Origin of the sequence: Rossellomorea pakistanensis, assembly GCF_016908495.1 — a bacterium.
In the GTDB taxonomy this organism is placed as follows: Bacteria; Bacillota; Bacilli; order Bacillales; family Bacillaceae_B; genus Rossellomorea; species Rossellomorea pakistanensis.
The window spans coordinates 807,401-865,071 of record NZ_JAFBDZ010000002.1; the positions used below are offsets into that span (position 1 = coordinate 807,401).

Here is a 57,671-nt window from a genome sequence, read left to right on the forward strand (position 1 = left end):
TATGAACCTCATGAGGGCATTCAGTCCACTTTCTAATGATATGCAAGGCGGATTATTAGAACTAACACAAGGGTTCGCAGATTGGACAGCTGGATTAAGTCAGTCGAAGGCTTTTCAGGAGTTTGTAGACTATGTTAGAGAGAATGGACCAAAACTGTTATCCCTAATCGGAAATATCACTATGCTCATTATCGAGATAGGAAAAGCCCTTGCTCCTTTAGGTTCTGCTGTATTGGATGTATTAAATGTGGTAATTCCATTTATAACGTCCTTAATTGAAGGGAATCCGGTTATTGCTTCAATAGGTATCGCAATATCCCAACTATCTGGAGCATTTATGTTTCTTGCCCCAATCATTTTAAATATTGCAGGGATCGTTAATAAATTCATTGGATGGATCGCCTCGTTATTTACAAAAGTAGATGGAACGGCTAAGGGAATTACAATGTTAAGGACAGCTCTAACCGCCATTACAGGACCTATTGGTATTGTGATAGCAGCTGTAACAGGATTAGTCGCTATATTCATAAGCATGTGGAAAACAAATGAAGAATTCAGAACAAAAGTAACAACCATATGGAATTCAATAAGCACAGTAATCAGTACCGTCATTACTACAGTCGGTGCTTTTATTATGGAGATTTGGACACAAATTAAAGCATTTTGGGATGAAAACCAAGCTTCTATTTTAGCTGCTGCTCAAAATGTATGGAATGTTATTCAGACAGTCATCAATACTGCCTTAACCGTTATCATGATAATATTTCAAGTAGTATGGCCGTTAATTAAAATGATTGTGGTTAGTACATGGGAAGCAATAAAGAATGTGGTCCAAGGTGCAATCAACGTCATTTTGGGGATCATTAAATTCTTCTCTGCATTATTTACTGGAGATTGGCAAGGGTTATGGGATTCTATAAAACAAATTTTATCTGGAGCCCTTGAATTGATTTGGGGACTAGTGCAAATCGGATTCTTAGGCAAGATTTTTAAAGTAATTAAAGGTTTTGCTGGTAAGGCTGTTGATGCGATTAAGAATATGGGTAGTAAAATCAAAGGTTGGTTCGAAGACTTGTATCTGAAAGCTTTGTACAAGTGGGATGATATAAAATCAGCCATTATGACACCAATATTAAATGCTAAAAATAAGGTTATTGGTTATATCGAGGACCTCTATTTAAAGGCATTGTATAAGTGGGATGATTTAAGAAGTGCTGCCACTTCAAAATTCAACTCTATTAAAAAAGCAATCATGGACCCTATTAGAAAGGCTGTTGATTTTATTAAGAGACAAGTTGATAAAATCAGAGGTTTCTTTAATGGCTTGAAAATCAGACTACCAAAAATTAAACTGCCTCATTTCTCTTTAAGAGGCAAGCTAGACCTAGTACCACCTGGATTAAGCGTGCCGAAATTATCAGTTAATTGGTACAAGAATGGTGGTGTATTCCCGGCAAACAGTCCTAGATTAGTAGGTATTGGTGATGCTAGTGTTCCAGAAGCAGCTTTACCTTTAAAACCCTCTGTTCTAGGAATGATAGGTCAGAAAATTGCCGATACCATGACACCGCCAACACAAATAAGTAATAACGGCGTTCCTGTTTCACTAGCCATTAACTTAAATGGAAAAGTTATTGCAAGGGAAACATGGGAGGATATCACGAAGTTCCAGAATGACGGTAGCTTTGCAGATAGTCGTTTTATTAGGGGGTGATCCATTGAGTTTTACAATGAAAGTAAATGGCGTAGAACTCCCTATTAGGGTTTCTGATGTAGGAGGGCGCGGAATAATAGAGCAAGAAGCTACCACCCAAACTGTTCCGAACGTTGACGGTGATCATTATGTTAAAAGGCGGTTGCCGTTGCGTAAAATGCCTGTATATTTCTCTATTCTTGCTTCCGGTTTAGAGGATATGCGCCAAAAAGTAGATGAATTAAATGTATTGCTTGATTTAGAAGAACAGGCTGAAATTGTCTATTCTGATGAACCAGATAAAACCTATTATGGTTTCCTTAATGGTGAGCCTGATTGGGAAGAAATAATAGTTAAAGGAAAAGGAACACTTCCTTTCATGAGACAACCGTATAAAAAAGGTTCTAGTGTAACGGTTGATACTTCTGTTCAACTATCAACCGTTGAAAATTATGAAGGGAAAATATCTGGAAGTACCGCAGAAAATAAAAGTATTTTCTATCTTAGCGGAGTTGCTGGAGCATTAAAATATCAATTTACCTTTGAACCTTCTCAACCTTGGTATGATGAAATAGAGTTTCTGGATGGCACTTTTGCCGATTATATACGATCCGCTTCAGGAGAAGAAGCCGGTGCAATGTTTGCTTTTGATATGGTCGGAAGTGTCGAAAAGAAACTAGGGTTCAGTATAGGCGAAACAATGACCGATAAAATAAATTGGTTAGAAAGAAATGTTTCAGAATTCGCATTTGATTTTTGGGGTCGAGGAAGTAACCAAGACGGTTATAAAGTATGGGTGCATATCTGGGATTCCGTTTCTAACAGTTGGACATGGGGAACTTCAAGTACTAGTTCATCTCTATCTAATGTTCATCACAATTTTGCACCTCTTAATGCATTAGATCGAAATATTGATTCTAATGGTTATATATTCTATAGAGCAAGAACAAACGCGACAGACGGCGTTACACCTGCTCAATTAGATATAGATACCGCTAAATTTACTATTAGTCTAGGATTAAATACTTTCACTGTAGATAATAACGGGGCGAAAAATCCTTCTTTTATTGTCACTTCTACATTTTCAGGTGCAGCAAGTGATTTTTTTGTGAGGAATAAAGAAACCGGCGATTCTGTAAGAGTTATTTATAACTTTGTAAGTGGTGACGTTCTAGAAGTTGATTTCGGTAAACGAAAAGTAATCATTAACGGAAAAGTGAACATGACAACGCTTGATTTACTTTCTAGTTGGTTCAAGTTGAAAAGAGGATCAAACGAACTATTTATTAGTCGTCAAAATGTATCAAACGCTGAAATCACATACAACACGAAGCATGTATAGGAGTCCTTTTTAGGGCTTCTTTTTATTGGGGGTGAATAAATGGCTGATTTATGGGTGTTTGATCCAGATGACAACCTTTTAACCATTCTATCGACTGATACGGATAACAATGAAGGCGCTTGTCCTTTTTGGGATGCACCTTTTAAAGAAATGTTGAACAAAGGTTCTGAATTCAAGTTTACCACCCTTGGAAGTCATGAAGATTCAAAGTATATTGTCGCTGAAAATCAAGTTTCTTTTAAAGACTTAGACGGCAATTTTAGATTATTCATGATTCGTGAAGTATTAGAGGATGAAGCGGAGGAAGGGGCAACAATCACCGCTATTTGTGAACCTTCTATAAATGAATTGTGGGATGAACCTATAGAAGATAAGCGCCCTTTTAACGTAACGAATCAAGAAGCCCTCACAAGAGCATTAGAGGACACCCGATGGCAAGCCGGACAGGTTGATTCACTTGGAACGAATAGCACAAACTTTTATTACATTTATTCCGCTGAAGCCGTTGCAAATATTTGCAACGTATGGGGCGGTGAATATCGAGATCGGATCGAGGTAGATAGTTTAGGAATTACCGGAAGGTATGTTGACCATTTAGTTAGACGGGGCGCTGATACGGGAAAACGATGGGAAATGGATAAAAATATACTTTCCTTTCAACGGGAAACAAAATCATATCCTAAAACCGCTTTATATGGTCGCGGTAAATCTTTAGAAACCGATAACGGAGGGTTTTCTAGGAAGTTAACCTTTGCAGATGTTGAATGGAGTGTTGCAAATGGTGATCCTGTAGACAAACCACTAGGTCAAGAATGGGTAGGAGATCCAGAAGCCCTTCAAACGTTCGGCAGAGAAGGTGGAACTAGACACCGCTTTGGTTTTTTTGATAATGGGAATTATGATGATCCAGCTGAACTATTAAAAGCGACTTGGGAAGCGCTACAAGAGCAACAAAAACAATTAGTTAATTTTAAAATGGATGTATTCACATTAGAAAATATCACAGGTTACGAACACGAAAAAGCGCGTTTAGGTGATACTACTTTCGCTATCAATCGGAACTTTTCTAACCCTATCATAGTTGAAGTGCGGATTATTTCATATGAATATGACGTTTCTAACCCTGATAATACCGCGGTTGTAGAACTGGGTAACTATATAGAGTTATTCACTCAAAGACAAAAGTTAGAAAAAATCGAAGCTGAATTGAATAACAAGGGCGGTATTTGGGATAAAGTTGAAGATCCGGTGACTGATGGGGATTTTCCAGACGTTGTACCAGCTACACCGACCAATTTCACCGCTAACGGATTATTCAAAACTATTCAGTTGAAATGGGATTATAACCCGTCTTATGAAGTCGCAGAATATGAAATCTATGGGTCACAAATTCAAGGGTTTACCCCTGATTCTTCTAATCTTTTATTTAGAGGTAAGGCTGGGGGTTTTGTTCACACCGCAGAAGTCAATCAACAGTGGTATTTTCGCGTTAGGGCAGTTAATACACATGGAACTGTTTCAGGATTCACAAGCGAAGTAACGGCTAATACAGTTCGGATTAATGCCGATACTGACATACAACCGTTAACAATTACAAATTCTTTAATAGCTGAAAACGCAGCTATTGATTTCGCTAAAATCGCTAATGTTTCAATTACCAACGCGATGATTGTTAATTTAGACGCGGATAAAATCAACGCCGGAGACATGACGGGGGTTAACATTTACCAAGATGACGGCGCGGGAGGTCGCGTTGAAATCGTGAATGGTGCGATAGCGACTTATCAGAATGACACAACTGTTATATCTGTAGATTCATCCGCACTTAGATTCCACGATGCAGAAGACGGACTTGTCTCAGGTTATATCCGAGATTCTAAGCAAGTAGGAACAACCAACAAAGGTTTAAGTATGATGGGCGCTAAAGATTATTTATCGCTTGGATTTCACGCGTCAGGATCGCTATCGGAAACCTGGATTTTTATGGATTACCTTAAAAGGCAAACTTCCATTTATGGATCGCATATTCCTGACGAGGATGAAGGGCGGTTGTGGTTAAAGGCGACTGCCGAAGGGGGAACGGCTAACGGCGATGTCCCTACCGTATTGTTAAACAATTTCCTTAATACTTCAAATAACGTAAGATATTCGAACGTTGTTATCCATACAGGGCGAAATAATTATAATCCTGCTGCCGCTGGTTTTGCTGGTGGTTTTGAAGTGTGGCAATACTCAGGGGATGGTCAAGGCGGGGCAAAAAATATGATGACCATTGATTCCGCAGAAGATGGTCGTAGAGTCACATCCGTCAACACTGATGTAGCCTATTTACCTCCTACTTCAATCCAAAGGGATAGCGGATACTATGCGTGGGCAATGACAGGCATGATTGATCAAGACGTAGAAGCGGTTCATGGAGTACAGCATAGTGTCCTTACTATGTATATAGACCAAATGGACATAACGATGCCATCTGGTGAAACCCTAGTATACAGAGACTATAATTTCAGTGGTGCGGAAAACATCTTCATGGTGGTTGCCCAACCGTACGGTAGCAGTTCGTATTACATGATCGCTAGGGCGTATAACCAATCGCACACAGGGTTTAGGGTCTACATGTTCAGAAGTACGGGTAACGCTGCTTCCAGCTCAACGACAGTTGTTGTGAGATTAATGATTATATATGAAGCATAAGGAGGAATCTTTTTGTTAGAAGTTAAAAGAATAGAAAATAGGCGATTCATGGAGGGATTAACTCTTCAAGAATCGCCTTCTTTATTTACAATTGGCGCTGGTTCAATTGATGGTCAGGATATGCAAGAAGTTTCTTTTGAACTCATATCCGATACTGAAGTAGAAGTTTCTCATGACCTTTATATTGTGGAATCTGGAGTAGGTTATGAGTACCGTTTACAAGTAACCTATTTAGACGGTGTCAACATGGCTATATACGAGGGAGAGGAAAAGATTTTTCATAGGTTCTTATCTGTTAAAACTTCTCCAGATGGTTCATATAGCGGCGATATCGTATATATTGACGAACTGACTAAGGAGGAAACGGGATATGCTGATAACCCCTTCCATTAAACCGAAAAACCCACCTTCAGAAACGGAAAGTCCTGAAGAAAAGATCCAAGAATTAGAAAATCGCGTTGCAGAACTAGAAGCAGCAATCCAAAACAATACAAGCGCAGGGGGGGAATTAATTTGAATAATCAACAAACAAATTTATATGAAATCATTGGTCAAATGACGGTACAACAAAGAGCATTAGTAGAACAGTTTCAGGCGTTAAAAAAAGAGAATGAGGACTTGAAAAGCCAACTAGAAGAATCCCTTAAAGAGAATGAAGAATCTAAAGAAGCTTGATTGATTAGCTTCTTTTTTATTTTGATTAGAAAGGATGAGGACATGCAAGTAGAATTTGGGGTTTTAATAGCAATTGGTGGATTCTTAATTGGACTTTTCACATTTGCTCAAAAAAGAGACAAAAATGTGAAAGATGATGCTTCAAAGTCAGCTGTCATCGAAACAAAGTTGGACAATATTAGTCAATCTGTTGATTCAATCAGAATTGATTTAAGAGCCAATGAACAACGTTGGAGTTCTTTATCGGAAACCGTTGTGCGGATTGATGAAAGTACAAAACAAGCTCATAAGCGTATAGATAAAATCGATAATAAAGGAGATGTTTAAATGATTAACTGGGGAGTACGATTCAAAAATAAACTTTGGGTGATTGCAGTCATCTCACAGCTTTTTATTTTAGCAGAAGTATTATTAGTTGGAGCTCATGCAATTGGTCTTACTGACTTTCAATTTACCGAAGAAATTAAGGGCTGGGTGCTTGCTGCAGTCAATGCAATTTTTGGGGTATTAGCTTCACTCGGTGTCGTTCAGGACCCAACCACTGAAAGTCTAAGCGATAGTGATCAAGCAAGATTATATAAAAAACCAAGATCAGATATTTACAAATAAAGCTGCCTTTATAGGTGGCTTTTTATTTTGAAAAGGGAGAGGATAACATGTTTATAAAACCATGTGAAGGTAGAGTAACTTCTAATTTTGGGTATGACATATTAAATGGAGTAGCAAGGAATCATCATGGCGTAGATTTTGCACAGGGTGGAACAGTGAAAATTCTAGCAGCTGCTGCGGGTAGAGTAAGTAAATCCTACAGATCAACTTCTTACGGTGAAGTCGTTTTTATTGTTCATGAAATTGGCGGACAAATATACGAAACAGTATACGCTCATATGCGTTCTGGTAGCCGTAAAGTAGGAGCAGGAGAGCGTGTGAAGCAAGGTGAAATGTTAGGGTATATGGGTAACACAGGATTTTCTACAGGGCAACATCTTCATTTTGAACTCCACAAGGGAAGATGGAATTATGCCAAATCCTGTGCGGTAGATCCGTTAGATTACATCGGTAAATCACCTTCTGATTACCATACAGTTAAATCAGGTGATACTCTTTGGGAAATTGCTAAGGATAATGGGATGTCAGTTAATGAGTTAAAATCATTGAATGGATTAACTTCCAACGTAATTCATCCAGGAGATAAATTAAAGTTAAAAGGCAATACCCCTTCATATGTTGGAAAACGAGCTGAATGTAAGGTGGCTAAGTTGCGATTTTATGATGAGCCATCTTGGGATGATAATGATGTTGCTGGCCATTTAACTAAGGGATACGGATTCCCTAAGATAATTCAAAAGCTTAAAGTCGAGGACGCCTATCAATTTGAGGTTGAAAATAGCGAAGGAGATAATTTCTTCATAACGGCTAATGATAATTATATTCGTGTAGAATAAAATTAAAAATCCTCTCCTTTGAGAGGGATTTTTATGATAAAAGTGTAAAACACCCCTCTCAATTGAGAGGGGTGTTCTTTACGCAAGAACCAACTTTTTTCTTCTATCTACCTCAAATTTAAAACGATCTTTAATCATCTCGTTTATCTGTTTGGATGTGTTAATGAATTTAATTGAACTTTTAATTGTATTAAATTCAAAATCATCAAGTAACTCGATAAAGGCGGTATTAACAAAAGAAGATGTGACTCCATCAATTTTCTCGAAAGAAACTGTAATAGGGTTCCCTTTATTTAATTCCCTTTTTAAAATAGTTTGAATAGTTTTGCCTTCTTTGTTGGAGTAGCATCGTCCTATGTGGTCACTTATTCTAATTAATCCCATTCGAACTCCTCCTCATAGTCTTCGATATTTTCAATGCCATCGGTTTTTAATACAACTTCAATAAGAGTACCAGGATAAAAACTCTTTTTAATCAAAGGAAACTTTTGAATCATATTATTTCCCTTAATACAAGTTAATATACCATAATTCGAATGAATAAAAACTACTCCTCCATTATCATTTACCACATTTTCTATCAATGTATGCAATCCTGCTCCTAAGTTTCTAGGCGAAGTTTTACTGGTGAAACCTTCAACAGTAGCTCTTTCGATTGCTTCATGGTCCTGAAGCGAGGGGCTAACTCTTCGAATATTGTTTGGTATTCCTACTCCAAAATCAGAAATGGAGATTTTTATTTCATTAGACCTAGGATAATGTTGTGCAAAAATACATCCTATGTTTTCTTGTGCGTGATCATTAATATTATTGAATATCTCTCCAAAGCACATTCTAATATTAACTAGTGATTTAGGGGTGATACCCAATTGTGCTGATAACCAATGAGTAAAATCATTTTCTAACCATTGATAGCTGTCTTTATAAGCAATAAGTCTTAGAGGAATTGTTGTTGGTCTTGTTTCTGGATACTTAGTAATTGTTTCACCAAGATATCTTTCAAAAAACTTTGAGTCATCTAAAAATTGAATAGGATCATTCTTTCCTCCGGATATCTCATCCACATGGGGGTAGATAATATTTGCATCTACATCCCTTTTTACCAACCATTCAAATAAATTACTAAGGATAGTGATTCCTGTAGGTTCTATAAAAGATAAATTGCAAAAGTTAAAATCGATAGCATGAGATTTTGGATTTAAATCAGGATCAATTACTTTATCTAATAATCTATACATTGTATCTCTTGTAAATCTTGAAGGTAATACAACTTCCACTTTTTGACCTCTCCCTTTAATAATACGCTTGTAAATATCAATTATCCTTTTTTTCTTTTGATTATATCAGTAAAAAATGTTAATGAAAGGAAATACATTAAAATTTCTAATAGATTTTTTAGGCAAATTATTATAAAGGGTTTATTTTTCATATCTCAGATAATGCCTCAATATATCTTCACATTTGTTTCGTATCCGTGGATTAAAGTAATTATGGAATTCTTCATACCCTTTATAATAAAAGCTGTATTTGGTAAATTCAGAATCTCTTTCACTTCAGCAATGCTGATACTTTCTTTTCTTAGATGTTCCTTAGCCATTTTTAAATCCCTTTGCACTGACTTCATAGCTTCTTCAATGAGTTCAAGATAAGGCCTTCTTAACTTATATTGACCCTTCTGGAAAATCTCCATATCTCTTTCAAGTATCTTCAGCACCATTGGTAAATACATAGCAGTTTCTATCATTTCTCTGTCATGTTCAGGAATCCTTGTCAAAATCCATCACCTCATGATCAACGTAATCTCCCCAAAGATCTTCTACAGTTGTATTTAGGGCTCTTGCTAATCTAATGGCAGTAGGAAGCTCTGGTATAGACTTTCCTCTTACAATTAAACTTATTGCCCCAGAGGATATGTTCACTTTTTCTGCAATAAAATTCTGCTTAATACCGTTTTCTATCAAATATTGTTTGATTTTATTTTCCATATCATCACCCATTCTTAGTATTCGATAAAAAATTTGCTTGTCCTTTAAATTTTTTCGTATAGGACAAACATTATCCCACGTATGCTTTATCAATACTAATTCAATGCCAGATAACTTACCAAACTCAATACCACCTTAGAAGCTAGTTCGAGTATATGCCAGATTGTATGGATTAAAGCCTCATTACTTATTTCGAAAATACTCGATTCCAGGGATAACTTACTACGTAAGTTCCAATGAGGTGGCGTTGGAAGGAGGAATTTTTAAATGATTTTTGAAATAGTCATAACTACCTTAATGGGAAGTTTAGCTTTGAAAGCTCATCTCTCGAAAAATGGATTAGGAAATGATTCAAAAAAACTGAATAAGATTTTCTCTCTTAGTGGGTTAAATGTTAAGGATGGTGATCAAACTCTTACCACTCAATTAAAGAAGAAAAAGAACTATGACCCTTTAGTACAAAAAAATTCATATTTATTGCCAAATTATCAAATAATACCTAAGAGGTGATATTATGGATAAGAATAACTTAAAGCTCACATCTTCTGAAATAGGAACACTGTGGGGAGAGTATGTAAACGGAACAATGACAGATGTTGTAAATAGATATATGTACTCTATTATTGAAGATGAATCAATAAAAACTATTTTTGAGGATGCTATCAAGACGTTCGAAAAACAAAAGAAACAGCTCGTAACTTTTATTGAGAACGATGGATTTCCAGTTCCAATTGGATTTACTGAATCTGACCTCAACAAAGGTGGAGAGAGACTGTTCACTGACATTTTTTGCTTAAATTATTTACATATCATGACTTTGCATGGTTTGCTCGGACATACCACTGCCTTAAGTGTTTCTGTTAGAAAAGATTTAAGGGATTTTTACGATTCTTGCGATAACGATGCGAAAAAAATGTACCATCAAACCATAGAGTTGTTGCTCGAGAAAGGGAATTTCCAAAGAGATCCTTTATTTTACCCTGCTAAGAACCCTGAATTTATTTCTAGCCAAGATTTCACAGATGGATATTTCGGAAAAGGGAGACGTTTAACTGCAACAGAAATCATCAGTATTTCTTTCAACCTTAAAAAGAGTATTATGGCTAAAACACTTTCTATCGCATTCAGTCAAGTCGCTCAAACAAAGGAAGTAAGGAAATTTTTAGAGGATTCCGAAAAAATGTCTGATGGACAAATACAAGCCCTTTCAAAAATAATGCACAAGGATAATTTGCCAGTTCCTAGGTCGTGGGAAACAGAAGTGACAACTTCAACGGACTCTCCTTTTTCCGATAAATTAATGTTGTATCATATTGGTTTTTTGTTCCAAGCTGCACAGGTATATCATGGGACAGGTCTAGCATCAGCCATGCGAACAGATCTTGTAACCACTTACGAAAGCACTATTCTTCAAACTCTCATGGTTACCAAAAAATGGTTCGATATTATGGTGCAAAATAAATGGTTAGAACAACCACCACTTGCTCCTAATAGAAAAGAAATTGCAAAAGAAAAATAATAAAAAATATTTCTTAGGTTGTATAAGTGAATAAAAATACATTTGAAAAACTATTGTGGAGCATCGCACTTCCTGGATTTGGACAATATTTAAACGGAAAGTATTTTAAAGGAACAGTTTTATTGATGCTTGAAATTCTGATTAATGTACAATCCAATTTTAATCAGGTCATACTTCTAAGTTTTCATGGGGAAATTAGTGATGCTATAAAACATGCGGATTATCAGTGGTTGATGTTTTATCCTTGTTTGTACTTTTTTTCTATGTGGGATGCGGTGAAAGATGCAGACGGAGAGAAAGACCCTTATTCTTTTCTTCCGTATGTGTTCGCCGCGTTTTTTGTAACTATGGGGTTAATTTTCTCCTCAAACTTAACGGTATTTGGAGTGCTTTTGGGTCCTGTTTGGCTTCCAGTGTTGTTTGTTTTTCCTGGAATAATAATCGGATTAATTATTAGAAAAATCTTAAATAATATATCATAAAAACCATCATCTATTTACTTTTATTAGAGGATGGTTTTTATGTACTTAACTGCTCTATTGGTTTATAAGTTTCATTCCACTATATGGCCTTTTCTGGAACATCTCCATTGACATTAAACATCTAATTCTTGATTTTTGGTTTTGTTTTCCAAAGTGACCCCTCATCCTTCGAATCGTTTCCGTACCCCTAAAAACACCAAATTTTCAATTCCGACCCCAAACCGACCCCAAGACCCAAAAATAAATCTGAATAGCAATATAAAATTAATGAAATTAAAAACGCAAACCCATTGATATGAAAGGGGTTTGCGTTATTTTTATAATACGTCCCAGGCGAGATTCGAACTCACGACCTACAGCTTAGGAGGCTGTTGCTCTATCCAGCTGAGCTACTGGGACATTGAAATTTTATTATAATTATAATGAAGATTTAGGTCAATGATTTTGTACTAATAGAATTTATGGCGCACAATGTAATGAAGACTTTCACATTCGAAATCGGATTCGAGATGACTTTCACCTAAATTGTCGCGGTTCCTCATGAAGAGAACTTGACAGAAGAAGGCGTTGAAAAAGCTCTTACGGAGTATGGTTGGAGCTTAATATTTTATGGACTATAGGGAATTGTAGAAAGCTAATGTTAAAACACGAGTGCAAATGTGCTCGTGTTTTTTTATATCCAACTAACAAAAACTAAACATTCCCCACTGCGATCCGATATAATAAATAGAATAACGTCTGAACGGAAGAAAGCGAGGGATATCATAATGAAAATCAATAATATTGGTCCTTCTAGTGTCAACCCTTACAAAAAACACTTGAACAATAACGTTAACGAATCTCTTACTAGCAATCAAAAGAAATCGGATAAAATCGAGATTTCAACAAAGGCAAAAGAGATGCAGGAAGCCTCAAAGCTAAGCAAAGAGCGTCAAGCAAAGGTAGAAGACCTGAAGATCCAGGTTCAAAATGGAACCTATACGCCTAGTTCTAAAGCCATCGCAAAAGGCTTGAAGAATTTTTATCATAACCAATAATCGTAAAATAGGAGGGAGAGTATGGCTCGACCACTTATCTTAACTCTGGAAAAATTAATCAAACTGCATAGTAGTCTACTCGATCTCTCACAGCGAAAAACAGAGATTATTAAAAAAGGTGACGTGAACGGTTTAGATCAATTTTTAAAAGATGAACAAAAACACATCGCTGCTATTAATACAATGGAAATGGAACGTCAGAAGCAAGCGACATTCTTTTTAAAAGAACGAGGGAAAGCAGGAACAAATCCGACTATTTCTCAATGCATAGAGGTAGCTAATGACGATGATAAAAACGAACTGACTCGATTACAAAAACAACTACTAATGATAATAGATGAATTGAAAACAGCTAATGAACTCAATCAAAAGCTCATTTATCAATCACTTCAATACGTCAATATGAGTTTATCAATGATACATCCCCAAAATGATCAAGGAAATTATGGACGCCCCGATCAAGAAAGGAAACCTACTTCTCAGCGATCGATTATTGATTCAAGAGCATAGGAAACAAAGAAATGGAGGTAACACCATGCGATCGACTTTCCATGGGTTAGAAACAGCTAAGCGTGGTATGTTCACTCAGCAAGGTGCGTTATATACAACAGGACATAACATTGCGAATGCGAATACACCTGGATATTCAAGGCAGCGCGTAAATTTTCAAACAACCGAACCTTATCCTGGAGTAGGTATGAATCGACCACAGATCCCGGGTCAAATTGGTTCTGGAGTTGAGGCAGGCTCTGTTCAACGGATCCGTGAGAAATTTTTAGATATTCAGTTTCGTGGGGAACTTAACAAATTAGGCTATTGGGAAACAAAGATGAGTGCTATGGAGAAGATGGAAGAAGTGATGAACGAACCATCAGACTCTGGTCTTTCGAAATCGATGGATATGTTCTGGCAGTCATTACAGGATCTTGCCGTCAATCCAACGAATCCAGGTGCCCGTTCTGTTGTCCGTGAGCGAGGCATTGCCGTAACGAAAACGTTTAGTTATTTATCGAATTCTCTTAAGGGCATTCAAGAGGATTTGAAAAATGAAATATCCGTTACCGAAAAACAAGTGAATTCTCTTCTAAATCAGATACATAAGCTTAATAATCAAATAGCTGACGTAGAACCACATGGTTATTTACCAAACGACCTTTATGATGAACGAGATCGATTAATTGATGAACTTTCAGGAATCGTAGACATCCAAGTTAGCTATGAGAGCAATGGTGGGGCTTCGCTAGATATTGCAGAAGGAAGAGCATCGATTTTCCTTTCTTATGGTGAAGGATCAAGAGCTTCTCAGCTTGTAGGAAAGCATGGCGTCAACGAGATGAAGGTCCAATACCATGAAGAAGAAGGCCTTGTCAGTGGAATCAAAGTGGGCAAACAGGATGTCGCTTACACGGACTTTGGGGCACAAGGAAAATTAAGAGCCCTCGTCGATTCATTTGGTTATGTTAAAGAAAATCTTCAAGACGGAACCTACACAGTAGAAGGCTCTTACCCTAATATGCTAAAAGAATTGGATCATCTCGCCTATGAGTTCGTTAAAGCGTTCAATGAACAGCATAAACAAGGGGTTACCTTAACCGAGATGAATGCAGAAGGGTTTGATCCTGAAAATTTACCAGACCCATATACACCGAATACTCCCAACTTCTTTATCGATAAGAGCACAACAGACGGCAGCCTGGGTGATAAAAAAGGGTTTGCAAGTCGCATCGATATTTCAGATGAAATTAAAGAAAGCACGGACAATATCGCGAGTGCATCCGCATCCAATCCGACAGCGGGGGATGCCGGCAATATCCTTTCACTGGCTGACGTGATTGACAAAAAGGAATTGCCGTTAGGGGATGATTATGATGCTACCTTTAAAGGTCATTATGAATCCGTTATTGGACAAATGGCCGTCGAATCACAAGAAGCGGTTCGCCTTGCAAAAAATAGTGCTGTTTTAACAAATGCCGTTGAGACAAGAAGAATGTCTGTGAGTGGTGTCTCCCTTGATGAAGAGATGACCAACATGATTAAATTTCAGCATGCTTATAATGCATCAGCAAGAATGATTACCCTCCAAGATGAATTACTCGATAAAATCATTAACGGTATGGGTACCGTTGGTAGATAGGTAGGTAAGAACAATGCGTGTCACTCAAAGTATGATATCCAATAATTCATTACGAAATTTAAGCTCATCGTATGAGCGAATCGGAAAACTTCTAGAACAAAACTCGACAGGGAAAAAAATTACGAGACCGTCCGATGATCCAGTGGTCGCGATGAAAGGCATGTTTTATCGATCCAATCTGACGGAAATTGAACAATACAAACGTAATTTGTCCGAGCTCTATTTATGGATGGAAAACTCTGAAGCGGGGATTGAACAGGCTAACCAAGGCTTGCACCGTGTCCGTGAATTAGTGCTGCAAGGGAAGAATGGGACACTAAGTGAAGAAGATCGTGAATCCGTATCCCGGGAAATTGAACAAATCAAAAAAGATCTCGTGAATGTTGCTAACACACAAGTAGCAGGTCGATATATTTTTCATGGAACCGATACGAAAAACCCTCCTGTGTCAAATCCAGATAACCCGGTTGTTGCAGCCAACCTAAATGATCGGAAAATAGATAACTACATGGTAGAGGTTTCACAAGGTGTTTCCTTGAAGGCGAACGTAAATCCTAATCAGGTCTTCAACCAAGAGCTTTTTGACACCGTACAAGATATTCAAAAAGCATTAGAAAGTGATAATCCAGAGGACTTAGATCAATTATTAGGTCGTATTGATAAAGTAATGGAAACCGTAACGGCAGAGCGTTCAGAACTTGGTGCCCGCTATAACCGTCTTGAAATGGTAGACGACCGCCTATTCCAGCAGGAAGTAACGGCAGCGAGGATCCTTTCAGATAACGAAGATGTCGATATGGAAAAAGTCATCACGGAGTTAAAAACACAAGAAAGTGTCCATCGTGCAGCACTAGCTGTCGGGGCACGAATTATTCAACCGACTCTTATGGACTTTTTAAGATAAGAATGAAAGGGGACTATTAGGTTAGTTCCCTTTTTATATGGAGGTACGTAATATGAATTTCCCGCAGATACGCCTGCAATCCACTCCAGCGAAAATTGAGATCCAAACCAAGCCAGGTAGAATGGAAATCGAGCAGCCTCCTGCGAAGCTGGACCTTCAGCAGCCAAAAGGTAAGCTAGACATTGAACATATTCCCTCAAAGCTCACCATCGATCAAACAGAAGCATGGGCAGACATGGACTTAAAGCATATTTCAAGACGAATAGCGGAATTTGCCAAGCAGGGATATGAAGACTGGCTTTCTGGACTTGCCCGCGTTTCCCAAGATGGGGATGAGTTGATGAAGATAGAGAACGGTGGCAACCCACTAGCTGAGCAGGCGAAACGCAATAGCGAAAACCCAAGCTATGATTTTAATATTGGCTGGATCCCATCGGCTGGCAGTGTCAAAATAAATTACGATCCTGGCGATGTGAACATTCATTTTGAACCTCATAGGGTGATTAATAATACGAAACCGCAGAAACCTATAATCGAGCATGTACCAGCTAAGGTAAATATTAAACTTAAGCAATATAGCGACATGAAAATTGAATTTGAAAATCTAAAACATGTCGGGGTTGGTTACGAACAAGAAATTTAAATAGAAGGAATGTGAAGGATGAAGATACAGACTAGTTACCATGGAGAAATTTTAATAGAAGAGCGGGATAGGCTAGTTTTTAAAAATGGAATTCCTGGATTTGGAGATGAAACCTCATTTATGCTGTTACCCGTTCCCGAGAATCCTATATTTCAAGTTTTACAATCGACGAACACACCGGGGCTTGCGTTTATCGTTACGAATCCGTTTCACTTTTTTGAGGGGTATGATTTTACTTTAGAGACTGGGACGCTTGATCAACTGGGGATTCAGCAAGAGAGTGATGTCCTTGTTTATACGATTTTGACCTTGAAAAATCCTTTTGAAAATTCGACTGCCAATCTGCAAGCTCCTATTGTTATTAACCAAAAAAACAACCACGGAAAACAAGTGATTTTGAATCACCCAGATTATAAAACAAGACATCTGTTTGTCGAGTCACAAACAGCGTCGATGAAAGGGTGAGACGATGTTAATTTTAACTAGAAAAAGCGGAGAAGCGATTCAAATCGGAGAAGACATCGAAATTGTGGTGAAACAGATTAGTGGCGATCAAGTAAAACTAGGTATAAATGCCCCTAAGAATGTCGAAATTCATCGGAAAGAAATTTATTTAGACATCCAATCCGAAAACCAAAACGCCTCAAAAGGGGTGGGCGACCTACTATCCATCCTACCCAAAGACAAAAAATGATAAAAATTGACCAAAACTATTAAACTCAAACCCATATCCTCCGATAATACTAGTGTAAAGGAGAACTAAAGACGGCCGCTTTAGTCTCCTGACAAAAACCATACAGCTCACAAGGAAGTGGGCTTCATCTCAAGGAGGAGAAAGTTATTATGCGTATTAATCATAATATTGCGGCGTTGAATACTTATCGTCAATTAACAAGTGCATCTGGTGCACAATCAAAATCAATGGAGAAATTATCTTCAGGTCTTCGTATTAACAGTGCAGCAGATGACGCTGCAGGATTAGCGATCTCTGAAAAAATGCGTGGACAAATTCGTGGTTTGGATATGGCAGCTAAAAATGCTCAAGATGGGATTTCTTTAATTCAAACTGCTGAAGGTGCTCTAAATGAAACACATGACATTCTTCAACGTATGCGTGAGTTAGCAACTCAATCTTCAAATGATACAAATACAGCTACTGATCGTGAAGAATTGCAAAAAGAAGTAGATCAATTATCCCAAGAATTAACAAGAATAGGGAATAACACTGAATTTAATACTCAAAAACTTCTAAATGGTTCATTTGAAGGCACGTTCCATATTGGAGCAAATGAAAACCAAAATTTAAAACTTGATATCAGTGATATGCGCGGAAGCTCTTTAGGAGTGACTGGTAATGTTACTTTAGAGGTTACTGCAACTGTTACTGATGCTGGTGATGGTACAGATGATATCGCAGACGGTAGTTATAATGTTGCAAAAAATGAAACTTCTGGAGACTTTGAACTTATTAATGATAAAGGACAAGCTGTTGCAACGAGTACAGATGGTAAAAGCTGGACTGCTGCAAATGGCGATGATACATTAACATTTGGTGAAGCTGTGACAACAGGCAGTGTGAAAATTTCTTCAGGTTCTGCTACTGCTACTGGATCAGTAACCAATGAAGGCTTACAAGCTGGTGTTTACAAATATGATGATACAGCGAAAGCATTATTAGATAATAATGGAGATGTTGTAGCTGTGTCTGATGATGCAACAACATTTAAAGATTATGAAGGGAATACTTTAGTAACATTTAGTGCTGCTATTTCAAATGGTGATGAAATTACTGTTCGTGGCATTGATATTTCTACTCATGACAATGCAAATGCTGCAATTACAAAAATTAATTCCGCGATTGAAACTGTTTCTGCTGAACGTTCTAAACTAGGTGCTTACCAAAACCGTTTAGATCATTCGATCAATAATCTTAATACTTCAAGTGAAAACTTAACAGCAGCAGAATCACGTATCCGAGATGTAGACATGGCGAAAGAAATGATGAACCAAACTAAGAATTCAATTCTTGCGCAAGCAGCACAAGCAATGTTGGCTCAATCGAATCAAATGCCTCAAGGAGTATTACAACTCTTGAGATAATTTGATTAGAAGGGCGTCTAGCTTGGCAACGAGCTAGAGTATAACTGGGTGAATTGCTGGAACTTCCTAAAGCTTCATCAACCACAACGTAACCGGAAATGGTAAGCGTGATGGTTTGAAAATGGATGAGGATGAAACAATGGATAATCAGCAGCCAAGCTCCTGTGAGGAAAATCTGGAGAAGGTTCAACGACTAGAGAATACGGTCTAAGGCATATGCTATGACTATGAATCTCATAGGGCAGTGAATACTGTTCGAAGTGCCCAGCCCCACACCGTTTATGTGGGTGAAGATATAGTCTATTCTGTAATCGAAAGGTACAGTCGCAAAGCAAGCGAACCAACAACCACAAGGAGTTCTTCAACTTCTTCGTTAATAGTAAAACCAAGATGGTCTTCCTTCAAAGGAGCCATCTTTTTTTAGTTCATCCAACATAGATTAATAGGTAAATTTGAAATTTTACGATTTATTATCAGACGATCAATTTTTAAGGTTATTCTCTATCATTTTCCCCAAACCCCTTAATTTCCCCAATCTCCAACCGATATAACTACTAGAAGATTAACCGAAAGGAACGAACAAAATGATTGAACGCATACAAAATCAGTCTTATGCTTCACAAATCAAATCGAACTTTGTTGAGAGAGCAACTGCTGAGAAATCGTCAACTGAACAAGTTCAATCATCTAATCGAGAAAACCGTAAAGAAGAACCCGTGACAAAAGAAAAGCTAGAAAATGTCGTACAAGGCATGAACAAATTTCTACAAGCATCGAACACGCATTTAAAGTTTGAGTTTCACGAAGGTTTACAGGAGTATTATGTAACCATCGTCGATGATATCAATCATGAGGTTATTAAAGAAATCCCTTCAAAGAAACTATTAGATATGCATGCTGCGATGACTGAGTTTATCGGGCTAATGGTAGATAAGAAGATTTAAAGGAGTTAATGGGTATGAGAATAGGCGGACTTGCAAGTGGGATGGATATTGATTCAATGGTCAAAGAATTAATGACAGCTGAAAAGATCCCTCTTAATAAGCTTGAGCAAAAAAAGCAATATCTTGAATGGCAACGTGATGACTATCGGGAAATCAACAAAATGATGTTTAATTTTGATAATCTTATTTTTGATAGTGTGATGAAACAAGGGACATATGCCCAAAAAACCGTTAGTGTATCAAACCCGAATGAATTTACTATTCGGAATTTAAATTCTACAAGTGATTTTTCTGGAACCCTTCAAGTTGAGCAATTGGCTTCAGCTGCTACCATGTTTAGTGGTTCCAGTACAGGCATTGACCCATCGAAGAAATTAAGTGACTACATCACCGGAACTCAAACGATCAAAATCAATGCCATCAATCCGGATGGAACGATGCAGGATAAGCCTACAGAAATCACCTTTGATCCTGCAGAAGAAACAATCGGAAGCTTGATTAACAAAATTAATTCTGTGTCAAATGTAAGTATGTTCTTTGATTCAGCAACTGGAAAAGTTGCGGCCACAGCCAAAAATACGGGAAATAATAAAGACGGAGCGGAAATCGTTTTAGAAGGCGACTTTTTCATCAATGTCTTAAATCTTCAACTGGATAATCAAGCTGCCGCGACTGCTGGAAATGGAACAGAAGGGCAGAACGCTAAATTTTCTTATAATGGGTTAGCAACCGAAAGGGCTTCCAATACGTTCACCATCAACGGCTTTGAAGTCAGCTTAAAAAATGCAAGCAACACACCTGTTACCTTTAGTTCCTCCCCTGACGTTGATGGGATTTTAGAAAAAATCGTTAAATTTGTCGATCAGTATAATAAGCTGATTGAAAAAGTGAACGGGGACCTCAATGAAAAACGCTATCGTGACTTCCAACCACTAACGGCTGAGCAAAAAGAGTCTATGGAAGAGAAGGAGATTGAACTCTGGGAAGAAAGGGCGAAAAGCGGGACACTAAGGAATGACTCGATTCTTGCTTCTGCCATAAATAAAATGAGATCTGATCTGTACTCACCAGTATCTGGTGCAGAGGGATTGAGCCAGTTGGCGGAGATCGGTATTACGACTTCAAATGATTATCTTGATCGCGGAAAGCTCGTGATCAATGAAAAGAAGTTAAAAGAAGCGATTTCTAAAGATCCTAATGCCATATATGAGCTATTCGCCAAAGAGGGTGCGACCACTTCTGAAAAAGGGTTGGCTAGAAGATTAAGAGAAACCTTAGATGCCACGATGAAAAACGTGGAAGAAAAAGCAGGTAAAGGCTCAAGCACGAATAGCACATTTACTTTAGGGCGTAACTTAGACAATATTGAAGACCAAATGGATCGTTTCCAAGACCGTCTTATTCAAATTGAGGATCGCTATTGGCGTCAATTTACCGCCATGGAAAAGGCGATCCAGCAATCGAACCAGCAATCCATGTTCCTCATGCAGCAATTTGGCGGAGGGATGTAATATTATTTTTATGAAAGGAGGGTTCCTATGGCAATCAATAACCCGTATAAAGCATACCAAAACAACTCTGTTACGACAGCATCCCCAAGTGAATTAACCCTTATGCTTTATAACGGCTGTCTGAAGTTTATCCATATTGCAAAGAAGGCAATTGAAGATAAAAATATTGAACTTAAAAACACCAATATCCAAAAAGCACAAGCTATTATTCAAGAGCTGATGGTCACATTAAACCTGGACATTGAGCTGTCCCAAAATATGATGGTACTCTATGATTATATGAACCGTAGACTGATGGAGGCTAATCTTCATAACGACACGGCTATTCTTGATGAAGTCGACGGATTAATTGTCGAATTTCGCGATACTTGGAAGCAAATGATTCAATCGAATCGCCAACAGAAGTCTGGGATCCAGGGTGATCGAGCCTAATGAGTGCAGTGCAGCAGTGTTATGACATTACAAAAGAGTTGTTTATTTTGGTGGACAAAGTTGATTCTGAATATCGTGATCAAGTCATTGAAAAGGTGGAAGCTTTGTTAGAGCGGCGCGGGTCACTATTAAAGAGCATTCAGGCTCCATTTCCGGAAGAGGAAAAAGCTCAAGGAGTTCAAATTGTCCGCTGGAATACGAAGATTGATCAAAAGTTAGTTTTACTTCGAACCGACATTAAACGGGATATGAATGGATTAAACAAGAAAAAAACATCCGTGAAGAAATACACGAATCCTTATGATTCTTTACAGTTTGATGGGATGTTTTATGATAAGCGGAAGTAAATAATGTTAGAGTTATAGGTTGAAGTACAAAACTACCTTTAGCAGTGCTATAAGAGGGTAAAATCGCTGTTTACTTACAGCGATTTTACCTTTTACTTTATTTTCTGTCCTTCCTTATATTTAGATAAGCATTTTTTACATATACAATGCTTTCTTTTACTTTCTTCAGGAACAAGTTCAAAGATTTGATTAGGAAATACTTCTTTGTCACACCAGCAGTTCCCATGTTCTCCTGCACCTGTCTTACACTCGTTTTCTTCTCCACATAAAGGACAATATTTATTTTCCAATTTAATCCTCCTCAATCTTTCATAATATTTGTCTACCAGAAGTTTTATATCCTTTTTAATTTTAGCGTACTTGTAGAATACAAGGTTAGAAATCACGAATTTTTTTCACATCAACACTTGTAATCCAACTTTGGTTCCGGTTGCAAAACTCCTTATTTGTTCCTGTCACAACCTCAAACAATAGTCACGAATCCGTCAAATTTACTAAGTTTATACTATATTGATCAGTAGAAGAATAGTAATAAGAAAGGCTAAATCTTGTATACATAAAGCCGCTTTCTCCTATTCCTTCAGGGGAAATTCATCAATTTGCTACAAAGTGGTAAAAAAATTGACAAAATTTTTCGAAAAGTTTAAGCAGGAATATTGGAGGGAATAGAGAAATATATAAACATAGCTTTTTTCTAAAGGAGGAGTTTTCATGTTGAACTACAACATTCGAGGCGAGAACATTGAGGTAACTCCAGCAATAAGAGACCATGTTGAAAAGAAAATCGGGAAATTAGGTCGTTACTTCAATGAAACTCCTGATGCCAATGTACATGTGAATTTGAAAGTGTATCAAGATACAACCACTAAGGTAGAAGTCACAATCCCAATGCCTCACCTAGTACTTCGTGCAGAAGAGCGAAATGAGGATATGTATGCAGGGATTGACTTAATCGTAAATAAATTAGAGCGACAAATTCGTAAACATAAAACAAAAGTGAATCGTAAAATGCGTGAAAAAGGAAGTCCGAAAGAATTCTTTGCAGCCCAAGAAGACTTGAGTAATGTCGAACCAAATCCAGAAGGACATGGAGTTCCAGCCTTCCAGGAAGAAGAGGACGATATGGAATTGGTTCGTACCAAACAATTTAATCTCAAGCCAATGGACAGCGAGGAAGCGATTCTTCAAATGAACCTTTTAGGTCACAGCTTCTTCATCTACACAGACGCAGAATCAAACGCAACCAACATCGTCTATAAGCGTCGCGATGGGAAATATGGATTGATTGAAACGAACTAACAAATTAATTGATTGTACAAGGGTGTCCCCGTGGTCGGGGACACCCTTTTTTAATGCTTTAAAGGACAGCGGGACGGTTCTCGATCGCTTTAAAGCGATCGAGAACCGTCCCGTATTTCTTCACCGTGCTAACGTAATAGTGATAAAATTCAAATAGAATTCAGAATAAACAAATAATGTAAAATGAGAAGGGATTTGGAATAAAATGTCGAAGCGGTGTATGAGAGTTTTATAAATTTGGCTTTGAAAAACAAATATGGAGAGGGTCTTGAATCTTGAAAACTGCTATTGAAGTAAATGGACATGTTGAGAAAACAGAAAAAGTACATCCCTGGCTTTCTATATGGTTGAAGCCAAGAAAAACCATTAGGTATGTAATCGATCATAAAAAATTTGCATGGGTGTTCCTATTAGCTTGCCTTGCTGGAATCTCTAATGTATTAGACGGGGCGTCAACCTCCAATATTGCCGATAAAGTTTCCACTTCTGTTGAAGGAATTGTCTTATTTGGATTATTGTTGGGACCTATTTTTGGTTTGCTCATTTGGGCTATAACCTCTTTGCTTTATTGGTCGATAGGTAAGGTTTTTAAAGGAACAGGAACTTTAAAGGAAGTCATGGTGGCTTCCGCGTGGGGATTTATTCCGATTATTGTTTCATTACTGTTATGGATTCCCGATCTACAAATATTAGGGATCTTTAATTTTTCTACCCTTGCTCCACCTATGACAGCTGGGGAGAGTTTCATCATTATTATCTCAGCTCTTTTGGAAATGGTTATATCAGTGTGGTATGTCGTCGTTTTAATCAAAGCGATTGCGGAAGCTCACCGATTCTCTGCCTTGAAAGGTCTGGGGACAGTGATTATCCCTGGCTTTGTAGTGTTCTTATTCCTATTATTACTAATTTTTGTTTCATTATAAAAAATATATGTTGGAGATGGTACTGTGAGAAAACAAAGAAATCGTTGGATATGTACCTTTATGGCTATCCTCCTCCTCAGCATGACCATCCTCCCTGTCACAACATCAGCAGAAATACAACCTTGGAAGGGCAACCCATGGGAAGGGAATCCGTGGGAGGGAGACCCCTGGGAAGGAAGCACATTTGAAGGCGAAGAAGAAAAGGTAGAATGGGTTGAAAAAGAAGCAACAGACGAGCTTGACTCTGAAGTACTTGAAAAATTAAAAGAAGAAGGTTTGGGGAAAGAAGAGATCGAGAAACTAAAAAACATTGAAAACCTAGAAAGCATCAAATACACGGATCCAGAGCTTTGGGAATTCTTAACGAATGGAAATGAAATAGAAAATTATTTCAAGCGTATCGGTATCGGATTAAAGGATACGTTCATCGGTCTATGGGAAGGGACGAAGGAAGGAACAAGTAATGCTTGGGACTATGTAAGCTCGGGGGAAATGTGGTCCGATACGAAAGGGATGGCTAGTGAAAGCTTCCGCTATTTTACATCCGGTGAGGTGATCGACGACTTTAAATCGCAAGTTCACTATCATCTGTCAGGTCAATCATGGGAGGACTTGAAAGGCGGACTTTCATCGGCTTGGAATTATACTAGTAATATCGGAAGTTATCTTTTTTCTAAACAAAGTGTATCTGACCTATATGGGTATTTTACATCGGGTGAAGTCTTGATGGACTATGCGGAGGACTTTGAAGCCTTTGCGACGGGGGTGGATCCTGAAAGTCAGCAAAAGATTTCCGGTGGAGCGAGGTTTTTGGCAGCGGGAAGTATTTTGATAAAACCTCTGAAAATCGTGAAAAAGTTAGATGAAGTTGGAGAAGCGGCGGTGGATACAGGGGATGTTGTGAAGAAGGATAAGGGGGATGATGGTAATAAGGGTATAGAAAAAGGCAAAAATATTAAAGACTATAAAAAGACATTCTTTAATGAATATCCTGACCTTAAGGGTAGTGTTGTGGTTCATCATGCAATAGAGCAACAAATTTTAAAAAGACATCCTAATTTATTTTCACTTGATGAAATACATGCTTTAGAAAACCTGAGAGGGATACCAAAAGAAGTAAACAATAATATACATTTATCAAAAATAAGAAGGGATTGGAATAGATTTTATAGAAATAATCCAAATCCTACAAAAGAAGAAGTAATAAATTATATGATAGAGTTAGATAAGAAATATGGTGAAAATTTTAATCCGCCAGTGAAAAGGTAAGTATGTGGGAGGAGGAGTAACTAATGATATTATATTTTTTAGAACCAGAAGTATCAGGTGGTCATGGTGAATATACCATTTATGGAACAGAAGATGAAATTGCAACAGAGGGTATATCAGGAAAGGTAAAATATTTGCATTATGAATTTGAAGGATGGCTAGGAGATGACCTATTAGAGTCAACACCAGCCTTCATCGTGTCAAGTAAACTTGAAACAGAATTAGAGAATAGTGATTTTATAGATTACAAACTTGAAGAGTGTTTGATTACAACGTCAGATGAATTTATAGAAATGTATCCAAATAAAGAAATTCCTGCATTCAGCAGATTTATTCCGCTTGGTAAAATTGAAGTTGAAGAAGAGAACTTCAAAAATTGGTCAGGACATCATTTCTGTTTATCACCGAATGGTGAGTTAGTTATAACTCAAGAAGCATTGGATTTTTTAAATAGAGTTTCAATAGATAATTGTTGTATTACACCCCTAACACAGGAATAAATTATAAAAACCTTAGAGATATTAACATTCTCTAAGGTTTTATTTTTGGAGGGGGAGTGACGATTAGATAGCTTTTTACATAGATTAGAGATATAACCCTTGTAAGCCCTATAGGATGTTTTAACAAATTTTATATTACTTACAGCACCTTTAAAACGTATGACCTGTTTCAGGTTGGCTAAAAAAGCGGTGGGAAGCAGGTAATAATTTTAATAAAGAAAATTGTCCTCGTTACCCTTAAAATGAGGTAGAGTTGGAAACAAAAGAAGTAGGGGGCAAAAAGTACGTAGTTGATTCATATGCACCTAATAAGGAAATAGCATCAAGAAAAATTTACTCAACTTAGTGAAGTGCAAGAAAAGACAGCTAAGAGTTACTTAAATGAAATTACAAAAAATTATCCTTCAGGCTCTAAAATATCAAATGATACTTTTAATCCAAACGCTCTCAAAGGAGGGCGACTTAAAGATGAATTAAATTAGAAGGACTAGTTCGAAATAAACCAATTCCTCAAACAATTCTTGATGAAGCAACAAAAAACAGGATTATAATTAGGGATATTAAGGGGAAAGTGTATAATTGATTATGAAAGTTTATTATTGTGACGAATGGTCGGATATCAAAAAGAAGCCTTGGAATATTCTTGATGACCGCACTGCATACGCATGCCATCAAAAACATGAACCATATACGGCAGTATTAACTGAAGATGAAAAACCTAAATATATTGTAAATGTAACAAATGAATGGGTTTCAGTAAGCTTTTATGATGATTTCACTCGTAAGTATCTAAATTATGACTTTGAAGTTATAAGTGATAATAAGATTTTTTTAAGAACAGCAATGTATTGGGAATATAATGAAGAAACTGATAAGGAAGTAAGTAGTTTGATTTTGGGCTTCCACGAAGATGGCTATATAGCAATGGAAAAGAGAGACTTTAAGACCGGTTCAGTCGAGGAGCGCGAGAGTAGCGATACCCTAGAAAGAAACTGGGATGTATTTCCTGAATTTGGTCAGTATATTCATTTGTGCAGAGAGGAAAGGTAACTTGTTTAGAGCACTCTTCAGTGCCAAAGCTAGTTATACGAAAGGTTGTCATATATCGGAAACACAAAAGGCAAGTGAACTAAAGACAATTTAAATATTGAGTTGGACAAAAAGAATAATGATATAGTTTAAAAATAGAGACTCCATGAAGGTAATACCCTCATGGAGTTTTATTTTAATGCTAAGATAACGTAAAAATTACGAGAATTGGGCGAGATGACATTTTAAATGGACTAGAAAAGTTAGAAGAAGGCTTGGGAAAAGAAGAGATAGAGAATATGAAAAATATTAAAAACATAGAAAGCATTAAATACACAGACCCAAAGCTTTGGGAATTCTTAACGAATGGAAAAGAAGTGGAAAATTACTTCAAGCGGGTCTGCAAGTATTTTTAAAGGTTCTGGTAATCTTGATAATCTTGTTCCGATGAATGGGAATCTAAATAAAGGTGAATGGAAGAAACTTGAGAAATACATGGGCAGATGCACTTAAACAAGGTGATAAAATAAAAGTAAAGATCACCCCAAACTACAAGGGAGACTCGCACCGTCTAGTAAGTTTTAATATTAAGTATAAAATTAGTGATGATGATTGGGAAATTAGACGATTTGATAATGTACCGGGGGGAAAGTTAGATGAATGAAGAACAATTAGATAGATTATATCAACAGATAGCAGAAGTTGTAGTAGACACCATTCCAGAAGAATGGTCTAAGGTTTATCTATACGGTGAGGTAGTTGAGGGATCTCAGACTGCCTACTTCTATTATTACCCTGAAGGTAGTGACAAACCTATATATAGCCATGATATTACTGAACTATTTACAATAAGTGAACTAGAATACTCAGAAAAATGGCATCGCTTGGTAGACTTTGCTCAGGAACTTTGGAAAGAGTTTAAAGATAAGGGTCAAGAGCCTTGGACAAATTTTACTTTGGTTTTGGATAAGGTAGGAAAGTTTAATATTGACTTTAATTATGATGATCTTTCAAATATAGACTCGCATGAAAGAAAAACTATTTGGAAGTATAAGAATCTTGGCCTAACACCCAAAAGTAACTCCGGAAAAAAACATTTAGAAAAATATCTTGACACGCTGGAATAAAAAGTTATCTAAAGGAAGAACAATTAAACAAAGTTATGATGTTAAATGATTTAGGTTCGTTTTATAATTTTGAGAATCATAACTAAAGACGGTTACAACCATTATCGAATGTCCTGATAATATTAAAATGGGGTGACAAGAAAACGAGAAATAGATAAGATGCCTATTTTAACAATTCCAGGCCGTGTGTGCTAAACTATTAGTGTCTTTTGGTACTAAAACTCCTTACTACTATGATCCTTAATTTTAGATGAGGGTCAGCCGTCTGGTTGTAGTGGAGAATAAACCACTAGTTAGTCTAAGAAAATTGGATATTTCTTGTGGTTCTAAACTATGTTTTCTTTAAAGAAGGGAAATCTTCTTAACAATGTAAAAAAATAACTCAGATATAGAAGAACTTAACACTTATGAACGGTTATTATTAGGTAACTGTTCATTTTTTTGTGTGTCGCAAGACGTGTTATGAAGTGAATCTTTCAATCAAATTAAAGATGTTTCTTCATCTATACAGAAAACTATTTTTTGGCGCATGGTTAATCACTTTCTTTGGATTTATAGAAAGCAAGGTCGTCAGATGTGTGTCTTTATAGCCATCCTCAGCTTGACCATCCTCCCTGTCACAACATCAGCAGAAATACAACCTTGGAAGGGCAACCCCTGGGAAGGGAATCCGTGGGAGGGAGATCCATGGAAAGGAAGCCCATTTGAAGGCGAAGAAGAAAAGGTAGAATGGGTTGAAAAAGAAGCAACAGACGAGCTTGACCCTGAAGTACTCGAAAAGTTAAAAGAAGAAGGCTTGGGGAAAGAAGAGATCGAGAAAATAAAAAACATTGAAAACCTAGAAAGCATCAAATACACGGATCCAGAGCTTTGGGAATTCTTAACGAATGGAAATGAAATAGAAAATTATTTCAAGCGTATCGGTATCGGATTAAACGATACGTTCGTCGGTCTATGGGAAGGGACGAAGGAAGGAACAAGTAATGCTTGGGATTATGTAAGCTCAGGAGATATGTGGTCACATTCAAAGCGATTAGCAGGTGCAAGCTATCGCTATTTAAAATCTGATGCATTCGTCGATAACCTTAGAACGATGGTTGATTATCACACGTCTGGTCAATTATGGGAGGACTTGAAAGGCGGACTTTCCTCGGCTTGGGATTATACTAGTAATATCGGAAGTTATCTTTTTTCTAAACAAAGTGTATCTGACCTATATGGGTATTTTACATCTGGTGAAGTCTTGATGGACTATGCGGAAGACTTTGAAGCCTTTGCGACGGGAGTAGATCCGGAAACCCCAAAAAGGATTTCAGTTGGAACAAGGGCTATTACGGGATTGAGTATGGTCTTTGTACCTATAAAAGTTGGAAAGAAGTTAGGTAAGGTTGGAGAGGCGGCTAGTGAAGCAAGGGTGGTTAAGGAGGATGATAGAGACCATGATGGAGTAGATGGTAATAAGGGTATTGATAATGCTAAACTAAGTCCCTCTAAGTACTCAAATCCAGACCCACCAATGTCTCTACCACCTGTAAGATATGAACCGAAAACAATAGAAGAAGTCATAAGAATGCGTCAATTAAAACAAGAATAGCGGAATGACCTAACTTTTATATTAAATAACACAGGTCAGATTAAGGGGAATTATGGATGTGTCCTATTGAAAAATAAGAAAAATGGGAAGCAGATTATTTAAAGTAGAAAAGAAACCATTGAATAGCTTTAAGTGGTTCAATGGTTTCTTATTAGGAGCATGCCCCGTGTCCACAACAGAGCAAGATACAAGAGGTGTTGGTTCAAAACAGATGTAAGTGGATAATCACCCTGAATCAAGTAGTTTTATAAAGTAAAACTGCTTACTATTGGAGATACAAAACCTTAATATAACATAAGGTTCGTTAGGCTTTAATTAAGGTAGTCGCCACTAATTGCCTTGATTTTATTTGATTTTCAGGATGCTAAGTTTATTTCGGAGCTTTTTTGTTAAAATATTTGAACTGTTGCCACCTTTTCACTTTACTTCTTAACCGTTATAATGAATTTACTTTTATAAGTTAATATGTGGGAATTATGGTGAGGTGATGAAATGAAAATCGATGATGTTGATCGAAAGATTTTACAGTTATTAACCGAGAATGGTCGTCTTTCCTATGTGGATATCGGGAAGGAGCTTCATTTATCTCGTGTAGCGGTACGCGAACGGGTTAATCAGCTAATGGAAGGTGGAGTAATCGAGCGTTTTAGTGTAGTTATTAATTCAGAGAAAGTCGGTAAACAGGTATCTGCCTTCTTTGAAGTGGATTGTGAGCCAGCCTATTTGGTGGAAGTTGCCCAAGACCTAGCCGATAATCCGAGCGTGGCGAGCTGTTACCAAATGACAGGGCCAAGTACACTACATATGCATGTGCTAGTTGAAGATTTTACCGCTCTCGAAAAATTCGTCAACAATGAATTATATTCTCTCGAAGGAATCACTAGAGTAGAAAGTCATATATTATTAAGAAGATTTAAAAGTCGAAATGGACTTAAGCTATAAGAAAAAGAGCTATACCAAAAAATTGGTTAGCTCTTTTTTTGTGCATTTTAATAATTGAGTTTAGGGATGGTTCTTGATCAAGGTAACGCGTTACCTCGCTCGAGAACCGTCCCGCAATGTAGTAAAGCATTACCGCAATCGAGAACCGTCCCCGAGTGGTTTGCCGCGTTAATGTGGGTTAGGTTTATTTAATTTTCTAAATTAATTAATTTTTTTGAAAAATGACTGGATTTATCTTTCGACATTCGATATAATCGGCAATAACATATTTTTATTTCGTTTGTTAAGTGAAATGTTTATTTTTCCTAACAAACGGAACTTAATGGTGAGTAATTTTCATCTAAAAGTTGAGAAAGCTTTTAAAAAAGGGGGCAGAAGATTACGAAATGGTCGCACTAATAATTCGTCGCTTTGTACAGCTAATTCTCTTACTCGTTGGGATTTCCTTTCTCGTGTTTGGCAGTATGCATATCGCACCTGGGGATCCCGCTTCCATCATTGGAGGCCCAACCGCTACTGCTTCGGATATTGAAGCGATTAGGGACAATTTGGGATTAAATGATCCATTCTTAGTTCAATATTGGGACTATTTAAAAGGTGTATTCCAAGGTGATTTTGGCTATTCGTATCAAACGAAACAATCGGTTTCAGAAGCAATAGCGATTCGATTTCCGAATACGTTAAATCTAGCCATTGCCAGTATGATCGTGGCCGTGGTCATTGGGATCATAGCCGGAATGGTGTCTGCACTGAAGCAAAATTCCTGGTTGGATGTGTCGAGTACTGTTTTTGCACTAGCTGGGATTTCAATTCCGAACTTTTGGCTTGGAACGGTTTTGATTCTCGTATTCGCTGTTAATTTGCAGGTCCTTCCAGTAGGAGGTTTAGATGCTCCGTTTTGGACAGTCGAAGGGATAAAGCAGCTGATCCTGCCAGCCATTACATTAGGTACTGGTTCAGCAGCCATGATTGCAAGGATGAGTCGTTCCTCCATGCTCGAAGTCATTAGAGCCGATTATATCCGAACGGCAAGGGCGAAAGGGGTAAAGGAAAAATCGATCATTTGGGTTCATGCCCTTAAAAATTCGATGATTCCTGTCATCACCGTTATTGGACTGAATTTCGGGTTCTTATTAGGCGGAACCATCATAACAGAGCAGGTTTTTGCGATAAATGGAGTAGGGCGTTTAATGATTGACGCGATTGCTGCCAGGGACTTCCCGATGGTGCAAGGATCGGTCTTACTAGTCGCTACACTATTCGTATTAGTTAATTTGATTGTCGATATAGTTTATGTCTTTGTGGATCCAAGAATCAGTTATGACTAATGAGGAAAGGGGGATGAAGGATGTCTGCTGAAGTCGTTACGAATAAAGAAGTTTCAAGCTCCATCAAATCAAAAAAGAAAGAAAAGTATCTTATCACAACAGTAAAACGCTTATTGAAAAATAAGCTGGCCATTGTTGGACTCATTATTATTGCTATTCAAATTTTTCTCGCCATTGCGGCTCCCGTCATTTCAACCTATGATCCAGCCAGACAGGATTTAGCTGCGAGCGAACTTCCGGTTTTTTCTGAAGGACATTGGTTAGGTACTGACAATTATGGCCGCGACATGTGGAGCAGGATTGTCTATGGTGCAAGAATTTCCCTCCTAGTCGGGTTTACGGCAGTTAGTCTTGGGCTCATCGGGGGAGTGGCCTTAGGGCTTTTATCTGGGTATTATCGAAAGCTTGATGGAATCATTATGAGGGTAGTAGATTTGCTGTTTGCCTTCCCAGGGATTTTATTAGCGATGTTGATCATTGCAGTGCTTGGCACAAGCTTGGTAAATGTAGCGATTGCAATAAGCATATGGTCGATTCCAACCTGTGCCAGGATTGTACGCGGCTCTGTTTTAACGGTGAAAAAACAAGAGTACATTCAAGCCATGAGATCTCTTGGAGCGAGTGATTTCCGAATTTTAGTGAAGCATATTCTTCCTAATTGTTTAGCTCCTATTATTGTTTTTGCGACGATGAGGATGGCGACCGCTATTCTTTCAACGGCCGCTCTTAGTTACTTAGGGCTCGGTGCACAGCCGCCAACACCCGAGTGGGGGGCGATGATTGCTCAGGGACAAAATTTTATGTGGACATCACCTCATATGACGATTGTTCCTGGGATTGCGATTATGCTGATTGTTTTTGCTTTTAATGTTGTAGGAGATGGATTAAGGGATGCACTCGATCCGAACATGGATCTGAATCAATAATGATTAAAGGGGGATTTAACGTGAAGAAATGGCTAGTGGCAATGGTAGCCCTAATGGTAGTTTTAGCAACAGGATGTTCAAGCAGCAGCTCAAGTGGAGGGAATAGCGGAGGAGGAGATGTCCCACAGGAGATTACCTATGCTTCAACTTCTGATGTTGTTGGACTTTCTCCGATTTTAACGAATGACTCTGTTTCTTCTAATGTCATCGAACAGGTTTATGAAACACTTTTTACAAGAAACCCGGAAACGATGGAAATTGAGCCTTTATTAGCTGAATCATATGAAACGCCAGATGATAAAACATGGGTCATTAAATTGAAAAAAGATATCACGTTTCATGATGGAACCGATTTTAATGCTGAAGCAGTAAAGTATACTTTTGATAAGTTCATGGATCCCAATACGGCTGCACCACGAGCTTCTCTCTTAGAACCAGTTGAGTCGGTGACAGTTGTGGATGATTATACGATTGAAATTAAAACAAAGTATCCATATGGACCGCTATTAGCGGCTTTATCTCATACGAATTCCGCGATTGTCAGTCCAAAAGCAGATCAGGCTCAAGACTTAATGAAGGAACCAGTAGGGACGGGACCATTTAAATTCGTAAGCTGGACTCCTGGTGATCAAGTGGTTATCGAAAAAAATGAAGAATACTGGCAAGGGGCTCCTAAGCTAGAAAAGGCTACCTATAAAGTGGTTCCTGAAATTACAACCGCAATCTCTATGCTTCAAACCGGGAAGGTTCAATTCATTGATGCGATTCCAACAGAGCAATTGAAGCGGGTGGAATCTTTAAAAAACGTTGAAGTAACAAAGAAAGAGGGTACACCTGTTTATTATATGGGCTTCAATATGGAGAAAGAGCCAATGACTAATCCTGAATTCCGCAAAGCCGTTGCTTATGCTCTTGATCGTGAGGCCTATGTCAATAAATTAAACGGTTTAGGAACGAAAGGGAATAGCGTCATTGGGCCGAAAGTCTTTGGATATGATGAGTCGGCTGACGGTGAAGGCTACGAACATGATTTAGATAAAGCGAAAGAACTAGTGAAGAGTAATAACTTTGGAGAGTTAGAGCTTCAAATTTTAGTAGCAAACCGTGACAGCTATATGTTGATGGCGGAAATTGCTCAATCACAATTAAAAGAAGCTGGACTTAATGTCTCAATTGAAACAATGGAATGGGGAACATTTTTAGATACAGCGAGAGATGGAAAATATGACATGACATTCCTTGGCTGGTCGAATACAACAGCTGATGGCAGTGAACTACTTTATCCGAACTTCCACTCTGATAATATTGGCTCATCAAACCGTGTTCGTTATAACAATCCAGAATTTGATCAATTAGTAAACGAAACAAGAGAAAACGTTGATCAAGAAGTTCGTGCAAAAAAATTACAAGAAGCTAACCAATTGCTAGTAAAAGATGCACCGGTCATTGTGATGAATCATGGTGTAGTAACTGCCGCTCTAGATAAATCGGTAAAAGGCCTAGAGTTAGATCCTACGGGTCAATGGTCACTTTATAAAGTTTACAGAGAGTAGGGATTATCATGACAACAGATCTATTATCTGTAAAGAATTTAGTTACAGCCTTCAGGACGTCAGACGGTGAACTGTCTGCCGTCCGAGGCGTTTCTTTTTCAGTAAAAAAGGGAGAAACACTTTGTATAGTTGGAGAGTCGGGATGCGGGAAAAGTATTACATCCCTATCGGTAATGGGCTTACTTCCAAGCAATGGCTATATAAAAGAAGGAATGATTGATTTTGAAGGGCGGGATCTCGCAAAGCTGTCCCAAGAAAAGTTGAGAAGTGTTCGCGGGAAAGATATTTCAATGATTTTCCAAGAACCAATGACGGCCCTAAATCCAGTGTTAACCATTGGTTATCAGTTAAGAGAGCCCTTAATGCTTCACCATCAACTCAGTAAATCGAAGGCGCATAAAGAGGGAATAGAATTATTAAAACAGGTAGGAATCCCATATCCGGAAAAAAGAATGAAGCAATATCCTCATGAACTAAGTGGGGGGATGAGGCAGCGGGTGATGATTGCGATCTCACTTGCCTGTCATCCACGGTTATTAATCGCAGATGAACCGACAACCGCTTTGGATGTAACGATCCAAGCCCAAATTCTTGACCTCATTCAGGATTTAAAAGATAAACTGGGAATGGGAGTTATTATGGTGACTCATGATATGGGCGTTGTCGCAGAAGTAGCGAATCGTGTAATGGTCATGTACGCTGGAGAAAAAGTAGAAGAAGGCACAGTGGAAAGTATTTTTAATAGCCCCCAGCACCCGTATACACGAGGGTTATTGAATTCGGTTCCTAATATTGATGAGCCGGATTTTGAACTTGAAGCGATTCCGGGTTCTCTCCCTAACTTGAATGAAGACATTAGTGGGTGCCGCTTTCATCCTCGTTGCCCTTTTGCAACGGAACGGTGTGCAGTGGAGAAACCGAGAGAATTTGAAGTAGGGAAAGATCATAAAGTGAAATGCTGGCTACAGGAGGTGGAAGAAGATGCAAACAGCCGTCCATCAATCGTCCATTCTTAAATTGGAGGGTGTAAAGAAATATTTTCCGATTAAAGGCGGAATTCTCAAACGAGTGCAAGGTCATGTGAAAGCCGTGGAAAATGTCACCTTAGAGGTCTATGAAGGGGAAAGCCTTGGAATTGTCGGAGAATCGGGTTGTGGAAAATCAACATTGGGTAGGACCGTCTTAGGTTTAGAGGAAGTCACAAATGGGAAGATATTTTTTCAAAATCAAGAGCTTCAGAATCTTTCAAATCGCGAACGACTCCCGTTTAAAAAACAAATGCAGATGATTTTTCAGGATCCGTATGCTTCTCTTAACCCTCGCCAGCGCATTGGAGATGCACTTGAAGAGGTCTTTGTTATGCATACAAAGCTTTCTGGTAAAGAGAGAAAAGCAAAAGTGATCGAGCTCTTACAAGAAGTAGGGCTGAAAGAAGAACATTATGACCGTTATCCTCATGAATTCAGTGGTGGTCAACGGCAAAGAATCGGTATAGCCCGAGCAATTGCTCTTAATCCTTCTGTTATCATCTGTGATGAAGCGGTATCTGCGCTTGATGTTTCTGTTCAAGCACAAGTCTTGAAGCTTTTAAAAAACCTTCAATCAAAGTACGGATTAACGTATTTATTTATCTCCCATGACCTTGGGGTTGTCCGATATTTTTGTGATCGAGTGATGGTGATGTATTTAGGAAACACGGCGGAATTAGCATCGGCTAAACAGCTGTATGAAAATCCACTACATCCTTACACAAAAGCATTGTTATCGTCCATCCCGCGTCCAAAAGTAGGAGGAAACCGTGATCGGATCCGTTTGCAGGGAGAGATTCCGAATCCGGCGAATCCCCCTTCAGGTTGTGCCTTCCATACACGTTGTCCACTTGCTTCAGATGTTTGTAAGCAAGTAAAGCCGGAATGGAGAGACATGGGAGAAAATCATTTTGTTGCTTGTCATCATGTAGAAAAGGAGAATGAACATCAATGAAAATGGATCATCTATATCAACCATATCCTTCGATTCGAAACACTGCTTTTGCGAAAAAGGGAATGGTGGCTACTTCACAGCCACTAGCTTCCCAGGCAGGGTTGGAAATTTTACAAAAGGGTGGAAATGCCATTGATGCAGCGATTGCCACGGCAGCAGCTCTGACAGTGGTAGAACCTACATCAAACGGAATTGGTGGAGATGCGTTTGCCCTAGTTTGGGTAAAAGGGAAGCTGCACGGGCTAAATGCTAGCGGCCCTTCAGCAAAATCCATTTCGATCGAGGCTGTTAAAGAAAAGGGATACGATAAAATGCCAGTACATGGTGTGATTCCAGTGACGGTACCAGGTGTTCCTTCCGCTTGGGCAGAGCTTTCGAAAAAGTTTGGAAAGCTATCATTGAAGGAGGTATTAGCTCCGGCTATCCGTTATGCAGAAGAAGGTTACCCGATAAGTCCAGTCTTAGGGAAGTATTGGGGATTGGCCTATAAAAAATTCCGTGAGATTTTAAATGGAGATGAGTTCAAGCCCTGGTTCGATACATTTGCTCCAAAGGGAAGAGCTCCATTGATTGGAGAGATGTGGTCGTCACCAGATCATGCTTCCACTTTGAGATCAATTGCTGAAACGAAGGGAGAGAGTTTTTACAGAGGAGAATTGGCTGAGAAAATTTCCTCCTATATGAAAGAGCATGGCGGATTTTTATCAGAAGAAGATTTGGCTGATTATCGAGCGGAATGGGTAGAGCCAATTTCAACCTCCTACCGTGGTTATCATGTTTGGGAAATCCCGCCGAATGGTCAAGGACTCGTAGCATTAATGGCTCTTAATATTGCAAAGGGATTCGATTTTTCAGAAAAAGAGGCCGTCGACACCTACCATAAACAAATCGAAAGCATGAAGCTTGCGTTTACGGATGGAAAAGCATTTATTACAGAAGATAAGGATATGCCGCTATCCGTTGATGAACTTTTATCTGAACAATACGCTAAGGATAGAAGAGATCTCATTGGCGAGGAAGCGATTTTTCCAGAAAGCTATGAGCTTCCAAAAGGTGGAACGGTTTATTTAGCGGCAGCTGATGATGAAGGGAACATGATCTCCTTTATCCAAAGCAATTATATGGGCTTTGGATCTGGGATTGTCATTCCAGGAACAGGGATTGGTTTGCAAAATAGAGGGCATGATTTTTCTTTAGATCCTGAGCATCCCAATGCATTGAAGCCCGGAAAAAAGACGTATCATACGATTATTCCAGGATTCTTAACAAAAGGGAACGAAGCGCTTGGACCGTTCGGTGTCATGGGCGGATACATGCAGCCACAGGGACATTTTCAGGTGATGATGAACACGATCGATTTTCATTTGAACCCGCAAGCGGCATTAGATGCGCCAAGGTGGCAATGGATGAAAGATAAGCAGGTATTGGTGGAACCCGGATTTCCCAATTATATTGCACAAGCATTGGCTAGAAGAGGACATAACATACAGGTAGCGACAGACAATGGGGCATTCGGACGCGGACAGATCATTTGGAGAGACCCAGTGACAGGTGTTCTCATGGGAGGAACCGAATCACGGACAGATGGGGCAATTGCTGCTTGGTAAAGGAGCCTTTTTAATGCGTATGAAGAGGGTGATAGAGCAATGAAGCAGTGGCATTTATTTTTAGCTTTCTTCCGTGTTGGGATGCTAGGGTATGGAGGTGGTCCTGCCTCCATTCCACTTGTGCATAAAGAAGTCGTCGAGAAATATAAATGGCTGAGTGACGATGATTTTTCCGATATCCTGGCTCTTGGTAATGCACTGCCTGGTCCGATTGCTACGAAAATGGCAGGCTACATCGGCTATAGGGTTGGGGGATATCTCGGAATGGTCAATGCGGTGCTAGCTACGATTTTTCCTACGATTGTGTTGATGGTGTTGTTGCTAACGGTGTTGAATGCATATAGGGAAAAACCATGGGTGCAGGGTATGGCGAATGCGGTTGTTCCAGTTGTGGGCGTTATGCTTGGTGTTTTAACATGGGATTTCGTGAAAAAATCTAAGAAAAACCTGGGATGGAAAATCACAATCGTGTTGTTAGCTGGTAGTGTGTTATTTTTGTCCATTCTCGGTGTACATCCGGCAATTGTCATTGGTGCGATGTTAGGTTTTGCCCTGCTTTCTCGTACGAAGCCGGAAGGTGAAAAGCAGGTGAAAGCATCATGATCTATGTTCAAATTTTCTTGGCGTTTTTTATTCCAGGCATTCTTGGATATGGAGGTGGCCCTGCCTCCATTCCACTTGTGGAAAATGAAGTCGTCGATCGTTACGGTTGGTTGACTGTGAGTGAGTTTAGTGAGGTGCTTGCTCTCGGTAACGCGTTGCCTGGTCCAATTGCTACGAAAATGGCAGGCTATATTGGATTCCAACAAGCGGGGGTACTGGGAGCAGCGGTGGGAGTATTTGCAACCGTGGCACCCTCGCTAATATTGATGGTTGTGCTTCTGAGTATTTTAATGAAATATAAAGAATCACCTAAGGTTCAAAAGATGACGAACCTAGTACGCCCGGCAATTGCCGTGTTGTTAGGGATCATGACCATCGGCTTCTTTACAACAGCCTACGATGGAATCGGAATCTGGCAGACACTCATCATTGGTGGACTGAGTTTCTTCCTATTACAAAAATGGAAAATTCATCCTGTATACGTTATAAGCGGCGCACTTGTATATGGCGCGATTTTTCTAGGATGAACGGAACTTTAATGAAGGAATTAGAGGGACGGTTCTCGAATGCTTTAAAGCACTCGAGAACCGTCCCTCAGTACTTCGCCGCGCTACCGAGATCGAGGACCGTCCCGAAGTGAATCACCGCGTTACCGAAATCGAAGACCATCCCGGAGAGGATCACTGCGTTACCGCATTCGAGGACCGTCCCCGAGTGCACCACCGCGTTACCGCATTCGAGGACCGTCCCCGAGTACACCACCGCGGCACCGCATTCGAGGACCGTCCCCGAACGCATTACCGCGGTATCGCAATGAGTGAAGGATTTCTATAAGTTTTATTGAATTAGTGGAGAGGACTTTTTTTAGGAGGGTGTTTTGGTGAGAGATCCAAGGTTAGAGAAGTTAGCAGATATGTTAATCACTCATTCGGTAAAGCTTGAGCGAGGGGAAAAGGTGTTGATTGTCGGGGATGGGAATACGGTTCCGCTTCTGAAGGAACTAATGAAAAAGGCTTTTGCTATCGGAGCGATTCCGTATTACAAAATAAACGATCAAGAGCTCAATCGTATTCAAGTATCGAATGCCAGCGAGGAACAGGCAACAACGCAAAATCGTTGGAATATGCATCAGTATCAAGACTTAGATGCCTTAATTCAAGTAGCGAGTGAGTGGAATGATGCTGAGTTTGGTGAGGTTCCTGCAGAAAAGTGGCAGGTCATCATGAAAAATACCCAAGAATCCCAAGATTTCTTAATTAATAATAAGAAGTGGGTGCTTTTAAACTATCCGAATAACGCTCTTGCACAAAAAGCAAAAATGAGCTATGAACGGTTTTTTGATTATTTGCTCGAGGTTTGTAATGTTGATTATCAACAAATGGAGGAAGCGCAAAAGCCACTTAAAGCTTTGATGGACAAGACGGATAAAGTGCAATTAAAAGGAGATGGTACGGATCTTACTTTTTCCATAAAGGACATCCCAGCCGTCATGTGTTTCGGTGAACGCAATATTCCAGATGGTGAGGTCTATACGGCGCCAGTTCAAGACAGCGTCAACGGCTATATTACTTATAACACGCCGACACTTTATCAGGGACATGCCTTTAACAATATTCACTTAAAATTTGAAAATGGAAAAATTGTTGAAGCAACAGCAGATAAAACCGAAGAATTGAATAAAATCCTTGATACAGACGAAGGTGCACGGTACATAGGCGAATTTGCCATTGGGGTCAATCCAATCATTCAAGAACCTATGCTGGATATCCTTTTTGATGAAAAAATCGGGGGAAGCTTCCACTTTACACCTGGACAAGCATATGAGAAAGCAGACAATGGAAACCGTTCTTCTGTCCACTGGGATATGGTGTATATCCAAAGACCAGAGTATGGCGGTGGGGAGATCTATTTCGACGACGTGCTCATTCGTAAAGATGGACTATTTGTTATCGATGAATTAAAAGGATTAAACCCTGACGCACTAAAATAAGGAGGTAAATATATGACTTATTCGATTGTCGGCTACGATCCAGAAACGTACGAATGGGGGATTGCGGTTCAGTCAAAATTCATTGGTGTGGGGGCCGTTGTTCCCTTCGCAAAAGCGGGAGTAGGTGCAGTTGCAACCCAATCCTTTGCAAATACAGCTTACGGACCGCAGGCATTACAGCTAATGGAGGAAGGGAAAACCGCAGAAGAAACCATCGAGATCATCACAAAAGACGATCCCGAACGCCATTTAAGACAAGTCGGGATCATTGATGCTTTAGGAAATCCAGCTACATATACAGGAGAAGGCTGCTACAATTGGGCAGGAGGTATGACTGGTCCGCACTTTGCTGCACAGGGGAATATTTTAGTAGATGATAATACAGTGAAGGCTATGGGAGAAACCTTCTTGAAAAGTGAAGGGACTTTAGCAGAAAGATTACTAAAATCCCTTGATGCTGGTCAGGGTGCAGGAGGCGATTCGCGTGGAATGCAGTCTGCAGCCATATTAGTTGTAAAAGAAAATGGTGGTTATGGAGGACTTAACGACCGGTATATTGATCTGCGCGTCGATGATCATCCTGATCCGATTAAGGAATTGATCCGAGTCTATCAGCTCCATCAACTTTACTTTGCTCCTTCTAAACCTGGTAGAATCGTGGAGATTCAGGGTGAAATTTTTGAAGCTCTGAAATCAGAATTAAACCGCTTGGGTTATAATCACGAAAACAAATCACTCCATCAAAATCTAAAGGATTTTCTTCACACCGAAAATTTTGAGATGCGAGAACAAGAAGAAGGAAGTATTGATCTGGATGTATTGGAGTTTATGAAGTTACAAAAATAGAAAAAAGGTGGTGATCCCAATTGGATCCCACCTTTTTTATCGACCTGGAATTTTTAAATGTGCAATTAAATTAAATTTGGTGCAATCAGAATTTTTTCGTGCAATAACTCAAATTTTCCAAAAATCACAACGATTAAAACAATCCATCCATCATCACTATGTCTAGGCCCTCAATAATTTGTCATTAAATATGATCATCCACGTTTATTACGTTTTGTTTCGACCAGTTTAAATGCTCAGAAAGGATTTCCCTTGCTTTTTTCTCATCTTTCTCACGAAGAGCTTTAACGATATCTTTGTGTTCATTCACCGTTTTTTCAATATTGGAGGAGGTCATTTGGTGATGAGGTACTTTTGAGAAATATTCTACAATCAGATGGGTGACTTGGATGAATAGTTCATTATGAGTTGCTTTGATAAGCGCTCGATGAAAGTCAATGTCCGCATTTTGAATCCATTCTGTATCTTGATTAGGGTCATCCATTTTTGTTGCGATTTTCTCTAAATCAATAAGGTCTTCCTCATTCCCATTTCTAATGATCTCACCAATGGCTGTTAATTCAAATAATAATCGGAGATCGAGAAGCTCGCTAATCTTTTTGTTTTCAATTTTCCATAAAAACATCATCTGCTCTAGTAGCGGTGTTAGATCGTGCGATTTCACGAAAATACCTTGTCCTTGACGAATCGAGAGAACCCCTGTGTTTTCTAAATAACTAAGCGCCTCACGAATGACCGATCGACTAACATTTAGAATTTTGATCAGTTCTCTTTCAGGTGGAAGCTTTTCCCCTGGTCCGATTTCATGTTCAATAATATAGTGTTTCAAATGTTCAATGACCATTTTTTTAAGTGTAAATCTTTCAGTTTTCTCGATCGGTTTCATAGTTTGCTCCTTTTAAATCCTCATATCGATCTAGAAATTTTTGAATTGGTTCGAAGTGTCTGAGCATTACCTTTTGTGCATTCTCAACGTTTTTTGCTTTAATCCAATCAATAACCTCTTTATGCTCTTCAAAGGAACCTATTAATTTTTCACTGTCATTAATAGCACCTAGAAAACTTTTATTAAAATATTCAAGGGTAAATTCATTGAGCTGGTAAAAGGTACTATTCCCTGTCGCTTTAAATAAAGCACGATGAAATCCAATATCAGCTGCTCTAGGGTTTTCATTTTGATTGATCTTTTCTAGGTAAAGCTGATTCCATTTATCCATTTCTTCAATCTGTTCGAAATCATTATTCTCTACTGCTAGTTTAATGGCTCCAAGCTCTAATACTTTCCTTGTTTCAAACAGTTCTTTCATTTGAATGCCATTTGTTTTCCAATGATAATCAAGTAAGTTATGGACACTTTTTAAAGTGGAATCATCCACATAAATTCCTTCTCCAGCTTTAATGCGAATCATGCCCATTGCTTGCAGCGACTTTAATGATTCTCTCACAACCGTTCTGCTAACAGATAAGGCTTCGGTTAAATCTTTTTCTGAAGGAAGTTTATCACCTGGTTTTAAGTTGTTGTCAATTATATAATTTCTTATTCGATCACTCACTATTTGAGCGAGGGTCGTTTTTGGAGGAATCCCCACAGTACACACTCTCATCCTATAATTTAATTTCAATGGTCTTAAATTGGTCAGACCATCTTTAAAAAATCGTAATGCTATTAGGAACTTTTGTCAATAAACTTAGATTCTAGAGATTGAAAAATTTAAATTGACAAAATATTAGATATTCGATATCCTAAATCTAAATTGGTCAGACCATATTATATTAAAATTGGTCAGACCATATTACAAGGGAGATAAGTAAGGCTGTCATTAAACCAAGTTTGTCAGGGACCAGAACATCAAAATTTTTTCGTTTGACCAGCCTTTACTTAAAACTGAAATGATATGGAGGATTACAACATGAAGGGAATATTCTCGGCATTAATTGTACCGTTTGATGAAAGCGGAAACATTATCGAGGGAAGCTTAAGAAAGATTGTACGTCATAATATCGATGTTTGTGAGGTGGATGGGTTATACGTAAATGGTAGCTCTGGGGAAAACTTTTTATTATCGACTGACAAAAAGAAGAAGATTTTTGAAATTGTAAAAGACGAAGCGAAGGATGATATTCAATTAATCGCACAGGTCGGTTCATTAAACTTAGATGAGGCAATTGAATTAGGAAAGTATGCGACGGAACTAAAATATGACTGTCTTTCAGCTGTGACACCGTTTTATTACAAGTTTGATTTTGAAGAAATTAAAGACTATTATTTTTCTATTATTCGTGAGACAAAGAATAAAATGCTTATTTATTCTATTCCGTTTTTAACCGGGGTAAATATGTCTCTCGATCAGTTTGAAGAGTTATTTGTAAATGAAGATATTATCGGGGTGAAATTCACTGCTGCAGATTTCTTTTTATTAGAGCGAATGAGAAAACGCTTTCCGGAAAAATTAATTTTCTCAGGTTTTGATGAAATGCTTCTTCCTGCAGCGATTTATGAAATTGATGGGGCTATTGGAAGCACGTTCAATGTAAATGGGAAACGTGCAAAAGAAATTTTCCAACTAGCACAAGATGGGAAGATCATTGAAGCGAAAGAAATCCAGCATACAACTAATGATTTAATTGAAAAGATTCTTGAGTTAGGACTATATCAAACGATTAAAGAAATTTTTCATGTAAAGGGAATCGATGCTGGCCAATGTCAAAAACCAATGAAGAACTTCAATCCAGAGAAACGCACAGATGTGGAAGCGTTAGTAAAGCATTTTAATTTGTAAGCGTTTAGGATGGGAATAATTTATACGAATATAGGGGGGAGTTTTCATGGAGAAAATCGGGTTTGGAGCTTTAAATTGGCTAACATTAGTGATTTATCTTGTCACCATGTTAGGGGTAGGGATTTATTTTACTAAGAAGAGCGGGAAAGACACAGATGCTTTTTTAAAGCAGGGGGGAAAATTCCTGCATGGGCAGCAGGGCTAAGTATTTATGCAACAACATTAAGTGCTATTACCTTCATGTCAACACCAGAGAAAGCCTTTTTAGGTGATTGGACATATGCAGCCGGGAATATTGCTATTATCGCTATTGTACCGATTCTTATTCAATATTATATTCCGTTTTTTAGAAAACTTAATGTTACAACAGCCTACGAATATTTAGAGAAACGATTTAATGTTTCCTTGAGGTTATTAGGAAGCTTGTTGTTTATCTTATTCCATATTGGACGTGTCGCTATTGTTATTTACCTTCCAACACTAGCGATTACCTCGATCTCTGACATTAATCCATTTCTTATCGCTGCCGTCATAGGGTTGCTTTGCGTTGTGTATACGTTCCTTGGAGGTATGGAAGGGGTGATATGGAGTGATGTGATTCAAGGAATCATTCTTATCGGTGGTGCTTTATTAATCATTGTTTATGGTGTCATTAATATTGACGGGGGCTTCGGAACCGTTATCAATGATGCTATGAACGACCAGAAAATCGTATCAGTAGATGATTGGAAGTGGAGCTTTGCTGCTGCAACGATCCCTATTATCTTCCTTGGCTCGATTTTCAATAATCTACACCAATATACAGCCAGCCAAGATGTTGTTCAACGTTATAGTACAACAACGAGCATCCAGGAAACGAAACGTTCACTTTGGACCAATGCCTTCTTTGCCGGGATTACGATTCCGATTTTCTATGGAATCGGAACCGTTTTATACAGTTATTATGAACAGCATCAATTATTGTCAGAAGGATTTAATACTTCGGCAATTGTTCCCTATTTCGTCTTAACGACATTACCTGCAGGAGTGGCAGGTCTCATCATCGCAGCGGTATTTGCGGCAGCACAATCGACGATATCCTCTAGTTTAAATAGTATGTCTGCATGTGTAGTCGTTGACTTTAAGAAAAGGTTTTACCCTGAAAGCAGTGAGAAATCGAATGTTCAATTAGCTCGTTGGGTCATTATTGTTACAGGGATTCTAGGTGTAGGAGTTTCCCTATTTTTAATAAACACAAATCAAAGTGAGACATTGGATTTATTCCTATCTCTCGTTGGATTGTTCGGGGTTCCAATCGCCGGTACGTTTGCTTTAGGGATCTTTACGAAAAGAGCCAATGCACCGGGTGCTTTAATCGGGTTACTTGTCAGTGCGATTACCTGCTATTTCTTACAGCAATCCGGATTAATTTCATTCTTTTTTAGTGTATTTGCCTTCTTCAGTAGTTTCGGAATTGGTTATCTTGCCAGCTTCTTGTTCCCGAATGGAAATAAGAAAACAACAGGACTCACAGTCTTTACGATTAATTAGGAATATGAGCACGAGGAAGCAGTATAAAGGAAGATTTAACATGGGATTGATTCAAAACTTTTTTGAGTCAATCCCTCATCAATATTAAGAAGGTGGTTTCATCATGAGTAAGCACGATTTCATAGAACGAATTCATCATCATTTGATTGTATCTTGCCAGGCATTGGAAAATGAACCACTGCATGGCTCAGAAACAATGGCTAAAATGGCTCTAGCGGCAAAAGAAGGTGGAGCTGTAGCAATCAGGAGCAACTCCCCGGAAGATATTCTTGCTATCAAACAAAAAACACAATTACCTGTGATTGGATTATTAAAAAGGGTTTATCCAGAAAACGAAGTATATATTACACCAACGAAAAAAGAAGTGGATGAATTACTTGTTGTCCAACCTGAGGTCATCGCCCTTGATGCGACGATCCGGGAGAGACCTAATCAGGAATCACTTCAGGACATTGTTCACTATATTCATGATAATAGCAACACCCTTGTGATGGGGGATATATCAGATGTCCGGGACGCAGAATATGCGACTGAATATGGAGTCGATATGCTGTCTACTACGCTATCCGGCTATACAAGCTACAGCCCGAAACAAGACGATCCAGATTTTGAACTAGTGAAAACATTGAGTCAACAAGCGACCATCCCGGTTATTGCAGAAGGTCGAATTCAAACACCTGACCAGGCAAAGAAAATGTTTGAGCTTGGAGCCTGGTCTATTGTAGTGGGAGGAGCCATTACAAGACCACAGCTCATTACAAAGAGCTTTTCAGATAAAATTAAGTAGAAGTCTAATGTAAATATTTATTTTTATGATTACAGGATTTTTTCTTAATTTAGAGTAAAAAAATCTAAGAAAAAAGCTTATATAAAAGGGTTGAAATCAATGAAAAAGGTTATTGGAATCGATATTGGGGGAACGGGGATTAAGGGATCTGTGATATCTGAGATTGGTGAATTACTTGATTTCCAAACCGTTTCAACAGATGCGTCCAAAGGGAGGGATCATGTTCTAAAAAAGGTTCATCAAATGATTCAACATTTTATTGAGAATCACACTATTGACGCGATCGGAATTGGGAGTGCAGGCCGAATCAATACTCAGGAGGCAAAGGTGGTATATGCAACAGATAATTTGCCACAATGGATCGGCCTAAATTTTATTGAAAAATTTGGAAAAATGTACTCCCTTCCGGTCTTCGTCGATAATGATGTCAATGTTGCTGCCCTCGGTGAAGCTTGGATGGGAGCGGGGAAGAACATTCAAAATTTCTTCTTTCTAGCTCTTGGAACTGGAGTGGGTGGTGGAATCGTTATACATGATGACATCTTCAGAGGGAACAATTGGTCGGCTGGAGAAGTAGGGCATATGATCCTTTATCCAAGAGGGAAAGAGTGTAATTGTGGACAAAAAGGTTGTGTAGAACAATATATCTCAGGCACTGCTTTATTGAATCATGTTAATGAAACTGGTCATACATTTGAGCATGGAAATCAAATCTGGAAGGCTTATAAAGAGGAAAATCAACATATTCAAGCTTGTGTCGAGAGTTTTATCCAGGATCTTAGTATGACACTCCATAATATTAAGATTCTTTATGATCCAGAAGTGATTATCATGGGTGGTGGTTTATCAGATTCTCATTGTTATTGGGAGGAAGCCCTGACAAAAGAACTGCAATCATTTGGACATGACCCGAGCCTTGTCAAATGGGCAACGTTAGGAAACAAAGCGGGCCAATTTGGAAGTGCGAAGCTAGCATTAGATTCAATAAAATAATAGTAAAAAGGTGTGGTGACCCCAATGGAATCCCGCCTTTTTTGCTATTTTAGAGGTATTATAGACTTAGGTGAATAGAGTAAGGGAGGAAGAAGGATGAAAAGAAGAATCGTCTGCTTTGGAGATTCTAATACATGGGGATATGACGCTAAAACCATGGGGAGATTCCCGGAGGGAGTGAGATGGACGAGTCTATTAGCCGAACGATTAGGTGAGGAGTTTCAAATAGTTGAAGAAGGTCTACCTGGTAGAACGAGTGTTGTGGATGATCCATTATTTGAAGGATTAAATGGGTATACCTATCTCCATCCTTGCTTAATGAGTCACGCACCTATTGAGCTTGTCGTTATTATGCTGGGAACAAATGATACGAAAGAAAGATTTAATCTAACGGCCTATAATATTGCTCAAGGGATTACTAGACTTTCATTGAAAGCTAAAGATACTACAGCGGGTATTAAAGGACAATCTCCTAACGTACTTGTTATTGCCCCTCCACCTATTGGCAAAGAGTATTATGAAGTCGTTGGGAAATCCATGGGAAAAGAATGTGATCGGAAATCAGAGAAACTCCCGGAGTATTTAAAGGAGCTTTTAGAGATTCAAAATATAGAATTCTTAAATACAAATAGATTGGTACCAATGAATACCGTTGATTATATGCATCTTGATGAGAAAGGACACAAACTTTTAGCTAGTCTTGTCTATGAAAAAATGAAAAGTTTTCTTCAGGAAGAAAAGTAATAGATTTTAAGAGCTGTTTCTGTAACAGCTTTTTTTCTTCCTAAAAATCCAAATATTTCGACATTTTTTCTGGAAGACGGACAAATTTTCTATTTATTAACACGAATAATATTACTAAATACGGTATTGCTTTTATGCTTCTAAGAATAGTTTGATTTGTTAAAACGAGGGAAAGTAGTGAATATGTTCCTTCATGGAATCCTAGTATCTTTAAGGAGGTGATCATCATTTACTCATTCGCCGACTGTCCGTAGAGATGTCTTTTCGAAATCATAGCATCCGTTCATCTTCAAGGTACATAATGTTTTAAAGGAGTGGCTTATATTAATGAAATCAGTAAAAAGAGTAATGGCAGCAGTAGCCTTTGTTTTATGTTTGGGGATCGTGGAGACTGAAGTAAAAGCATCACAACTATCGAAAGGTTCTGTTGGACAAGAGGTTGAATATGTTCAATCCGTTTTAAAGAAATTAGGTTACTTTCATCTTGATCCGACTGGATATTACGGTCCAATCACAACTGAAGCGGTAAAACAATTTCAGAAAGATTTTAATATAGAGATGGTTGGAGTAGTGGGTCCCGAAACGACCAACATGCTTTATAACGTAACGATGATGGCACATATCGTAAATGGCGAAGCACGCGGGGAAAGCTATAAGGGACAAGTAGCTGTAGCAGCCGTTATTTTAAATCGTGTCGAGTCTAATGAATTTCCTAATACAATTTCCAATGTGGTGTTTCAAAAAAATGCTTTTACAGCGGTGAATGATGGACAATATAAGCTCGAGCCTGATACTAGTGCGTATCAAGCAGTAAAGGATGCTTTTCTTGGATGGGATCCTACCTACGGCTCTTTGTACTATTATAATCCTGACCTCGTTACCGATCATTGGATTTTCACACGCCAAGTAACAAATGAAATCGGAAATCATCATTTTGCTTATTAAGTTCATTAAAAAATCTGCCTGGACCACAATTTCAGTTAAATGGAATTGTGGTTTTTTCGTCTGGATTGAAAAGGTGGACAAAAGAGGAGGAAGTATACTATTATTTAATTGAAAATCATTATCAATTAAAACGTTTTATACATATATTAATTAATGGGGGGATTATGAATGGACGTTTTTGAAGCAATCCGAAATAGAAGAAGCATAGGAAGAGTGAAGCCTGACCCAATCGAAAAGGAAACGATTACTAAACTTTTAGAAGCTGCAACATGGGCTCCGAACCATTACAATACGGAACCATGGAAATTTTTTGTCTTAACAGAAGAAGGAAGAAGACCTCTTGGGAGAACACTTGCTGAAATTGCCAAAGAAACAATGGAGGATCCTACATGTGAGGAAAACGAGAAAAAGCTGAAAAAGGTAGAGGAAAAGGCGTTTCGTGCTCCTGTTATTATTACTGTGGCAGCAACTCCTTCGGACAATCCTAAAGCTCTGCCTATAGAAGAGATCGGAGCGGTCAATGCTGCCATCCAAAACCTATTGCTTGCCGCACATGCTCTTGGTTTAGGGGCGATTTGGCGAACAGGAAAGCCCTGCTATCATTCAAAGATGAAAGAGCTTTTCGGGTTGACAGATAAACAAGAAGTTTTAGGGTTTATTTACTTAGGGTATCCAGACATTCCTCAAAGGCAAAGTAAACGAATTCCTTTTAAAGAAAAAACAGTTTGGGTTCAATCTGATCGTCGTTACAATTAATATTGAGCGATTCACCCCAGCAAAATAGGCTGGGGGTGAATCGCTTTTTTGTTTTTTTAAAAAAATTGAGGTAGGAGCAATCAACATTAACATCAAGTCAACTCCATAAGTTCTTCTTCAGAAATTACATTAAATCCTTCTTTCCTCAATAAGGCCGTTGTTACCCCATCACCCTGTATTTTTTGGTTGGAAAAGGCGCCATTATAAATATAAGAACTTCCACAAGATGGACTGTTTTCTTTTAGGACAATGGAGGTTGCTTGAAGCTGTTTGGCTATTTCTAGTGTTTTATAGGCACCAGCAAGATATAAGTCTGTCACATTAGCACCAGACTTCGCCATCACTGTTGCTTGACCATTTAAGACATCTTCACCGTTACCTCCAACAATTTCTGCTGGTTCTCGCGGTGTGGTGAATCCACCAAGTAATTCTGGGCATACCATAATCGCCCTTTTTTGTTCTACAAGCTGAAGGATTTTATCCTCTAAACTATGTGTACCGTTATAACGGCATTCTTTCCCAGCTAAGCATGAACTAACTAGAATCATGATGATTCTACCTCCTTTTTAGGGCTTAAATGTATTTGCATTCGATTGTAAGGTCCATGATAAAGTCTTGTATAGATAAAATTTAATCAAAGAAGTTATTCAGATATTTTGTGTTACCTCATTATAAATCTCATTTTTTTATTAGCCAATACTAGTTTTGCGAGGTTTTTTATGGATTATAATCAGTAAAACTGGAACTGGTTCATTTTTCTTGTTCGAAAAAAGTTTAAACAATGGATTCTCTACGTTATAATGTATCTTTGTGTAATCGACACTCTTTTACGAAAAAGAGGAGGAAGACGAAATGAGTGCTATCGGTAGAAATGAATCATGCCCTTGCGGCAGTGGGAAAAAATATAAAAAATGCTGCGGCAAAGCAGGTGTCGTAGATATTAACCAATTGATCCATCAAGAATTGGATGTTCTTCAGGCACAAGCCTATGACTATATTGCTCTACATAATCATCCGAAAATGGAAGAAGCGTATCATCAATATTTAAATGATTTAAAAATGTTGAAGAAAGATCAAGAAGTGTATGAAATGGCATTCGTTAGCTGGTATGGTGTAACGCATCCGCTTGAAAGTGGACAAACATTATTGGAACAGTTTATTGATAAGCAGATGTCTTTGGTTACGCGTCCGCAAACGAAAGAAGCATTAGAAAGCTGGTCGCAAGTGCGTCTGACAGCAGGGAAAGTAGAACAAACAAGCCCGACAGATTTAGTTGTCACAGAGGCGATTTCAGGAGATGTCATAGAAATCCATGAAGAATTTTCAGGGTTAGAGGAAAATAGTTTCTTCGTAGGAATTTTGCTTCCGTACAAAGAAAAATACGTCCCATTCGCTCAATATTTTATTTATCCGCAAATTGAGGCAGTAGCGGGGCAAGTATTAAGGGAAGAATTTGAAGATGATCAAGAGTCTACTACTTTACATGACCATCTCATGAAAAATTATCTCTGGTTGGCAGATCTAGGATTCTTCCTTTACGGTGTGGAAAAAAGCCAAGGTATGGAAGAGGAAGAAGTGGGAGCTAAACCAGAAGAGGAAGAGTTTACTTGGTCAGATCCTGCTTATCCAGAGGCATTGGAATCTTTGAAGGAATTCTTGGTTGAGCATGGAGAAGAGGAGCTATCAGTAGAAGGAGCTTTCCTTTCCTTAGAAAATTATTTCTTAAGGGAAAGACCGAAAATCCGAAACCCGAAAATCTACTCAGCTGCAGCAATTGAAGCGGTGAAAGGGGATATCCCTTTTAGTAAAAACTATTTACAAAAAGACCTAGCCGAGGCATTCGAAGTCTCAGCAAACAGCATCTCGCGCAGAAGCAAAGAAATGAAAAAAATCCTATACTAACACTTAGGGACGGTCCTCGACCGCGTTAAAACACTAACGCATTCGAGAACCGTCCCTTCACACATTAACGCTTTACCCCAATCGGGGACGGTTCTCGAGTGAGTTAAAGCGTTACAGTAATCGAGAACCGTCCCGCACTACGCTAACGCGTCACTCCAATCGAGAACCGTCCCGCGTTACGCTAATGCTTTACCTTGGCAAAGAACCGTCCCCCAGTTCTCTCCTTCGTTCATCTATATTCGCCATAAGTTGTCACTGTCTTTTTATAGTGGTAATATTAAATAGGGAATATTGTGTTTTTGTGAGAGGATTCTAGTGATTTTTCTAGAATTTTATTAGATGTTACATTTAGGTAAAGAAATGGCGAAAACAGAAGTTCTTTCGCCTTTATTTATTAGAAGTGTTCTCATGGTCTCATCAGAATTTCATATAAAAGAAATAGAATAACCTGGTGATCCCGTAACCTAACCAATCTACCAACTCTCTCACAACTTCCATATACAAAGGAGCGTTCATACATGCTTGGAATTTTAAACAAAGTTTTTGATGCAAATAAACGCGAATTAAAGAAGCTAGAAAAGCTAGCTGATAAAATAGACGATCTGGCTCCTGATATGGAGCATTTAACCGATGATCAATTACGTGAAAAAACAGCAGACTTTAAGCAACGCTATCAAAATGGGGAATCTCTTGATGATATGATGGTTGAAGCCTTTGCGGTTGTACGTGAAGCGGCAAGACGTGTTCTAGGCCTTTACCCTTATAGAGTACAGCTCATGGGTGGTGGTTCCTTACACGATGGAAACATTTCCGAGATGAAAACCGGTGAAGGTAAAACATTAACAGCGACAATGCCTGTTTACTTAAATGCTATCACAGGGAAAGGTGTCCATGTCATCACTGTCAATGAATACTTGGCAAGCCGTGATGCAGAGGAAATGGGGAAACTTTATGAGTTTCTTGGTTTGACTGTTGGTTTAAACCTTAACTCCATGTCAAAAGACGAAAAACGTGAAGCCTATGCAGCAGATATTACGTACGGTACGAATAATGAGTTCGGTTTCGACTATCTACGTGACAACATGGTGTTATATAAGGAAGAAATGGTTCAACGCCCACTTCATTTTGCTGTAATTGACGAGGTCGACTCGATCCTTATTGATGAAGCGCGTACGCCATTAATCATTTCAGGCCAAGCAAAAAAATCAACCCAGCTTTATCTCCAAGCGAACACGGTTGTCCGTATGCTCAAAAGAGATGATGATTACACATATGATGAGAAAACAAAAGGTGTTCAGCTGACAGAGGACGGTATTACCAAAGTTGAAAAGGCCTTTAATATCGATAATCTATTCGATATTTCTCATGTAACCTTGAATCACCATATTAATCAGGCACTGAAGGCACATGTTAGTATGCACCTTGATGTTGACTATGTGGTACAGGAAGGCGAAATCGTTATTGTCGATTCTTTTACAGGTCGTCTTATGAAAGGTCGTCGTTACAGTGATGGCCTTCACCAAGCGATTGAGGCAAAAGAAGGACTTGAAATTCAGAACGAAAGTATGACGATGGCAACGATCACATTCCAGAATTACTTCCGTATGTATGAAAAGCTTGCAGGAATGACGGGTACTGCGAAGACGGAAGAAGAGGAATTCCGCAATATTTACAATATGAATGTAGTGGTTATTCCTACAAACAAGCCTGTTGTTCGTGACGATCGTTCAGATCTTATCTACGCATCTATTGAGGGGAAATTCCTTGCTGTAGTCGAAGATATTGCCGAACGAAATAAGAAAGGGCAGCCGGTACTTGTCGGTACCGTTGCGGTTGAAACGTCAGAGCTTATTTCGAAATTCTTATCTAAAAAAGGCGTACGCCATAACGTATTAAATGCGAAAAACCACGGACGTGAAGCGGAAATCATTTTAGAAGCAGGGCAAAAAGGAGCGGTAACAATCGCGACAAATATGGCTGGTCGTGGTACAGATATCAAACTCGGTGAAGGGGTCATTGATCTCGGTGGATTAGCCGTAATCGGTACTGAGCGTCATGAATCTCGTCGTATCGATAATCAGCTTCGTGGTCGATCTGGTCGTCAAGGGGATCCGGGGGTCACTCAATTCTACCTTTCAATGGAAGATGAACTGATGAGACGTTTCGGATCTGACAATATGAAATCGATGATGCAGCGACTTGGTATGGATGATTCACAACCGATCCAAAGTAAGATGGTCAGTCGTGCTGTGGAATCAGCACAAAAACGTGTAGAAGGAAACAACTTTGATGCACGTAAGCAGCTGCTTTCCTATGATGACGTTCTCCGTCAACAGCGTGAAATCATCTACAAGCAGCGTTTTGAAGTATTGGATTCCGCTAATCTACGCGAAATTGTTGAAAGCATGATTAAATCGGTCATTGAGCGTGCTGTTTCCGGCTATGCACCATTAGCTGAAGACGAAGAAAATTGGAATCTTCAAGGGCTAGTGGACTTTGTAAATGCGAATCTCCTTCCAGAAGGTGATGTTACAGTCGAACAATTAACTGGAAAAGATCCAGAAGAAATGATCGACCTTATTTATAATAAAGTTCACGAGCGCTACGATGAAAAAGAAGAAGAGCTTACATCAGAGCAAATGCGTGAATTCGAGAAAGTGATTCTTCTTCGTTCAGTTGATTCGAAATGGATTGATCATATTGATGCGATGGAACAATTACGTCAAGGGATCCATCTCCGTGCCTATGGTCAAAATGATCCGTTACGCGAATATCAGCATGAAGGCTTTGCCATGTTTGAAAATATGATCACGGCCATTGAAGATGATGCCGCGAAATATATTATGAAGGCTGAAATCCGCAATAATTTGGAGCGTCAAGAAGTGGCAAAAGGACATGCCGTAAATCCAAAAGAAGACGGAGAGAAAACGAAGAAAAAGCCCGTTCGAAAGCAAGAAGACATTGGACGCAATGACCCATGTCCATGTGGAAGCGGGAAAAAATATAAAAATTGTCATGGCAAATTAGATTAATGCTTATAATGCCTGGTGCCTCCATAGGTGCCAGGTACTTTTGATAAGGATAAAAATATAAAATATATAATATCAACGTTAACACCGACGTAAGCAGCCAGCTTTTCTGGGATCGAATTAGAAGGAAAGAAGACACGTCTTTTTCTATAGAAAATAGGTTTAAAGACAAGCCTTTCTTCATTGATATTCAGCACTTACGCAATGTTAGTAAAAAAATAGTAGGAAAAATTTTTTGAGGTGAATGCAGATGATGGAACTTTCAGAAGTAAGAGTAGAGTTAGAAAAAACAGCTTCAACAATAGCGGACTTTAGGGGGTCTCTTTGACCTCGAAAATAAAGAGGCTCGAATTGCAGAGCTAGATGAAGTGATGCTCCAACCCGATTTTTGGGATGATCAACAAAAAGCACAAGGGATTATTAACGAAGGAAATGGTTTAAAGGATCTTGTCAATGAATACCGTGACCTTGAAGAAACACAAGAAAACTTAGAAGTTACGCTTGAACTTGTTAGAGAGGAAAATGATCCTGAACTTCATGAAGAATTGGAGAATGAATTAAAGGAGCTAGTCAAGCGCTTAAATGAATTTGAATTACAGCTTTTATTAAGTGAAGAATACGACAAGAACAATGCCATCCTTGAGCTTCACCCGGGTGCGGGTGGAACCGAGTCACAAGACTGGGGATCCATGCTATTGCGCATGTATACACGCTGGGCAGAGAAAAAAGGCTTTAAAGTGGAAACATTGGATTACCTGCCTGGAGACGAAGCAGGGATTAAAAGTGTTACATTGTTAATCAAAGGTCATAATGCCTATGGGTATTTGAAAGCTGAAAAGGGTGTTCATCGTTTAGTCCGCATCTCACCTTTTGATTCATCTGGACGCCGTCATACATCCTTCGTTTCCTGTGAGGTTATGCCAGAATTTAATGAGGAAATTGAAATCGATATTCGAACAGAGGACATTAAAGTGGACACCTATCGTGCAAGTGGAGCAGGTGGACAGCATATCAACACTACTGACTCTGCTGTTCGTATTACACATACCCCAACAGGTGTCGTTGTGACATGTCAATCAGAACGTTCACAGATCAAGAACCGCGAACAAGCCATGAAAATGTTGAAAGCGAAGCTATACCAAAAGAGAATTGAAGAACAGGAAAAAGAGCTTCTCGAAATCCGGGGAGAGCAAAAAGAAATCGGCTGGGGAAGCCAAATTCGTTCGTACGTCTTCCACCCATACTCAATGGTAAAAGACCACAGAACCAACACCGAAACTGGGAATGTTCAAGCCGTAATGGACGGAGACATAGGCGCCTTCATCAACGCCTATCTAAGAACACGAATCCAATAAACACTTTAGTCCACTGAGGGACGGTTCTCGATTGCGTTAACACGTTAACGCAATCGAGAACCGTCCCTCACTGCTTTAAGGTGTTACTGTGATGAATCATTATTATAGTGGGCTATTTAGTATCTAGGAAGAATAAATGAATCAGGGTGGGACCAAAATAAATACAAGTGCTGGACGTGATAACCCTATTCTCATAATCGTAGTTGATCATACAGAATTCACAAAGTTGAAACAAGTAGTTCGAGGTATTGATCCGTTCGTATTCCTTGCTGCAATGGGAACTACACCTGAGTTTGAAGAAGGTTTCAAACGAGTATGATATTGGTATAATAAGGGATGGATTCAATATAAATATTGGGACGGGCATTGATTTTGATTATGTCCATATTGTATTTTTTCCGAGGAGGAGAAATGATGAAGAAAAAGCTATTAGGAATTCTATTTGGAACTTCACTAGTGTTAGCAGCATGTGGTGGTAATGATGGTGGAGGAGAGACAAGCACAGAAGCCGATCCAGAAAAAATTGTTAGCCAAAAATGTATGAGCTGTCATGGTGAGAACTTAGACGGTGGAGCTGGACCTAAAATCAGTGATGTCGGTTCAAGGCTCAGTAAAGATGAAATATTGAATGTTCTTGAAAAAGGTAAAGGAAGTATGCCTCCTGGAATTATAGAAGGAGAACAAGCAGAAGCGGTAGCAGAATGGTTAGCAAATAAAAAATAGGAAATAATAGGGGCTGTCACAAAAGGGACAGGAACCACAATTGTTCAGAAGTTATAGTTCCTGCCCCCTTGGTTTGGGACAGCCCCTTTCCTATTTTCATAATCCTCCATAGGAATAAAGTCTCACCATTTATTTTCTTCAACCAACATCGAAATTTGACATCGACCTCTCATTAGATACGAAAATCCGACAAAATAAACAAAAATTAATTTTAAAAAACTATTAGAAAATTCACTTATATTTATGTTTTGTTACAAAATCACTATTACTTTTTAGGATAAAACACCTATGGATAAAGGGTTCAGGGATAGTAACGGCACTAAATTAGGTAAATATTTCATATTGTGTTTCAATTTGAAACGAAAATGTAATATAAATTTTCCTTAAAATCATAGTTGATGATGTTATAATACTTTTGTGAGTCTTAATTCGAGTAATTTTGATGAAATTCTACAATACAAAAACTATTATGATTAAAAATTGAACGACAACTGAATAGATGATAACTTTCCAACTTAGAACGTACAATACATAATGTTTAAATTAGGTGGTTAAAACATGATTGAAATGCAAGAGGTATATAAACAATACCCGAACGGAATAATGGCTGCCAATGGTTTTAACATACATATCAAGCAGGGAGAATTTGTTTATGTAGTTGGACCGAGTGGAGCGGGAAAATCAACGTTTATTAAAATGATGTACCGCGAAGAAAAACCCA

64 protein-coding genes, 1 tRNA gene and 2 pseudogenes (2 of these 67 running past the window's edge) are annotated in these 57,671 nt (G+C 38.6%); 58 read left to right on the forward strand and 9 right to left on the reverse strand.

Annotated elements, in window-relative coordinates; all coding sequences use genetic code 11:
- The 9 genes in view from JOC86_RS11625 to JOC86_RS24690 are tightly spaced (at most 47 nt apart) and all read left to right on the forward strand, a layout consistent with a single transcriptional unit that may run on beyond the window.
- Positions 1-1,714 carry the 3' portion of a phage tail protein gene (locus JOC86_RS11625; RefSeq protein WP_205172632.1) on the forward strand. It extends 689 nt beyond the left edge of the window, so 1,714 of the gene's 2,403 nt are visible here — the last part of the coding sequence; its start codon lies off the left edge, out of view; it ends in the stop codon at positions 1,712-1,714.
- A gap of 4 nt (positions 1,715-1,718) precedes the next feature.
- Positions 1,719-3,035: a distal tail protein Dit gene (locus tag JOC86_RS11630; RefSeq protein WP_205172634.1), complete on the forward strand. Its 1,317-nt coding sequence runs from the start codon at positions 1,719-1,721 to the stop codon at positions 3,033-3,035.
- A 39-nt stretch (positions 3,036-3,074) separates the two neighbouring features.
- Entirely contained in the window at positions 3,075-5,729 is a 2,655-nt protein-coding gene (locus JOC86_RS11635; RefSeq protein WP_205172637.1) for a phage tail protein, read from the forward strand.
- A 12-nt stretch (positions 5,730-5,741) separates the two neighbouring features.
- A complete protein-coding gene (locus tag JOC86_RS11640) occupies positions 5,742-6,122 on the forward strand; it encodes a hypothetical protein (protein WP_205172640.1) in 381 nt (126 codons plus the stop codon).
- Positions 6,100-6,246 carry a hypothetical protein gene (locus JOC86_RS11645; protein WP_205172643.1) on the forward strand — a complete coding sequence of 49 codons (147 nt, stop codon included), beginning with the start codon at positions 6,100-6,102 and terminating at the stop codon, positions 6,244-6,246. The genes JOC86_RS11640 and JOC86_RS11645 overlap by 23 nt, the downstream gene beginning before the upstream one ends.
- Positions 6,243-6,404, forward strand: coding sequence for a hypothetical protein (locus JOC86_RS11650; protein WP_205172645.1), 162 nt, complete (start codon positions 6,243-6,245; stop codon positions 6,402-6,404). Before JOC86_RS11645 ends, JOC86_RS11650 begins: the two co-directional genes overlap by 4 nt.
- 42 nt (positions 6,405-6,446) lie before the next feature.
- The gene (locus tag JOC86_RS11655; RefSeq protein ID WP_205172648.1) at positions 6,447-6,731 is read left to right on the forward strand and encodes a hypothetical protein; all 285 of its coding nucleotides are present in this window, start codon (positions 6,447-6,449) and stop codon (positions 6,729-6,731) included.
- Positions 6,732-7,013 carry a phage holin gene (locus JOC86_RS11660; protein ID WP_205172652.1) on the forward strand — a complete coding sequence of 94 codons (282 nt, stop codon included), beginning with the start codon at positions 6,732-6,734 and terminating at the stop codon, positions 7,011-7,013.
- 47 nt (positions 7,014-7,060) lie between these two features.
- A complete protein-coding gene (locus JOC86_RS24690) occupies positions 7,061-7,849 on the forward strand; it encodes a peptidoglycan DD-metalloendopeptidase family protein (protein WP_239587529.1) in 789 nt (262 codons plus the stop codon).
- Between the two features lie 78 nt (positions 7,850-7,927).
- Here JOC86_RS24690 and JOC86_RS11670 read toward each other — a convergent pair whose 3' ends face one another.
- The 4 genes and pseudogenes from JOC86_RS11670 to JOC86_RS11685 form a co-directional block, all read right to left on the reverse strand.
- Positions 7,928-8,233, reverse strand: a complete 306-nt coding sequence (locus JOC86_RS11670; protein ID WP_205172655.1) for an STAS-like domain-containing protein — start codon at positions 8,231-8,233, stop codon at positions 7,928-7,930.
- Positions 8,224-9,126: an ATP-binding protein gene (locus JOC86_RS11675; RefSeq protein ID WP_205172658.1), complete on the reverse strand. Its 903-nt coding sequence runs from the start codon at positions 9,124-9,126 to the stop codon at positions 8,224-8,226. The genes JOC86_RS11670 and JOC86_RS11675 overlap by 10 nt, the downstream gene beginning before the upstream one ends.
- A 141-nt stretch (positions 9,127-9,267) precedes the next feature.
- Positions 9,268-9,593 (reverse strand): annotated as a pseudogene (locus tag JOC86_RS11680) (YhjD family protein).
- 13 nt (positions 9,594-9,606) lie between these two features.
- A complete protein-coding gene (locus JOC86_RS11685; protein ID WP_239587530.1) occupies positions 9,607-9,846 on the reverse strand; it encodes a helix-turn-helix transcriptional regulator in 240 nt (79 codons plus the stop codon).
- A gap of 255 nt (positions 9,847-10,101) precedes the next feature.
- Between JOC86_RS11685 and JOC86_RS11690 the strand changes: the two genes are divergently transcribed.
- Genes JOC86_RS11690 through JOC86_RS11700 form a run of 3 tightly spaced genes read left to right on the forward strand, consistent with a single transcriptional unit; the run spans position 10,102 to position 11,835 of the window.
- Positions 10,102-10,344 carry a hypothetical protein gene (locus tag JOC86_RS11690; protein ID WP_205172661.1) on the forward strand — a complete coding sequence of 81 codons (243 nt, stop codon included), beginning with the start codon at positions 10,102-10,104 and terminating at the stop codon, positions 10,342-10,344.
- Between the two features lie 4 nt (positions 10,345-10,348).
- Entirely contained in the window at positions 10,349-11,353 is a 1,005-nt protein-coding gene (locus tag JOC86_RS11695) for a DUF3231 family protein (RefSeq protein WP_205172664.1), read from the forward strand.
- A gap of 26 nt (positions 11,354-11,379) precedes the next feature.
- Positions 11,380-11,835 (forward strand): hypothetical protein, encoded by a 456-nt coding sequence (locus JOC86_RS11700; RefSeq protein ID WP_205172667.1) that lies wholly within the window; start codon positions 11,380-11,382, stop codon positions 11,833-11,835.
- A 325-nt stretch (positions 11,836-12,160) separates the two neighbouring features.
- Here the strand turns inward: JOC86_RS11700 and JOC86_RS11705 are convergent.
- A tRNA-Arg gene (locus JOC86_RS11705) sits at positions 12,161-12,234 on the reverse strand.
- Positions 12,235-12,602: 368 nt separating this feature from the next.
- Here JOC86_RS11705 and flgM point away from each other — a divergent pair.
- From flgM to fliT, 12 genes are all read left to right on the forward strand, one after another.
- Positions 12,603-12,872 (forward strand): flagellar biosynthesis anti-sigma factor FlgM, encoded by a 270-nt coding sequence (gene flgM, locus JOC86_RS11710; RefSeq protein WP_205172680.1) that lies wholly within the window; start codon positions 12,603-12,605, stop codon positions 12,870-12,872.
- Positions 12,873-12,893: 21 nt separating this feature from the next.
- Positions 12,894-13,382, forward strand: a complete 489-nt coding sequence (locus JOC86_RS11715) for a flagellar protein FlgN (RefSeq protein ID WP_205172682.1) — start codon at positions 12,894-12,896, stop codon at positions 13,380-13,382.
- 25 nt (positions 13,383-13,407) lie between these two features.
- Positions 13,408-15,006 carry a flagellar hook-associated protein FlgK gene (gene flgK / locus JOC86_RS11720; RefSeq protein WP_205172684.1) on the forward strand — a complete coding sequence of 533 codons (1,599 nt, stop codon included), beginning with the start codon at positions 13,408-13,410 and terminating at the stop codon, positions 15,004-15,006.
- A 13-nt stretch (positions 15,007-15,019) separates the two neighbouring features.
- Positions 15,020-15,910 (forward strand): flagellar hook-associated protein FlgL, encoded by an 891-nt coding sequence (gene flgL / locus JOC86_RS11725; RefSeq protein ID WP_205172687.1) that lies wholly within the window; start codon positions 15,020-15,022, stop codon positions 15,908-15,910.
- A 37-nt stretch (positions 15,911-15,947) separates the two neighbouring features.
- Entirely contained in the window at positions 15,948-16,553 is a 606-nt protein-coding gene (locus JOC86_RS11730) for a DUF6470 family protein (RefSeq protein ID WP_239587531.1), read from the forward strand.
- A gap of 18 nt (positions 16,554-16,571) precedes the next feature.
- On the forward strand, positions 16,572-17,018 hold the full coding sequence (gene fliW, locus JOC86_RS11735; protein WP_205172690.1) for a flagellar assembly protein FliW: 447 nt from the start codon (positions 16,572-16,574) through the stop codon (positions 17,016-17,018).
- A gap of 4 nt (positions 17,019-17,022) precedes the next feature.
- Positions 17,023-17,247 carry a carbon storage regulator CsrA gene (gene csrA / locus JOC86_RS11740; protein ID WP_205172693.1) on the forward strand — a complete coding sequence of 75 codons (225 nt, stop codon included), beginning with the start codon at positions 17,023-17,025 and terminating at the stop codon, positions 17,245-17,247.
- 149 nt (positions 17,248-17,396) lie between these two features.
- Entirely contained in the window at positions 17,397-18,653 is a 1,257-nt protein-coding gene (locus JOC86_RS11745; RefSeq protein ID WP_205172695.1) for a flagellin N-terminal helical domain-containing protein, read from the forward strand.
- Positions 18,654-19,237: 584 nt separating this feature from the next.
- Positions 19,238-19,597 carry a flagellar protein FlaG gene (gene flaG / locus JOC86_RS11750; RefSeq protein WP_205172698.1) on the forward strand — a complete coding sequence of 120 codons (360 nt, stop codon included), beginning with the start codon at positions 19,238-19,240 and terminating at the stop codon, positions 19,595-19,597.
- Between the two features lie 14 nt (positions 19,598-19,611).
- The gene (locus tag JOC86_RS11755) at positions 19,612-21,108 is read left to right on the forward strand and encodes a flagellar hook-associated protein 2 (protein ID WP_239587532.1); all 1,497 of its coding nucleotides are present in this window, start codon (positions 19,612-19,614) and stop codon (positions 21,106-21,108) included.
- A gap of 27 nt (positions 21,109-21,135) precedes the next feature.
- Positions 21,136-21,540 (forward strand): flagellar export chaperone FliS, encoded by a 405-nt coding sequence (gene fliS / locus JOC86_RS11760; protein WP_205172704.1) that lies wholly within the window; start codon positions 21,136-21,138, stop codon positions 21,538-21,540.
- Complete coding sequence (gene fliT / locus JOC86_RS11765; RefSeq protein ID WP_205172707.1) at positions 21,540-21,887, forward strand: flagellar protein FliT; 348 nt, start codon at positions 21,540-21,542, stop codon at positions 21,885-21,887. The genes fliS and fliT overlap by 1 nt, the downstream gene beginning before the upstream one ends.
- A gap of 92 nt (positions 21,888-21,979) precedes the next feature.
- Here the strand turns inward: fliT and JOC86_RS11770 are convergent, their stop codons facing one another.
- Positions 21,980-22,177, reverse strand: coding sequence for a cysteine-rich CWC family protein (locus tag JOC86_RS11770; RefSeq protein ID WP_205172710.1), 198 nt, complete (start codon positions 22,175-22,177; stop codon positions 21,980-21,982).
- 421 nt (positions 22,178-22,598) lie between these two features.
- On the opposite strand from JOC86_RS11770, the gene hpf reads away from it, so the two are divergent.
- The 21 genes from hpf to JOC86_RS11865 all read left to right on the forward strand — a co-directional run bounded on the left by hpf (position 22,599) and on the right by JOC86_RS11865 (position 41,406).
- Positions 22,599-23,186, forward strand: coding sequence for a ribosome hibernation-promoting factor, HPF/YfiA family (hpf, locus tag JOC86_RS11775; protein ID WP_239587533.1), 588 nt, complete (start codon positions 22,599-22,601; stop codon positions 23,184-23,186).
- 275 nt (positions 23,187-23,461) lie between these two features.
- Positions 23,462-24,109 carry a Yip1 family protein gene (locus tag JOC86_RS11780; RefSeq protein WP_205172713.1) on the forward strand — a complete coding sequence of 216 codons (648 nt, stop codon included), beginning with the start codon at positions 23,462-23,464 and terminating at the stop codon, positions 24,107-24,109.
- 24 nt (positions 24,110-24,133) lie between these two features.
- On the forward strand, positions 24,134-25,378 hold the full coding sequence (locus tag JOC86_RS11785) for a hypothetical protein (RefSeq protein WP_205172716.1): 1,245 nt from the start codon (positions 24,134-24,136) through the stop codon (positions 25,376-25,378).
- A 23-nt stretch (positions 25,379-25,401) separates the two neighbouring features.
- A complete protein-coding gene (locus tag JOC86_RS11790; RefSeq protein WP_205172718.1) occupies positions 25,402-25,878 on the forward strand; it encodes a hypothetical protein in 477 nt (158 codons plus the stop codon).
- 585 nt (positions 25,879-26,463) lie between these two features.
- Positions 26,464-26,928, forward strand: a complete 465-nt coding sequence (locus tag JOC86_RS11795) for a hypothetical protein (protein ID WP_205173506.1) — start codon at positions 26,464-26,466, stop codon at positions 26,926-26,928.
- 345 nt (positions 26,929-27,273) lie between these two features.
- A complete protein-coding gene (locus tag JOC86_RS25000) occupies positions 27,274-27,420 on the forward strand; it encodes a DNA/RNA non-specific endonuclease (RefSeq protein WP_275583396.1) in 147 nt (48 codons plus the stop codon).
- Entirely contained in the window at positions 27,392-27,571 is a 180-nt protein-coding gene (locus JOC86_RS11800) for a DNA/RNA non-specific endonuclease (protein WP_275583397.1), read from the forward strand. The genes JOC86_RS25000 and JOC86_RS11800 overlap by 29 nt, the downstream gene beginning before the upstream one ends.
- Positions 27,564-28,034, forward strand: coding sequence for an antitoxin YezG family protein (locus JOC86_RS11805; protein ID WP_205172721.1), 471 nt, complete (start codon positions 27,564-27,566; stop codon positions 28,032-28,034). The genes JOC86_RS11800 and JOC86_RS11805 overlap by 8 nt, the downstream gene beginning before the upstream one ends.
- 529 nt (positions 28,035-28,563) lie before the next feature.
- A complete protein-coding gene (locus JOC86_RS11810; RefSeq protein ID WP_205173537.1) occupies positions 28,564-29,628 on the forward strand; it encodes a hypothetical protein in 1,065 nt (354 codons plus the stop codon).
- Between the two features lie 82 nt (positions 29,629-29,710).
- Complete coding sequence (locus tag JOC86_RS25005) at positions 29,711-29,845, forward strand: hypothetical protein (protein WP_275583398.1); 135 nt, start codon at positions 29,711-29,713, stop codon at positions 29,843-29,845.
- A 275-nt stretch (positions 29,846-30,120) separates the two neighbouring features.
- The gene (locus tag JOC86_RS11815) at positions 30,121-30,570 is read left to right on the forward strand and encodes an Lrp/AsnC family transcriptional regulator (protein WP_205172724.1); all 450 of its coding nucleotides are present in this window, start codon (positions 30,121-30,123) and stop codon (positions 30,568-30,570) included.
- Between the two features lie 386 nt (positions 30,571-30,956).
- Positions 30,957-31,898, forward strand: a complete 942-nt coding sequence (nikB, locus tag JOC86_RS11820) for a nickel ABC transporter permease (protein WP_205172727.1) — start codon at positions 30,957-30,959, stop codon at positions 31,896-31,898.
- Between the two features lie 20 nt (positions 31,899-31,918).
- A complete protein-coding gene (locus tag JOC86_RS11825) occupies positions 31,919-32,824 on the forward strand; it encodes an ABC transporter permease (protein ID WP_205172730.1) in 906 nt (301 codons plus the stop codon).
- A complete protein-coding gene (locus JOC86_RS11830) occupies positions 32,824-34,377 on the forward strand; it encodes a glutathione ABC transporter substrate-binding protein (RefSeq protein WP_205172733.1) in 1,554 nt (517 codons plus the stop codon). The genes JOC86_RS11825 and JOC86_RS11830 overlap by 1 nt, the downstream gene beginning before the upstream one ends.
- A gap of 8 nt (positions 34,378-34,385) precedes the next feature.
- Entirely contained in the window at positions 34,386-35,393 is a 1,008-nt protein-coding gene (locus JOC86_RS11835; protein WP_205172736.1) for an ABC transporter ATP-binding protein, read from the forward strand.
- Complete coding sequence (locus JOC86_RS11840; protein WP_205172745.1) at positions 35,359-36,360, forward strand: ABC transporter ATP-binding protein; 1,002 nt, start codon at positions 35,359-35,361, stop codon at positions 36,358-36,360. Before JOC86_RS11835 ends, JOC86_RS11840 begins: the two co-directional genes overlap by 35 nt.
- Positions 36,357-37,967: a gamma-glutamyltransferase family protein gene (locus tag JOC86_RS11845; protein ID WP_205172749.1), complete on the forward strand. Its 1,611-nt coding sequence runs from the start codon at positions 36,357-36,359 to the stop codon at positions 37,965-37,967. Before JOC86_RS11840 ends, JOC86_RS11845 begins: the two co-directional genes overlap by 4 nt.
- A 39-nt stretch (positions 37,968-38,006) precedes the next feature.
- The gene (locus JOC86_RS11850) at positions 38,007-38,570 is read left to right on the forward strand and encodes a chromate transporter (RefSeq protein ID WP_205172753.1); all 564 of its coding nucleotides are present in this window, start codon (positions 38,007-38,009) and stop codon (positions 38,568-38,570) included.
- On the forward strand, positions 38,567-39,097 hold the full coding sequence (locus JOC86_RS11855; protein WP_205172757.1) for a chromate transporter: 531 nt from the start codon (positions 38,567-38,569) through the stop codon (positions 39,095-39,097). Before JOC86_RS11850 ends, JOC86_RS11855 begins: the two co-directional genes overlap by 4 nt.
- Positions 39,098-39,450: 353 nt before the next feature.
- Positions 39,451-40,560, forward strand: a complete 1,110-nt coding sequence (locus JOC86_RS11860; RefSeq protein WP_205172760.1) for an aminopeptidase — start codon at positions 39,451-39,453, stop codon at positions 40,558-40,560.
- 12 nt (positions 40,561-40,572) lie between these two features.
- Positions 40,573-41,406 carry a DUF1028 domain-containing protein gene (locus JOC86_RS11865; RefSeq protein ID WP_205172762.1) on the forward strand — a complete coding sequence of 278 codons (834 nt, stop codon included), beginning with the start codon at positions 40,573-40,575 and terminating at the stop codon, positions 41,404-41,406.
- A 184-nt stretch (positions 41,407-41,590) separates the two neighbouring features.
- Here JOC86_RS11865 and JOC86_RS11870 read toward each other — a convergent pair whose 3' ends face one another.
- Together JOC86_RS11870 and JOC86_RS11875 are read right to left on the reverse strand one after the other, a co-directional pair.
- Positions 41,591-42,292 (reverse strand): FadR/GntR family transcriptional regulator, encoded by a 702-nt coding sequence (locus JOC86_RS11870; protein ID WP_205172765.1) that lies wholly within the window; start codon positions 42,290-42,292, stop codon positions 41,591-41,593.
- Positions 42,270-42,959 carry an FCD domain-containing protein gene (locus JOC86_RS11875; protein WP_205172768.1) on the reverse strand — a complete coding sequence of 230 codons (690 nt, stop codon included), beginning with the start codon at positions 42,957-42,959 and terminating at the stop codon, positions 42,270-42,272. The genes JOC86_RS11870 and JOC86_RS11875 overlap by 23 nt, the downstream gene beginning before the upstream one ends.
- A gap of 357 nt (positions 42,960-43,316) precedes the next feature.
- Here JOC86_RS11875 and JOC86_RS11880 point away from each other — a divergent pair, with 357 nt between their 5' ends.
- From JOC86_RS11880 to JOC86_RS11910, 7 genes and pseudogenes are all read left to right on the forward strand, one after another.
- The gene (locus JOC86_RS11880; RefSeq protein WP_239587534.1) at positions 43,317-44,186 is read left to right on the forward strand and encodes an N-acetylneuraminate lyase; all 870 of its coding nucleotides are present in this window, start codon (positions 43,317-43,319) and stop codon (positions 44,184-44,186) included.
- Between the two features lie 46 nt (positions 44,187-44,232).
- Positions 44,233-45,716: pseudogene (locus JOC86_RS11885) on the forward strand (sodium:solute symporter family protein).
- 103 nt (positions 45,717-45,819) lie between these two features.
- Entirely contained in the window at positions 45,820-46,503 is a 684-nt protein-coding gene (locus JOC86_RS11890) for an N-acetylmannosamine-6-phosphate 2-epimerase (protein ID WP_205172773.1), read from the forward strand.
- 99 nt (positions 46,504-46,602) lie between these two features.
- Positions 46,603-47,496, forward strand: coding sequence for an ROK family protein (locus tag JOC86_RS11895; protein ID WP_205172776.1), 894 nt, complete (start codon positions 46,603-46,605; stop codon positions 47,494-47,496).
- A gap of 96 nt (positions 47,497-47,592) precedes the next feature.
- Entirely contained in the window at positions 47,593-48,240 is a 648-nt protein-coding gene (locus tag JOC86_RS11900) for an SGNH/GDSL hydrolase family protein (protein WP_205172779.1), read from the forward strand.
- Between the two features lie 327 nt (positions 48,241-48,567).
- A complete protein-coding gene (locus JOC86_RS11905) occupies positions 48,568-49,185 on the forward strand; it encodes a cell wall hydrolase (RefSeq protein ID WP_205172784.1) in 618 nt (205 codons plus the stop codon).
- A 168-nt stretch (positions 49,186-49,353) separates the two neighbouring features.
- Positions 49,354-49,941: a nitroreductase family protein gene (locus tag JOC86_RS11910; RefSeq protein ID WP_205172787.1), complete on the forward strand. Its 588-nt coding sequence runs from the start codon at positions 49,354-49,356 to the stop codon at positions 49,939-49,941.
- Between the two features lie 92 nt (positions 49,942-50,033).
- Here the strand turns inward: JOC86_RS11910 and JOC86_RS11915 are convergent, their stop codons facing one another.
- The gene (locus JOC86_RS11915) at positions 50,034-50,489 is read right to left on the reverse strand and encodes a 2-thiouracil desulfurase family protein (protein WP_205172790.1); all 456 of its coding nucleotides are present in this window, start codon (positions 50,487-50,489) and stop codon (positions 50,034-50,036) included.
- Between the two features lie 304 nt (positions 50,490-50,793).
- Between JOC86_RS11915 and JOC86_RS11920 the strand changes: the two genes are divergently transcribed.
- From JOC86_RS11920 to ftsE, 6 genes are all read left to right on the forward strand, one after another.
- On the forward strand, positions 50,794-51,843 hold the full coding sequence (locus JOC86_RS11920; RefSeq protein ID WP_205172792.1) for an SEC-C metal-binding domain-containing protein: 1,050 nt from the start codon (positions 50,794-50,796) through the stop codon (positions 51,841-51,843).
- 518 nt (positions 51,844-52,361) lie between these two features.
- Positions 52,362-54,875 carry a preprotein translocase subunit SecA gene (gene secA / locus JOC86_RS11925; RefSeq protein WP_205172801.1) on the forward strand — a complete coding sequence of 838 codons (2,514 nt, stop codon included), beginning with the start codon at positions 52,362-52,364 and terminating at the stop codon, positions 54,873-54,875.
- 250 nt (positions 54,876-55,125) lie between these two features.
- A protein-coding gene (gene prfB / locus JOC86_RS11930; RefSeq protein ID WP_205173507.1) for a peptide chain release factor 2 occupies positions 55,126-56,227 on the forward strand; the annotation gives its coding sequence in 2 pieces (ribosomal slippage) (positions 55,126-55,197 and positions 55,199-56,227; 1,101 coding nt in all).
- Between the two features lie 136 nt (positions 56,228-56,363).
- Entirely contained in the window at positions 56,364-56,546 is a 183-nt protein-coding gene (locus JOC86_RS11935) for a DUF2179 domain-containing protein (RefSeq protein WP_205172803.1), read from the forward strand.
- 95 nt (positions 56,547-56,641) lie between these two features.
- Positions 56,642-56,950: a cytochrome c551 gene (gene cccB, locus JOC86_RS11940; RefSeq protein ID WP_205172805.1), complete on the forward strand. Its 309-nt coding sequence runs from the start codon at positions 56,642-56,644 to the stop codon at positions 56,948-56,950.
- A 558-nt stretch (positions 56,951-57,508) separates the two neighbouring features.
- Positions 57,509-57,671, forward strand: partial view of a cell division ATP-binding protein FtsE gene (gene ftsE, locus JOC86_RS11945; protein ID WP_205172807.1) — the beginning only. 524 nt of this gene lie beyond the right edge of the window; the window shows 163 of its 687 coding nt (coding positions 1-163); the start codon lies at positions 57,509-57,511; the stop codon falls past the right edge of the window.

Coding starts and splice junctions, on each gene's coding strand:
- JOC86_RS11635 (WP_205172637.1), top strand. CDS start 3,075: ATGGCTGATTTATGGGTGTTTGATCCAGATGACAACCTTTTAACCATT.
- JOC86_RS11645 (WP_205172643.1), top strand. CDS start 6,100: ATGCTGATAACCCCTTCCATTAAACCGAAAAACCCACCTTCAGAAACG.
- JOC86_RS11655 (WP_205172648.1), top strand. CDS start 6,447: ATGCAAGTAGAATTTGGGGTTTTAATAGCAATTGGTGGATTCTTAATT.
- JOC86_RS11660 (WP_205172652.1), top strand. CDS start 6,732: ATGATTAACTGGGGAGTACGATTCAAAAATAAACTTTGGGTGATTGCA.
- JOC86_RS24690 (WP_239587529.1), top strand. CDS start 7,061: ATGTTTATAAAACCATGTGAAGGTAGAGTAACTTCTAATTTTGGGTAT.
- JOC86_RS11670 (WP_205172655.1), bottom strand. CDS start 8,233: ATGGGATTAATTAGAATAAGTGACCACATAGGACGATGCTACTCCAAC.
- JOC86_RS11685 (WP_239587530.1), bottom strand. CDS start 9,846: ATGGGTGATGATATGGAAAATAAAATCAAACAATATTTGATAGAAAAC.
- JOC86_RS11690 (WP_205172661.1), top strand. CDS start 10,102: ATGATTTTTGAAATAGTCATAACTACCTTAATGGGAAGTTTAGCTTTG.
- JOC86_RS11695 (WP_205172664.1), top strand. CDS start 10,349: ATGGATAAGAATAACTTAAAGCTCACATCTTCTGAAATAGGAACACTG.
- flgM (WP_205172680.1), top strand. CDS start 12,603: ATGAAAATCAATAATATTGGTCCTTCTAGTGTCAACCCTTACAAAAAA.
- JOC86_RS11715 (WP_205172682.1), top strand. CDS start 12,894: ATGGCTCGACCACTTATCTTAACTCTGGAAAAATTAATCAAACTGCAT.
- flgK (WP_205172684.1), top strand. CDS start 13,408: ATGCGATCGACTTTCCATGGGTTAGAAACAGCTAAGCGTGGTATGTTC.
- flgL (WP_205172687.1), top strand. CDS start 15,020: ATGCGTGTCACTCAAAGTATGATATCCAATAATTCATTACGAAATTTA.
- JOC86_RS11730 (WP_239587531.1), top strand. CDS start 15,948: ATGGAGGTACGTAATATGAATTTCCCGCAGATACGCCTGCAATCCACT.
- fliW (WP_205172690.1), top strand. CDS start 16,572: ATGAAGATACAGACTAGTTACCATGGAGAAATTTTAATAGAAGAGCGG.
- csrA (WP_205172693.1), top strand. CDS start 17,023: ATGTTAATTTTAACTAGAAAAAGCGGAGAAGCGATTCAAATCGGAGAA.
- JOC86_RS11745 (WP_205172695.1), top strand. CDS start 17,397: ATGCGTATTAATCATAATATTGCGGCGTTGAATACTTATCGTCAATTA.
- flaG (WP_205172698.1), top strand. CDS start 19,238: ATGATTGAACGCATACAAAATCAGTCTTATGCTTCACAAATCAAATCG.
- JOC86_RS11755 (WP_239587532.1), top strand. CDS start 19,612: ATGAGAATAGGCGGACTTGCAAGTGGGATGGATATTGATTCAATGGTC.
- fliS (WP_205172704.1), top strand. CDS start 21,136: ATGGCAATCAATAACCCGTATAAAGCATACCAAAACAACTCTGTTACG.
- fliT (WP_205172707.1), top strand. CDS start 21,540: ATGAGTGCAGTGCAGCAGTGTTATGACATTACAAAAGAGTTGTTTATT.
- hpf (WP_239587533.1), top strand. CDS start 22,599: ATGTTGAACTACAACATTCGAGGCGAGAACATTGAGGTAACTCCAGCA.
- JOC86_RS11790 (WP_205172718.1), top strand. CDS start 25,402: ATGATATTATATTTTTTAGAACCAGAAGTATCAGGTGGTCATGGTGAA.
- JOC86_RS11795 (WP_205173506.1), top strand. CDS start 26,464: ATGAAAGTTTATTATTGTGACGAATGGTCGGATATCAAAAAGAAGCCT.
- JOC86_RS25000 (WP_275583396.1), top strand. CDS start 27,274: ATGGAAAAGAAGTGGAAAATTACTTCAAGCGGGTCTGCAAGTATTTTT.
- JOC86_RS11805 (WP_205172721.1), top strand. CDS start 27,564: ATGAATGAAGAACAATTAGATAGATTATATCAACAGATAGCAGAAGTT.
- JOC86_RS11810 (WP_205173537.1), top strand. CDS start 28,564: ATGGTTAATCACTTTCTTTGGATTTATAGAAAGCAAGGTCGTCAGATG.
- JOC86_RS25005 (WP_275583398.1), top strand. CDS start 29,711: ATGGGAAGCAGATTATTTAAAGTAGAAAAGAAACCATTGAATAGCTTT.
- JOC86_RS11815 (WP_205172724.1), top strand. CDS start 30,121: ATGAAAATCGATGATGTTGATCGAAAGATTTTACAGTTATTAACCGAG.
- nikB (WP_205172727.1), top strand. CDS start 30,957: ATGGTCGCACTAATAATTCGTCGCTTTGTACAGCTAATTCTCTTACTC.
- JOC86_RS11825 (WP_205172730.1), top strand. CDS start 31,919: ATGTCTGCTGAAGTCGTTACGAATAAAGAAGTTTCAAGCTCCATCAAA.
- JOC86_RS11830 (WP_205172733.1), top strand. CDS start 32,824: ATGATTAAAGGGGGATTTAACGTGAAGAAATGGCTAGTGGCAATGGTA.
- JOC86_RS11835 (WP_205172736.1), top strand. CDS start 34,386: ATGACAACAGATCTATTATCTGTAAAGAATTTAGTTACAGCCTTCAGG.
- JOC86_RS11840 (WP_205172745.1), top strand. CDS start 35,359: ATGCAAACAGCCGTCCATCAATCGTCCATTCTTAAATTGGAGGGTGTA.
- JOC86_RS11845 (WP_205172749.1), top strand. CDS start 36,357: ATGAAAATGGATCATCTATATCAACCATATCCTTCGATTCGAAACACT.
- JOC86_RS11850 (WP_205172753.1), top strand. CDS start 38,007: ATGAAGCAGTGGCATTTATTTTTAGCTTTCTTCCGTGTTGGGATGCTA.
- JOC86_RS11855 (WP_205172757.1), top strand. CDS start 38,567: ATGATCTATGTTCAAATTTTCTTGGCGTTTTTTATTCCAGGCATTCTT.
- JOC86_RS11865 (WP_205172762.1), top strand. CDS start 40,573: ATGACTTATTCGATTGTCGGCTACGATCCAGAAACGTACGAATGGGGG.
- JOC86_RS11870 (WP_205172765.1), bottom strand. CDS start 42,292: ATGAAACCGATCGAGAAAACTGAAAGATTTACACTTAAAAAAATGGTC.
- JOC86_RS11880 (WP_239587534.1), top strand. CDS start 43,317: ATGAAGGGAATATTCTCGGCATTAATTGTACCGTTTGATGAAAGCGGA.
- JOC86_RS11890 (WP_205172773.1), top strand. CDS start 45,820: ATGAGTAAGCACGATTTCATAGAACGAATTCATCATCATTTGATTGTA.
- JOC86_RS11895 (WP_205172776.1), top strand. CDS start 46,603: ATGAAAAAGGTTATTGGAATCGATATTGGGGGAACGGGGATTAAGGGA.
- JOC86_RS11900 (WP_205172779.1), top strand. CDS start 47,593: ATGAAAAGAAGAATCGTCTGCTTTGGAGATTCTAATACATGGGGATAT.
- JOC86_RS11905 (WP_205172784.1), top strand. CDS start 48,568: ATGAAATCAGTAAAAAGAGTAATGGCAGCAGTAGCCTTTGTTTTATGT.
- JOC86_RS11910 (WP_205172787.1), top strand. CDS start 49,354: ATGGACGTTTTTGAAGCAATCCGAAATAGAAGAAGCATAGGAAGAGTG.
- JOC86_RS11915 (WP_205172790.1), bottom strand. CDS start 50,489: ATGATTCTAGTTAGTTCATGCTTAGCTGGGAAAGAATGCCGTTATAAC.
- JOC86_RS11920 (WP_205172792.1), top strand. CDS start 50,794: ATGAGTGCTATCGGTAGAAATGAATCATGCCCTTGCGGCAGTGGGAAA.
- secA (WP_205172801.1), top strand. CDS start 52,362: ATGCTTGGAATTTTAAACAAAGTTTTTGATGCAAATAAACGCGAATTA.
- JOC86_RS11935 (WP_205172803.1), top strand. CDS start 56,364: ATGAATCAGGGTGGGACCAAAATAAATACAAGTGCTGGACGTGATAAC.
- cccB (WP_205172805.1), top strand. CDS start 56,642: ATGAAGAAAAAGCTATTAGGAATTCTATTTGGAACTTCACTAGTGTTA.